General features: G+C 68.5%; 48 protein-coding genes and 9 pseudogenes (1 of these 57 cut by a window edge). 30 read left to right on the top strand and 27 right to left on the bottom strand.

Annotated elements, in window-relative coordinates:
• A protein-coding gene (locus AC067Z_RS32225) for a right-handed parallel beta-helix repeat-containing protein (RefSeq protein ID WP_478793185.1) crosses the window boundary here: on the bottom strand, positions 1-821 show its 5' portion. It extends 259 nt beyond the left edge of the window; the window shows 821 of its 1,080 coding nt (coding positions 1-821); the start codon lies at positions 819-821; its stop codon lies beyond the left edge, outside the window.
• Between the two features lie 265 nt (positions 822-1,086).
• On the opposite strand from AC067Z_RS32225, the pseudogene AC067Z_RS32220 reads away from it, so the two are divergent.
• Positions 1,087-1,539 (top strand): annotated as a pseudogene (locus AC067Z_RS32220) (helix-turn-helix transcriptional regulator); the annotation flags it as partial.
• Positions 1,540-1,817: 278 nt separating this feature from the next.
• Here the strand turns inward: AC067Z_RS32220 and AC067Z_RS32215 are convergent.
• The 4 genes from AC067Z_RS32215 to AC067Z_RS32200 all read right to left on the bottom strand — a co-directional run bounded on the left by AC067Z_RS32215 (position 1,818) and on the right by AC067Z_RS32200 (position 4,746).
• The gene (locus AC067Z_RS32215; RefSeq protein ID WP_478793184.1) at positions 1,818-3,173 is read right to left on the bottom strand and encodes an MATE family efflux transporter; all 1,356 of its coding nucleotides are present in this window, start codon (positions 3,171-3,173) and stop codon (positions 1,818-1,820) included.
• A 50-nt stretch (positions 3,174-3,223) separates the two neighbouring features.
• A complete protein-coding gene (locus AC067Z_RS32210) occupies positions 3,224-3,442 on the bottom strand; it encodes a hypothetical protein (RefSeq protein ID WP_478793227.1) in 219 nt (72 codons plus the stop codon).
• Positions 3,443-3,477: 35 nt separating this feature from the next.
• Complete coding sequence (locus AC067Z_RS32205; RefSeq protein WP_478793183.1) at positions 3,478-4,041, bottom strand: dihydrofolate reductase family protein; 564 nt, start codon at positions 4,039-4,041, stop codon at positions 3,478-3,480.
• Positions 4,042-4,221: 180 nt separating this feature from the next.
• Entirely contained in the window at positions 4,222-4,746 is a 525-nt protein-coding gene (locus AC067Z_RS32200) for a GNAT family N-acetyltransferase (protein ID WP_478793182.1), read from the bottom strand.
• A 525-nt stretch (positions 4,747-5,271) separates the two neighbouring features.
• Between AC067Z_RS32200 and AC067Z_RS32195 the strand changes: the two genes are divergently transcribed.
• From AC067Z_RS32195 to AC067Z_RS32185, 3 genes are all read left to right on the top strand, one after another.
• Complete coding sequence (locus AC067Z_RS32195) at positions 5,272-5,475, top strand: cold-shock protein (RefSeq protein WP_018529187.1); 204 nt, start codon at positions 5,272-5,274, stop codon at positions 5,473-5,475.
• A gap of 365 nt (positions 5,476-5,840) precedes the next feature.
• Positions 5,841-7,337 (top strand): DEAD/DEAH box helicase, encoded by a 1,497-nt coding sequence (locus AC067Z_RS32190; RefSeq protein ID WP_478793181.1) that lies wholly within the window; start codon positions 5,841-5,843, stop codon positions 7,335-7,337.
• Positions 7,338-7,459: 122 nt separating this feature from the next.
• Positions 7,460-7,771 carry an SCO5918 family protein gene (locus tag AC067Z_RS32185; RefSeq protein WP_478793180.1) on the top strand — a complete coding sequence of 104 codons (312 nt, stop codon included), beginning with the start codon at positions 7,460-7,462 and terminating at the stop codon, positions 7,769-7,771.
• Positions 7,772-7,900: 129 nt separating this feature from the next.
• Here AC067Z_RS32185 and AC067Z_RS32180 read toward each other — a convergent pair whose 3' ends face one another.
• Complete coding sequence (locus AC067Z_RS32180; protein ID WP_478793179.1) at positions 7,901-8,275, bottom strand: hypothetical protein; 375 nt, start codon at positions 8,273-8,275, stop codon at positions 7,901-7,903.
• A gap of 476 nt (positions 8,276-8,751) precedes the next feature.
• Here AC067Z_RS32180 and AC067Z_RS32175 point away from each other — a divergent pair, with 476 nt between their 5' ends.
• Entirely contained in the window at positions 8,752-9,090 is a 339-nt protein-coding gene (locus AC067Z_RS32175) for a helix-turn-helix domain-containing protein (protein ID WP_478793178.1), read from the top strand.
• Positions 9,091-9,134: 44 nt separating this feature from the next.
• On the opposite strand, the pseudogene AC067Z_RS32170 reads toward AC067Z_RS32175, so the two are convergent.
• The 3 genes and pseudogenes from AC067Z_RS32170 to AC067Z_RS32160 form a co-directional block, all read right to left on the bottom strand.
• Positions 9,135-9,188: pseudogene (locus AC067Z_RS32170) on the bottom strand (hypothetical protein); the annotation flags it as partial.
• Between the two features lie 379 nt (positions 9,189-9,567).
• Positions 9,568-9,825 (bottom strand): DUF5959 family protein, encoded by a 258-nt coding sequence (locus tag AC067Z_RS32165; RefSeq protein ID WP_478793177.1) that lies wholly within the window; start codon positions 9,823-9,825, stop codon positions 9,568-9,570.
• A gap of 39 nt (positions 9,826-9,864) precedes the next feature.
• Positions 9,865-10,632, bottom strand: a complete 768-nt coding sequence (locus AC067Z_RS32160) for an SDR family NAD(P)-dependent oxidoreductase (RefSeq protein ID WP_478793176.1) — start codon at positions 10,630-10,632, stop codon at positions 9,865-9,867.
• A gap of 387 nt (positions 10,633-11,019) precedes the next feature.
• On the opposite strand from AC067Z_RS32160, the gene AC067Z_RS32155 reads away from it, so the two are divergent.
• On the top strand, positions 11,020-11,508 hold the full coding sequence (locus tag AC067Z_RS32155; protein ID WP_478793175.1) for a hypothetical protein: 489 nt from the start codon (positions 11,020-11,022) through the stop codon (positions 11,506-11,508).
• A 126-nt stretch (positions 11,509-11,634) separates the two neighbouring features.
• Positions 11,635-11,739: pseudogene (locus AC067Z_RS32150) on the top strand (IS5/IS1182 family transposase); the annotation flags it as partial.
• A gap of 142 nt (positions 11,740-11,881) precedes the next feature.
• Here AC067Z_RS32150 and AC067Z_RS32145 read toward each other — a convergent pair.
• Genes AC067Z_RS32145 through AC067Z_RS32130 form a run of 4 tightly spaced genes read right to left on the bottom strand, consistent with a single transcriptional unit; the run spans position 11,882 to position 15,185 of the window.
• The gene (locus tag AC067Z_RS32145) at positions 11,882-12,820 is read right to left on the bottom strand and encodes an ABC transporter substrate-binding protein (protein ID WP_478793174.1); all 939 of its coding nucleotides are present in this window, start codon (positions 12,818-12,820) and stop codon (positions 11,882-11,884) included.
• Positions 12,821-12,830: 10 nt separating this feature from the next.
• Positions 12,831-13,493, bottom strand: coding sequence for an ABC transporter permease (locus AC067Z_RS32140; protein WP_478793173.1), 663 nt, complete (start codon positions 13,491-13,493; stop codon positions 12,831-12,833).
• Between the two features lies 1 nt (position 13,494).
• Positions 13,495-14,139 carry an ABC transporter permease gene (locus tag AC067Z_RS32135; protein ID WP_478793172.1) on the bottom strand — a complete coding sequence of 215 codons (645 nt, stop codon included), beginning with the start codon at positions 14,137-14,139 and terminating at the stop codon, positions 13,495-13,497.
• Complete coding sequence (locus tag AC067Z_RS32130) at positions 14,136-15,185, bottom strand: ABC transporter ATP-binding protein (RefSeq protein ID WP_478793223.1); 1,050 nt, start codon at positions 15,183-15,185, stop codon at positions 14,136-14,138. The genes AC067Z_RS32135 and AC067Z_RS32130 overlap by 4 nt, the downstream gene beginning before the upstream one ends.
• 141 nt (positions 15,186-15,326) lie before the next feature.
• On the opposite strand from AC067Z_RS32130, the gene AC067Z_RS32125 reads away from it, so the two are divergent.
• Positions 15,327-16,823, top strand: coding sequence for an aromatic amino acid ammonia-lyase (locus AC067Z_RS32125; protein WP_478793171.1), 1,497 nt, complete (start codon positions 15,327-15,329; stop codon positions 16,821-16,823).
• Between the two features lie 203 nt (positions 16,824-17,026).
• The gene (locus tag AC067Z_RS32120; protein WP_478793170.1) at positions 17,027-17,548 is read left to right on the top strand and encodes a GNAT family N-acetyltransferase; all 522 of its coding nucleotides are present in this window, start codon (positions 17,027-17,029) and stop codon (positions 17,546-17,548) included.
• Between the two features lie 441 nt (positions 17,549-17,989).
• Here AC067Z_RS32120 and AC067Z_RS32115 read toward each other — a convergent pair whose 3' ends face one another.
• Complete coding sequence (locus AC067Z_RS32115) at positions 17,990-18,235, bottom strand: hypothetical protein (RefSeq protein WP_478793169.1); 246 nt, start codon at positions 18,233-18,235, stop codon at positions 17,990-17,992.
• Between the two features lie 162 nt (positions 18,236-18,397).
• On the opposite strand from AC067Z_RS32115, the gene AC067Z_RS32110 reads away from it, so the two are divergent.
• Positions 18,398-18,802 (top strand): hypothetical protein, encoded by a 405-nt coding sequence (locus tag AC067Z_RS32110; protein WP_478793168.1) that lies wholly within the window; start codon positions 18,398-18,400, stop codon positions 18,800-18,802.
• 322 nt (positions 18,803-19,124) lie between these two features.
• Here AC067Z_RS32110 and AC067Z_RS32105 read toward each other — a convergent pair whose 3' ends face one another.
• Positions 19,125-19,547, bottom strand: coding sequence for a MarR family winged helix-turn-helix transcriptional regulator (locus AC067Z_RS32105; RefSeq protein ID WP_478793167.1), 423 nt, complete (start codon positions 19,545-19,547; stop codon positions 19,125-19,127).
• Between the two features lie 163 nt (positions 19,548-19,710).
• Between AC067Z_RS32105 and eno the strand changes: the two genes are divergently transcribed.
• From eno to AC067Z_RS32080, 5 genes and pseudogenes are all read left to right on the top strand, one after another.
• Positions 19,711-21,018 (top strand): phosphopyruvate hydratase, encoded by a 1,308-nt coding sequence (gene eno / locus AC067Z_RS32100; RefSeq protein ID WP_478793166.1) that lies wholly within the window; start codon positions 19,711-19,713, stop codon positions 21,016-21,018.
• 239 nt (positions 21,019-21,257) lie between these two features.
• Positions 21,258-21,395: pseudogene (locus AC067Z_RS32095) on the top strand (IS630 family transposase); the annotation flags it as partial.
• Between the two features lie 148 nt (positions 21,396-21,543).
• Entirely contained in the window at positions 21,544-22,323 is a 780-nt protein-coding gene (locus AC067Z_RS32090) for a class I SAM-dependent methyltransferase (protein WP_478793165.1), read from the top strand.
• Positions 22,324-22,605: 282 nt separating this feature from the next.
• Positions 22,606-22,812 (top strand): annotated as a pseudogene (locus AC067Z_RS32085) (IS5/IS1182 family transposase); the annotation flags it as partial.
• A 176-nt stretch (positions 22,813-22,988) separates the two neighbouring features.
• Positions 22,989-23,573, top strand: coding sequence for a GNAT family N-acetyltransferase (locus AC067Z_RS32080; protein ID WP_478793164.1), 585 nt, complete (start codon positions 22,989-22,991; stop codon positions 23,571-23,573).
• Positions 23,574-24,051: 478 nt separating this feature from the next.
• Here the strand turns inward: AC067Z_RS32080 and AC067Z_RS32075 are convergent, their stop codons facing one another.
• Entirely contained in the window at positions 24,052-26,085 is a 2,034-nt protein-coding gene (locus AC067Z_RS32075) for a calcium-binding protein (protein WP_478793163.1), read from the bottom strand.
• Between the two features lie 228 nt (positions 26,086-26,313).
• Between AC067Z_RS32075 and AC067Z_RS32070 the strand changes: the two genes are divergently transcribed.
• The 5 genes and pseudogenes from AC067Z_RS32070 to AC067Z_RS32050 form a co-directional block, all read left to right on the top strand.
• Positions 26,314-26,916 carry a nuclear transport factor 2 family protein gene (locus AC067Z_RS32070; RefSeq protein ID WP_478793162.1) on the top strand — a complete coding sequence of 201 codons (603 nt, stop codon included), beginning with the start codon at positions 26,314-26,316 and terminating at the stop codon, positions 26,914-26,916.
• A gap of 386 nt (positions 26,917-27,302) precedes the next feature.
• On the top strand, positions 27,303-28,529 hold the full coding sequence (locus tag AC067Z_RS32065; RefSeq protein ID WP_478793161.1) for a 4-hydroxybenzoate 3-monooxygenase: 1,227 nt from the start codon (positions 27,303-27,305) through the stop codon (positions 28,527-28,529).
• Between the two features lie 947 nt (positions 28,530-29,476).
• Positions 29,477-31,027, top strand: coding sequence for an ABC transporter substrate-binding protein (locus AC067Z_RS32060; protein ID WP_478793160.1), 1,551 nt, complete (start codon positions 29,477-29,479; stop codon positions 31,025-31,027).
• A gap of 245 nt (positions 31,028-31,272) precedes the next feature.
• Positions 31,273-31,929 (top strand): class I SAM-dependent methyltransferase, encoded by a 657-nt coding sequence (locus tag AC067Z_RS32055; protein WP_478793159.1) that lies wholly within the window; start codon positions 31,273-31,275, stop codon positions 31,927-31,929.
• A gap of 185 nt (positions 31,930-32,114) precedes the next feature.
• A pseudogene (locus AC067Z_RS32050) lies at positions 32,115-32,207 on the top strand (IS5/IS1182 family transposase); the annotation flags it as partial.
• A gap of 76 nt (positions 32,208-32,283) precedes the next feature.
• On the opposite strand, the gene AC067Z_RS32045 reads toward AC067Z_RS32050, so the two are convergent.
• The 4 genes from AC067Z_RS32045 to AC067Z_RS32030 all read right to left on the bottom strand — a co-directional run bounded on the left by AC067Z_RS32045 (position 32,284) and on the right by AC067Z_RS32030 (position 38,086).
• Positions 32,284-32,724, bottom strand: a complete 441-nt coding sequence (locus tag AC067Z_RS32045; RefSeq protein WP_478793158.1) for a DUF6086 family protein — start codon at positions 32,722-32,724, stop codon at positions 32,284-32,286.
• A 19-nt stretch (positions 32,725-32,743) separates the two neighbouring features.
• Positions 32,744-32,875 carry a hypothetical protein gene (locus AC067Z_RS32040; protein WP_478793157.1) on the bottom strand — a complete coding sequence of 44 codons (132 nt, stop codon included), beginning with the start codon at positions 32,873-32,875 and terminating at the stop codon, positions 32,744-32,746.
• On the bottom strand, positions 32,872-35,469 hold the full coding sequence (rph, locus tag AC067Z_RS32035; protein WP_478793156.1) for a rifamycin-inactivating phosphotransferase: 2,598 nt from the start codon (positions 35,467-35,469) through the stop codon (positions 32,872-32,874). Before rph ends, AC067Z_RS32040 begins: the two co-directional genes overlap by 4 nt.
• Before the next feature lie 943 nt (positions 35,470-36,412).
• The gene (locus AC067Z_RS32030; RefSeq protein WP_478793155.1) at positions 36,413-38,086 is read right to left on the bottom strand and encodes a tetratricopeptide repeat protein; all 1,674 of its coding nucleotides are present in this window, start codon (positions 38,084-38,086) and stop codon (positions 36,413-36,415) included.
• Between the two features lie 511 nt (positions 38,087-38,597).
• Between AC067Z_RS32030 and AC067Z_RS32025 the strand changes: the two genes are divergently transcribed.
• Positions 38,598-40,109, top strand: coding sequence for a PP2C family protein-serine/threonine phosphatase (locus tag AC067Z_RS32025; RefSeq protein WP_478793154.1), 1,512 nt, complete (start codon positions 38,598-38,600; stop codon positions 40,107-40,109).
• 164 nt (positions 40,110-40,273) lie between these two features.
• Here AC067Z_RS32025 and AC067Z_RS32020 read toward each other — a convergent pair whose 3' ends face one another.
• Together AC067Z_RS32020 and AC067Z_RS32015 are read right to left on the bottom strand one after the other, a co-directional pair.
• Positions 40,274-41,560 (bottom strand): MFS transporter, encoded by a 1,287-nt coding sequence (locus tag AC067Z_RS32020; protein ID WP_478793153.1) that lies wholly within the window; start codon positions 41,558-41,560, stop codon positions 40,274-40,276.
• The gene (locus AC067Z_RS32015) at positions 41,557-42,045 is read right to left on the bottom strand and encodes a MarR family winged helix-turn-helix transcriptional regulator (RefSeq protein WP_478793152.1); all 489 of its coding nucleotides are present in this window, start codon (positions 42,043-42,045) and stop codon (positions 41,557-41,559) included. The genes AC067Z_RS32020 and AC067Z_RS32015 overlap by 4 nt, the downstream gene beginning before the upstream one ends.
• 329 nt (positions 42,046-42,374) lie before the next feature.
• On the opposite strand from AC067Z_RS32015, the gene AC067Z_RS32010 reads away from it, so the two are divergent.
• Positions 42,375-42,926, top strand: a complete 552-nt coding sequence (locus AC067Z_RS32010) for a YciI family protein (RefSeq protein ID WP_478793222.1) — start codon at positions 42,375-42,377, stop codon at positions 42,924-42,926.
• 1,001 nt (positions 42,927-43,927) lie between these two features.
• Here AC067Z_RS32010 and AC067Z_RS32005 read toward each other — a convergent pair.
• The 3 genes and pseudogenes from AC067Z_RS32005 to AC067Z_RS31995 form a co-directional block, all read right to left on the bottom strand.
• The gene (locus AC067Z_RS32005; protein WP_478793151.1) at positions 43,928-45,949 is read right to left on the bottom strand and encodes a tetratricopeptide repeat protein; all 2,022 of its coding nucleotides are present in this window, start codon (positions 45,947-45,949) and stop codon (positions 43,928-43,930) included.
• 209 nt (positions 45,950-46,158) lie between these two features.
• A complete protein-coding gene (locus AC067Z_RS32000; RefSeq protein ID WP_478793150.1) occupies positions 46,159-46,581 on the bottom strand; it encodes a hypothetical protein in 423 nt (140 codons plus the stop codon).
• A 141-nt stretch (positions 46,582-46,722) separates the two neighbouring features.
• Positions 46,723-46,892 (bottom strand): annotated as a pseudogene (locus tag AC067Z_RS31995) (Tn3 family transposase); the annotation flags it as partial.
• Between the two features lie 252 nt (positions 46,893-47,144).
• Between AC067Z_RS31995 and AC067Z_RS31990 the strand changes: the two are divergent.
• Genes AC067Z_RS31990 through AC067Z_RS31980 form a run of 3 tightly spaced genes read left to right on the top strand, consistent with a single transcriptional unit; the run spans position 47,145 to position 50,331 of the window.
• Complete coding sequence (locus AC067Z_RS31990) at positions 47,145-47,345, top strand: hypothetical protein (RefSeq protein WP_478793149.1); 201 nt, start codon at positions 47,145-47,147, stop codon at positions 47,343-47,345.
• A complete protein-coding gene (locus AC067Z_RS31985; RefSeq protein ID WP_478793148.1) occupies positions 47,342-48,190 on the top strand; it encodes a TerD family protein in 849 nt (282 codons plus the stop codon). The genes AC067Z_RS31990 and AC067Z_RS31985 overlap by 4 nt, the downstream gene beginning before the upstream one ends.
• The gene (locus AC067Z_RS31980) at positions 48,178-50,331 is read left to right on the top strand and encodes a coiled-coil domain-containing protein (protein WP_478793147.1); all 2,154 of its coding nucleotides are present in this window, start codon (positions 48,178-48,180) and stop codon (positions 50,329-50,331) included. Before AC067Z_RS31985 ends, AC067Z_RS31980 begins: the two co-directional genes overlap by 13 nt.
• A gap of 162 nt (positions 50,332-50,493) precedes the next feature.
• Here the strand turns inward: AC067Z_RS31980 and AC067Z_RS31975 are convergent.
• Positions 50,494-50,678, bottom strand: a pseudogene (locus AC067Z_RS31975) (GyrI-like domain-containing protein); the annotation flags it as partial.
• Positions 50,679-51,303: 625 nt separating this feature from the next.
• Here AC067Z_RS31975 and AC067Z_RS31970 point away from each other — a divergent pair.
• Positions 51,304-51,756: a hypothetical protein gene (locus AC067Z_RS31970; RefSeq protein ID WP_478793146.1), complete on the top strand. Its 453-nt coding sequence runs from the start codon at positions 51,304-51,306 to the stop codon at positions 51,754-51,756.
• Between the two features lie 491 nt (positions 51,757-52,247).
• Here the strand turns inward: AC067Z_RS31970 and AC067Z_RS31965 are convergent, their stop codons facing one another.
• The gene (locus AC067Z_RS31965) at positions 52,248-53,045 is read right to left on the bottom strand and encodes a DeoR/GlpR family DNA-binding transcription regulator (protein ID WP_478793145.1); all 798 of its coding nucleotides are present in this window, start codon (positions 53,043-53,045) and stop codon (positions 52,248-52,250) included.
• 282 nt (positions 53,046-53,327) lie between these two features.
• Here AC067Z_RS31965 and AC067Z_RS31960 point away from each other — a divergent pair, with 282 nt between their 5' ends.
• The 4 genes and pseudogenes from AC067Z_RS31960 to AC067Z_RS31945 form a co-directional block, all read left to right on the top strand.
• The gene (locus AC067Z_RS31960; RefSeq protein WP_478793144.1) at positions 53,328-54,596 is read left to right on the top strand and encodes an extracellular solute-binding protein; all 1,269 of its coding nucleotides are present in this window, start codon (positions 53,328-53,330) and stop codon (positions 54,594-54,596) included.
• A 25-nt stretch (positions 54,597-54,621) separates the two neighbouring features.
• Positions 54,622-55,557, top strand: a complete 936-nt coding sequence (locus tag AC067Z_RS31955) for a carbohydrate ABC transporter permease (protein WP_478793143.1) — start codon at positions 54,622-54,624, stop codon at positions 55,555-55,557.
• Positions 55,557-56,468: a carbohydrate ABC transporter permease gene (locus AC067Z_RS31950; protein ID WP_478793142.1), complete on the top strand. Its 912-nt coding sequence runs from the start codon at positions 55,557-55,559 to the stop codon at positions 56,466-56,468. Before AC067Z_RS31955 ends, AC067Z_RS31950 begins: the two co-directional genes overlap by 1 nt.
• A 64-nt stretch (positions 56,469-56,532) precedes the next feature.
• Positions 56,533-56,689 (top strand): annotated as a pseudogene (locus AC067Z_RS31945) (sugar isomerase); the annotation flags it as partial.

Genomic DNA, 56,689 nt, shown 5'->3' with positions numbered 1-56,689 from the left:
TTCAGGATGCCGCCGCCTCGGCCGTCGGAAGCCGTGTTGTGGTAAACGACGGTGTCGTCGAGAGTGGTCGTCCTGTCGTCCCCCAAGACATAGAGACCACCGCCGCTGTCCGCCGAATTGCGGGTGATCCTGCCGTCGTCGACAGCCACGTTGCCGAAGATGCCGCCGCCGAAGGCGCCGGCGTTGTTACCGGTGACCTCGGTGTGGAGGAGGGTCTTCGTCGAGTCGCCGAAGGCGTAGATGCCGCCGCCGTTTCCGCCGCCGGCGTTATGGGCGACCTTGGTGTTCCTGAGGGTCGTTGTGGTGGTCGGGCCGTAGATGCCGCCGCCGTTCGAAGAGGCGACATTGCCGGTGACGGTGCTGTCCAGGAACTCTGCGGTGCCATTGGTCAGCTCGATCCCGCCGCCGTTGGCCAAATCAGCTGTGTTGCGGCTGAGAGTGCTGTGGCGGACAGTGACCGTGCTGTTCTCGGCGCCGATTCCTCCTCCGTCACCGGTGGCGGAGTTCTTGGTGATCTCGACCCTGTCGAGTGTGAGCTCGCCGTCGCGGACCCAGATGCCGCCGCCGTCACTGATCGCCGGCGCGCGCCCGTCGCGGACGGTGAGGTGTTCGAGTGTGAGATCTCCTCCGGGGCCGTCGACCTGGAAGATGCGGAACTCCGGCGTTCCCGTCTCCGTGCTGCGCCTGATGGTGCTTCCGCTGCCGCGAATGGTGATCTCGCTGGTGATCACTGGCAGGCCGTTGGCGTCGTTGTCGGGCGCGGTGAGGGTGTAGGTGCACTTGCGGGCGAGCGTCAGGGTCCCTCCGCCGGAGGTGTTCACGTCCCGGATCGCTCGGACAAGGGCTTCTTCATCACACCGGACCCTCTGTCTGTCCCGATCAACGGCGGTGGCCGGGAGTGCGGTGGCGGCAGCGACAGCCGCGACCGTCACGGCTACGCCTGCAAGGGCTCTGAGTCTGCGCATGGCCTTTCCTCTTCCAGGTCGGTGGCATACACCGTCCCGAGACGCAGGCGCCGGTGCGCCACAGGGGCGACTATGTGTAATGTATTAATTACATATCGTTACCGCATGTCGACCTGTGCCACTGGACCAGCCTCGCGACATCGACGTGCTGGCACCGCTCGTCAAGCGGGAGATCCTCTGGCGGTTGATCACGGGCGACCAGGGCCCGACCGTCCGCCAGCTCGGCCTTGCCGACAGCAACCTCTCCCACATCGCCCGAGCAGTGGGATGGATCCGTGAGAACTATGCGAAGTCCTTCCGGGTGGATGACGTGGCGCAGCTGATCGGCATGAGCGCATCGGCCTTCCACCGGAACTTCCAGGCCGTCACGGGGATGAGCCCCATCCAGTTCCAGAAGCAGATTCGGCTCCAGGAGGCGCGGCTCCTACTGGCCACGCACCCCAAAGATGTCACCGGCATCAGCCACCGCGTGGGATACGACAGCCCGTCCCAGTTCAGCCGCGAGTACCGCCGGCTCCTCGGCACACCACCCAGCGAGGACGCCAACCGCCTGCACACGTCGGGCGCGTTCTGAACCGTGTACCACGGCGTAGCTGATCAGCAGGTCTTGGTGAAGGCCGTGCCGCGGTGGTCGATGTCGGCGCCGGGGCCACACTCCGGGCTCGGTCAAGTCCCGCAGCCGACTCCAGGCCGTCGCCCCGCTGCAGCCGATCCGCTCCGCGGGAGCGTCCCGTCAGCTCAGGTCCTTGCACGGCGCACGGGCCCGTAGCCAGAGGTTGATGGCAGTCCGTCAGCGGGCCAGGACTGGCCGGGCCAGGAAGTGGGCCTCGGCGTCGTCGTACTCGACCTGCCTCACGCGACGGCCGGTGTGTGTTCGTGGTTCTCGACGAACGTGCTGTGCCGGTGGAAGGAATACGCCTTGCTGACCGCCTGGAGGAAGTTGGCGAGGGCCAGGGCCGTCCACAGGGCGACAAGGCCCCCCGTTGCGGCGACCGGGACGGCGACAGCGGCCAGGACGCCGTAGCAGACGAAGGTCGACACGAAACTCGGCACCGTGCGCTTGAGGCCGATGAGGCCGAATCCGACGACCGCCTGCAGCGCATCGGTGACGACCACGGCCAGCACCAGCGGCAGTAGGTCCGTGATCTGCGGCCGCACGTCGGCATCCCCGGTGAACAGCGGGACGACCCATGGACCGAGGACGATCACCGCGGTTGCGATGAACCCGACGACGGCCAGCGCGAGCCACGTCCCGGCCCGAACGCTTCGACGGATCCTCGCGGTGTCGCGCTTCTGCGCGTAGCCGGCGACCAGGGGGATGGTGGCCTGACCGACCGCCACTGCCGCCGTGAAGATGAGGTTGACCAGCGAGATCCCGACGCTGTGCACCGCGGCGCTGTCCGTCCCGATCCGGGCCGCGGCGAAGGTCAGTACGCCCAGGACCGCGAACTTGACGAGTACGGTGCCGGCGAGCGGAACCCCCACGGTGCCCAACTTCCAGACCTGCTGCGCGTCCGGCCTTCCGGGATACAGGGAGCGGCCGGCCAGCACGGTGGAGCGGCGGAGGGTGATGTGATTGACGCAGGCGCTGATCACGCTGGAGACGAGCATGGCGATACCGGCCCCGGTCAGGCCGTAACTCGGCAGCGGGCCCGGCCCGCCCACCAGCAGGACGGACAGCGTGACGGACGCGGCGGTGCCGAGCAGTCCGGCGCGCATCACCAGCTTGGAGTGGCCGAGTGCGACCAGTACCGACGTGGCCGACGAGCTGACCGCGACGGCGAGAACGCTGCCGGCCAGCAGGTGGGGGAAGATCCCCAGTTCGTCGAGAGTGGTGCCGGGAACCCCGGCAGCCCGACCGATCAGGGGAACCGACGCGACCGCCGCGGCAGCGATCACGCCGACAGTGATCGCCAGCCACATCCCGCTGCGCACCACGGGCAGGAGACGTTCAGGATCCTCCTTGCACGGCGTGACGAACGGCATCACGCCGCGCAGCGCGCCCGCCACCGTGGCGGTGGCCGGGCTGAATACGGCGAGGGTGACGGCGAAGCCCGCGAGCGTGGCGGTGGCGTGGTTTCCGAGCAGCGCTGTGTCGACCAGAGCACCGGCTGATGCGGCGATCATCGTCAGGTAGAGCGGGAGCGCGTCCCCCGCTATCCCGATCCACGTACTGCGCTCGGCCTGTCGTGTTCCCTTGTTGATCACGGGCTCGATCATCACACTGCGGGAGTCGGCAGGTCAGCGGAAGCGGCGTACTACCTGGGCGTGGCATTGTCGAGCAGTAGTGGGTTCTGGCACACACTCTGTGGTCGGTGAAGCTGGGCGAAGCGGCACGCGGATGGTCTGGCGTCGGGCGCCTTCACGATGCCCACCACCGGCGGGAACAGCATCGCCCCGTCCGGATCGGCGACGTTGATGGCGACCCCTGCGGACTCGTCCAGCGGCCGGTACGGATCGAGGGACGGTCCGATCAAAGGTCCGGATCTCAGTCCGCTCGTGATCAGTACACCTAGCGCGCCACGCGGTAGCGGAGGTAGACGACCTTCGAGCTGAAGGTGCGGGTCTCGACGAGTTCGAGATCCACCCGGCGCTCGCGTTGGGGAAAGAAGGGGATGCCGCCGCCGACCAGCACCGGGTAGACCATGGCCTGGTACTCGTCGATCAGACCCGATGCGGCCGCCTCGGCGGCGAGGGTCGCGCCGCCGATCGCGATGTCGCCCTCTCCCGGCTCGGCTCGCAACCGTTCGATCTCCTGCGCCAGGCCGCCGGAGGCCAGGCGGGCATGGCCCTGCACCGCCGACAGCGTGGTGGAGAACACCACCTTTGGCAGCGGCTTCCAGAGCGCGGCCCACTCGAGCATGGAGTCGTCGAGCGATGGATCCTGGTCGGCGGTCTCCCAGTAGAGCATCGTCTCGTACAGCCGTCGTCCCAACAGGTGGACGCCGACCTGTCGAATCTCGTCGATCCAGAAGCGAAAGACCTCCTCTTCGGGCGCCGTCCAACCGAAGTCGCCGTCCGGCCCGACGATGTAGCCGTCGAGTGAGACGCTCATCGAATAGGTCACGTTGCGCATCAGAAGTCCTCCTCGGTAACGGGTTCGACAGTGGGACCGCCGGACGCCGTAGGACTCATCGCGGCTCGCGGGATCCCCTGGGCCAAGGCGGTTCTTTTTCTGGTGCGTGATCTTCAACGAGTCCAACGAGTACACGGACACTCGCCACCGCAGCCTGATCAAGCGACCCGGCGGAGAACGTCAGATCCCCGCACCACGGGCGATGCGGAACAGCACGTTCGGACGCAGTGGCCCTTCGGGCGCGGTGGGGTCGTCGAAGTCGTCGGCCGGGTCCCGGGTCATGCCGATCCGGCTCATCACCGCCCATGAACGGAGGTTGGTGGCCGTTGTCACCGCGAGGATCTCGGGAGGCTCAAGACTGTTGAAGCCTTGGGCCAGGACAGTCAGCGCGCCCTGGCCCCAAGCCGAGCGGGCGAGCCGCCAGCCGATCTCCACTCCTGTGAACGGCATGCCGTCATCCACCTGATCCAAGCCCGCGAAGCCGATGAACTCACCCGTGCCCTGCACCTCGACCGCCCACCACCCGTAGCCTCGCTGGTCGAACTCGGCCTGGAAGTGCGCCACGGACGCATCGCTCTGTTCGCGAGTGAGCAGGTGGCCCAAGTGCTCCCGAACCTCGGGATCGGCATTCATCGCCGCCCACGGTTCACGGTCGGAGTCGCGCCAGCGACGGAGGGTGAGGCGATCGGTACGCAGTTCAGCCATGCTGCTCAGCCAACGGGAGCGCCGGCTCCGAGGCACCGCCACCCAGATGCACGGCTCACTCCCTGGCCGGGCGCCGCCGCAGCGCCGATTGCACCTCGCGGGCTCCCGGCTCGGTACCGCTCGGCAGGCCGCCCTTCGCCCCGGATGGGTGGGCCCTAGCCATGGCCCTCGCCGTCCGCGCCCGCCGATCGGACGACGCGGGCCGGTGGTCCGGGCACAAGAACGCTTCGTCCGGCGCAATCCAATATCTGTGTCCGTGAGATGAGAATTCGACACAACGCGCCATGAGAATGTCTCGCGCAACAGGCGGCGCGAAAATTCCGGCCATGCACTGCCGATCTCGTCGTGCTACTGTCGTTACCAGTTGCAGTTGTGGTTCCCAAAACTTCAAGTGCCCCCATCCGGCCCTCGCGTCGGTGGGAGCACTTCTGTATTTCCGGTCATTTTTCCGGACGGGGCAATCATCGCGGCGACACGGAGTCCGCACAGTGCGGGATCCGGGAACTGCCCCGAAGGAGATTTGACATGGCATCTGGCACCGTGAAGTGGTTCAACGCCGAAAAGGGTTTCGGCTTCATCGAGCAGGACGGCGGCGGCGCTGACGTGTTCGCCCACTACTCGAACATCGCTGCCCAGGGCTTCCGTGAGCTGCTCGAAGGCCAGAAGGTGACCTTCGACATCGCGCAGGGCCAGAAGGGCCCGACGGCCGAGAACATCGTTCCCGCCTGACGCTGACGCGCAGTACGAGCCGGGACCCGCACCTTGGGGTGCGGGCCCCGGCTCGTCGCATTCCCGGGCGCAGCCTCTCCGCCGCCGTCACGGCGACGGCATCTGCGGAGTTTTCCCGCAGAGTCCAGGGCGCCCTCACCTGGCACAGATTCCCCCGCAAGGCTCCGGATTCACGTCCGTCTGAGCCCCGGCCGATACTGCGGATCCCGCACACGGATCTCGCCACGCATTCGACACCTGCGCTCGCGGATATTTCCCGCCGGCCAGCGTGACTTTCGCATTTCATACGGCTCATTCTTGCAATTCTCCGTGCCGCTCACAGCTGCGGGAATTCCTTGATACGTGCCGCATCGAGGAAGGTTCGCATGAACCGCACACGTACGAACGACCGCTTCGCACGCACCCGTAACCGCAGTGCCGGCTCCGGAAACGGCGGCAGCCGCTTCGGTGCCCCCCGCCGTTCAGGTGGCAACGGGCGCCGGCCCGCCGCGATCCAGGGTGAGTTCGCTCTCCCCAGGACGATCACGCCCGCGTTGCCCGCCGTCGAGACCTTCGCCGATCTCGACATGCCCGCACCACTGCTTGCCGCGCTCGGGACGCAGGGCGTGACCGTGCCGTTCCCGATCCAGGGCGCGACCCTGCCGAACACCCTTGCCGGCCGTGACGTACTCGGCCGAGGGCGCACCGGGTCCGGCAAGACCCTCGCTTTCGGCCTGGCGCTGCTGGCCCGTACGGCCGGCCGGCGGGCCGAGCCGCGGCAACCGCTGGCCCTCGTGCTGGTACCCACCCGCGAACTGGCCCAGCAGGTCACCGACGCGCTCGCTCCGTACGCCCGCTCCGTGCAGCTGCGGCTGGCCACGGTGGTCGGGGGGATGTCGATCGGCAGGCAGGCCGGTGCGCTGCGTGGTGGGGCCGAGGTCGTCGTCGCGACGCCGGGCCGGCTGAAGGACCTCATCGAACGGGGCGACTGCCGCCTGGACCAGGTCGGCATCACCGTTCTGGACGAGGCCGATCAGATGGCCGACATGGGCTTCATGCCGCAGGTCACCGCACTGCTCGACCAGGTGCGTCCTGAAGGCCAGCGGATGCTGTTCTCGGCCACCTTGGACCGCAACGTGGACCTGCTGGTCCGCCGCTACCTGACCGACCCGGTGGTCCACTCCGTCGATCCGTCCGCGGGTGCGGTCACCACGATGGAGCACCACGTCCTTCATGTGCACGGCGCGGACAAGCACCGGACGACGACCGAGATCGCGGCGCGAGAGGGCCGGGTGATCATGTTCCTGGACACCAAGCACGCGGTCGACCAGCTCACCAGCCGGCTGCTGAACAGCGGTGTGCGGGCGGCCGCACTGCACGGTGGCAAGTCGCAGCCACAACGCACCCGGACCCTGGCCCAGTTCAAGACGGGCCACGTGACGGTGCTGGTGGCGACCAATGTCGCGGCGCGCGGCATCCACGTCGACAACCTCGACCTGGTCGTCAATGTGGACCCGCCGACCGACCACAAGGACTACCTCCACCGCGGCGGCCGTACCGCCCGCGCCGGAGAGTCCGGCATCGTCGTCACTCTGGTCACGCCGAACCAGCGCCGTGACATGGTCCGCCTCATGTCGGACGCCGGGATCCGCCCGCAGACCACCGAGGTCCGCTCGGGCGAGGCCGAACTGAGCCGCATCACCGGCGCGCAGACGCCGTCGGGGATTCCGGTGGTCATCACGGCGCCGGTGGCCGAGCGCCCCAAGCGCAAAGCCCCCGCCTCCCGCACGCGGCGCACCCGCAGCGCCAAGGACCGCCGGACTGGCCAGGCGGCACGACGTGACGGGGCACAGCGGCAGTCCGTTTTCGACGCGGCGGCCTAGCACCTCGTGAGCTCCGGTCCCCGTCAGTCGTCGACGACCACGGCTGGGCCGCGGTCGTTCGCTCTCTCCCGTTGATCCGCCTCCTCCCGGTCGGATCTTTCTCCCTCTCCCTGCGAGGCACCATGCGCTGCGTCATCGCCCGTTTTCCCTTCGACCTGTCCAAGAGCGGGGTGCTCGAATCGATGATGGGCGTCAAGCCCGAGCCGATCACGGGTGAGTCCGTGATCATCGGCCGTCGCCAGTACCCCGCGAAGCAGGTAGGCGAAGTCATCACCCGCCAGGACCGTCGCGACTTCACCGCCGACGAGGTCACCCGGGCCATGACACGACTCGGCTTCACCTGCCGCGCCGCGCCCCCCGAGGCACCGCCTGCGGGCGCCCGCACTGCGTTCCAGAACGCGTCGGCACTGCTGGGCGTCCCCCGGTCCGTGTAACGAGCGGGGCAGTCGACAGCAGAACCAGAGCAGCACTGAGGGCTCGACCGGCGCGCGCCGGTCGAGCCCTCAGTGCGTCGGCGTCCGGCGCACAGGACCGGGCCGCCACGTGGGCGGGCTACCGGTGGCTCAGTGGTCGGAGTAGCTGAAGTCGCCGACGGTCCAGCCGGTGACGTCCTTGATCGCCACCCGGTACATCCCACCCGTCTCGGGGATGCCGATGCTCCCCTGCAGGATCCGGGCGACGTGGAAGTGCAGATGCGTGGGCTGCTCGCCGCGGTCGGGCCCGTCGTGCGCCCGGTCCGCCGTGAAGACCGTGGAGAACGGGCCGAGGCGGTCCGAATCCCTGAGGACCTCCGACACGCGCGCCCTCCACACGGCTTCGGGAGCCAGCCGTCCGGTGATGACAGCGCCGCCGGTGATCACGGTCAGGGACATCTGATTGCTCTGCTCGGTCTCCACCATGGCGGCGACGTCGACGAGCAGTTGGTCAGTGTGCGACATGAGCTGAGTCTATGCATCGGCCCGCCCGGCCGGGCCGGGACCGCACCGCCGTTCGAGACTCAGATTACCTCGACCCTCGGACTCGAAAATCTACTGTGGCGAGAGTAGACATTGCGGTGTCCCGTGGCTAGGGTTTCTCTCGTAGACGCAGTCAATGAGGCCCGGCAGACACGAACTGGCGGGCAGCAGTAGCGATGTTCGTACGTGACTGACCCAGCCGAGGAAACGGAGGAAGCAGGCGCCATCAGGATCGCCCGGGCGATGATGATCAGCCCCGGGTACCGCAAGACCCCTGAAGGGAAGGTGGTCCCCGGTCACGCATCCTCGATCCCCGCACTCCCGCCCTCTCCCGGGCGGGTGAGCGGAAACAGTAGGTCGGCGCAGCAGTAGGGCCGACAGATGGTGTTGAATTTCCTTCGGGGCCCTGGTGCCGTACGGCACCAGGGCCCCTCGACGCGTTGATCAACGAGGTGAGAATGACGGCAGACACTCCGCTCAGTGGTCGTCTGGATGACGACGACTACCCCGCTTACACCATGGGACGGGCCGCCGAGATGCTCGGCACCACCCCAGGCTTCCTCCGTGCCATCGGTGAGGCCCGTCTCATCACCCCGCTCCGCTCGGAGGGCGGGCACCGCCGGTACTCCCGTTACCAGCTGCGGATCGCCAGCCGCGCCCGCGAACTGGTCGACCAGGGAATGCCCGTCGAGGCGGCCTGCCGCATCGTCATCCTCGAGGACCAACTCGAGGAGGCCCAGCGCATCAACGCGGAGTTCCGCCGAGCCGCGGCCGAACGGCACGACGACTCCGACTGACCTCGTTCGGGGGATCGGGTCGGCCGTGCCGCAAGCACTGCCTCGACGAATTCGGCCGGGGGCACGTAATCGTGGTCCTCGGCGTGGTGGGTGATCAGCTCGGGGCGGCGTAGGTGACGCCGTCGCCCATCACCCGGATCTCCGCGCTTCCCCGAGGGCGGTCGGCATGGGCCCCCACCCGTTCACCCTGCAGTCGCGAGGCGCACCGGGCACCGGGGGCAGAGGTGAAAACCGCGGGTCTGCTGGGCGCGAGGCGTGTGCGAACGCGGCGAGCGTGCCCATGCCGGTCAGGTCGGCAAGCAGGTCCAGCGGGAGACCACGGCGGGCGCCGCTGCGACGAAGCCGCCGGTCAGGATGGTGCTGACCGATGTGGTCCGGGTGGCGTCAACTCGTCATGTGAGAACACTCGTGCAGGTAATGATCTTCGCTTGCTCCTGTCCTGCTCCACCGCGCGTCGAAGGGGGCCGGCTCTTTCTTTCAGCGCCGCCACTCGTCGACACCTGGTGAGGACTCCAGCACCTCGCTCGGCCACTCCTGCCGTGCCTGCCCGAGTAGCTTCCACTGCTTGTCGATCCAGCCCTCTTCAAGGTTCATGGGACGGGACACGGAGACGCACGAACTGCTCGGATCTTCGACACGGACAGCGAGAGTCCCATGCTCTGCGGCGGCCCGGCGCAGATCCTGCGGTGAAGTCAGGGGTACCGCGCGCAGATCGTCAAGGCACGACGAATCCACGAGACTTCAGTTCGGGGGGCGTTCCCGGGCGTGTGGTCGTCAGGTTCGCAGGTGGGACGCGCCGTTGAGGTCGAGGATGGCGCCCGAGGACCATTCCGCCGCGGGGGAGGCGAGCCAGAGGACGGCCGCGGCGATCTCGTCGGGGCCGGCCACGCGGTGGAACGGGCTCTGGGCGCGGATGGCGTCGCCTTCGGGGCCCGTGAGGCGGGGGGCTACGCGTTCCGTGGTGAAGAAGCCGGGGGCGACGGAGGCGACGCCGATGCCGTGCGGGGCGAGGGAGACCGCGAGGGACTGGCCGAGGGAGTGGACGGCGGCCTTTGTCGCGCCGTAGGCGGGGTGGTCCGGTTCGCCGCGAAAGGCGCCCCGGGAGCCGATGTTGACGATCCTCCCGCCTCCGCCCTGCTCGATCATGCGCCGCGCTGCGAGGTGGCTCAGGTTCGCCGTGGCGAGTAGATTCACGGCGACATGCTGCTGCCAGACGGCGACCCACTCCTCGTAGGGAGTTTCCGGCAGTGGATGGCGGATGTTGACGGCCGCGTTGTTCACCAGCACGTCGATTCCACCGAGTGCCTCGGCCGCTGCGTCCGCCACCGTCGCCGCGCCTGCCGGATCGGCCAGGTCCCCGCCGGTGAGGACGTGGCCGGTGCCCTCGAGGGAGTCGAGGGTCTCGCGGGCCTCGTCGGCGCGGGAGTTGTAGTGGACGGCGACCCGGTCGCCGTTGACTGCGAAGGCCTGGGCCACGGCGCGGCCGAGACCCCTGGAGGCTCCGCTGACGAGGACGCGCCGGCCTGATGCGGGTAGATCCATGGAAGCTGGGCCCCTCTGTTCAGCGATGCTCGTAAAGGCGTGGAGATGCCGACGGCGTCGGCGATCCGGGGTGTAGCTGCTGCGATCAGGCGTCCAACAGCGTTCTCGCACGGTCCGCGACCATAGGCATCAGGCATCAAATCTCTCACGCCAAGTGTCGAGAGAGATCATTCCGCTGGACATGCCGCCATGTCGGGTAGTGCGGCAGGGCTGAGAGTTGGAGCACCGGCGCAAGTCGTTCGTGCTGCGCGACGACGAGGAGTACGACGCCCGCCGCCGCACCGGACGACGGCGGACCCGGACGGGGGCGCGGCGGTCGTGCGGCTGGGCTGAGGCCGGTGGAAAACGGGGTGCGGGGGTGCGGGCCCGGCGCCTAACGTGCCGGCCATGCGCATCGTCTTCACCAAGGGTCCCGGTACGAGCTACGACATCGCGGTGCACCGCGAGACCGGCGCGGCGCTGGCCCCGCGCAACGGCCCCGGCGGACATCCGTACCTGCCGCACGACCTGGTGCACTTCCTGGTCGAGGCGGAGGCGGGGATCAAGCTCGGGGTGTACGGGCGACTGGCCACCGGTGACAACGGCCTGTTCTGGCCCGCGGACCCCGCCGAGCGGAACAAGGCGGCACGCCGCCGCAAGTCGAAGCCGATGACGTCGTCCCCGCAGGCGCGGGCGGACATGGAGCGCTCGGAGGAACTGGCGGGCATCGCGGTGCCGGTCTGGGAGGTACGCCGCGGCCACGCGAAGGCCCTCCCGGCGTATGTACGCGCCGACGAGGTCCCCCCGGTCGTCGACCGCATCGTGACCCGCCTCGACGAGTACGCGGACCGCTGGCACGCCCTGCCGGTGGGCGGAGCCCTCGAACTCACCTGGTAGGCGCGGGCCACCGACCGTGCGAGGACCACCAAAGGCAGGTCGTTTCGTTCGGATCATCGGATCGTTGGTCCGGGGGAGTCGTCAACTGATGTGCAGCGGGCGCGGATCGAGCCGTTGCTCCGGACCGGACTCCGAAGCAGGGCCCCGGCCGACGAGCCGCACGATCACGCCATCGCCCGGTCCCGCGGCGGACTGACCACGACGATCCACCTCGCTGACGCACCGGGCAGGGACTCCAACAGCTGCTCCACCGGGAACAACCGCCACGAGTCCCTGACCATCAAGCACCACTCGTCCTCGGCGACCCTCAGCCCTCAATCGTCATGTCGTCAAGGACGCCATCGGCACCCGGTTCACGCCGGCCGGAAGAGTCCTAATGGCTACGCGCGAAGCCATGCTGTTCGGTCCACGTGTTCGCCACGTCCTCCGGGTCCTTCTTGTCCTTGTCGACCTGCCTGTTGAGTTCGGTCAGCTGCTCGGTGGTCAGCTGGGCGCCGAGCCGGGCGAGCGCCCTTCGCACGGTGGAGTCCGCCTTGCGGTCGGCGATCAGGGGCACAACATGCTGGCCGGGAATCAGGTTCTTCGGATCGGCAAGCACCACCCAACCCTCGGCGGCGATGTCCGTGTCGGTGGTGAACAGGTTCGCGACGTCGACATCGCCCTTCTTCAGCGCGCCCTTGACCAGAGGCCCGGAGGAGTCCAAAGACTTGAACTCCTTGAATTCGACTCCGTATTCGTCCTTGAGTCCTACCGCGCCGACGACCCGCTTCTTGACCTCGGGTGCCGCGCCGATGACCAGCTTGCCGTTGTGCTCGGCAAGGTCGGCGAGCGTCTTGAGACCGTACCTGTCCGCGGTCTCGCGGGTGACGGCGAAGGCGTCGGAGTCCTCGGCCAGGCCGTACGGGAGGATCTGCAGGCCGGCCGGCAGCGCGACGGCGAGAGCGTTCTGCATCTCGCCCTCTTCGGTGGCCTTCGCCTTGGGGTCGAGGTAGTGCAGGAGTGCTCCTTGGTACTCGGGGAGCAGGTCTATGTCTCCACCCCGCAGTGCGGGGATGAGGATCTCGCGGGTGCCGAGGTTGGGGCGGACCGTCGTCTTCACGCCTGCGTCCTCGAGCACGGCGGCGTACAGGAATCCGAGGATCTGGTTCTCGGTGAAGTTCGCGGTGCCGATGGTGACACCGTCCTTGCTGGAGCCGCCGCCCGAGATGTCCCCTCCCTGGCCTTCGAGGGAGGTGATGCCGCCGCTGCAGGCGGCGAGCGCGGGAACGGAGGCTGCGGCGAACATGGCGCCGAGCAGGGTGCGTCGGTTCATGGGGGAGTCCTTAGGCGGGGCGGTTGCTGAAGAGGACACGCTGGAGGCCGGCGAGCGCGAGGTCGAGCACGACGGCAACGACCGCCACGAGCACGGCTCCGCCGAGTACCTGCACAAGGTCACGCTGTGCGAGGCCGTCGAAGACGTAGCGGCCGAGTCCGCCGAAGCTGACGTATGCGGCGATGGTGGCTGTTGCCACGACCTGGATGAGCGCGAGTCGCAGCCCTGTCATGATCAGCGGTAGGGCGAGCGGGACTTCGACCTGCAGCAGGACCTGGTGGCCGCGCATGCCCTGGCCGCGGGCGGCGTCCTTGACGTCCGGGTCGACGGCGGTCATGCCGGCGTAGGTGTTGGTCACGATCGAGGGCACGGCAAGGGCGACCAGGGCCACGTAGACGGGTGTCATGGACAGTCCGCTGGCGAGGAAGACCAGGACGACGAGGCCGACGGTCGGCAGGGCCCTGCCGAACGAGGACAGGTTGATGGCCAGGAACGCGCCGCGGCCGGTGTGGCCGATGAGCAGGCCGATGGGCAGCGCGATCAGGGCGGCGATCAGCGTCGCGAGGAGTGAGTACTGCAGGTGTTCGGCGAGCCGGTGGCCGATGCCGTCCGCGCCTGACCACTGTGCGCTGCTGGTCAGCCAGGACCCGAGGTTCTTGAGGAGCTCGTACATCTCAGGCCCTGCGCTTCCTGGTCCAGGGGGTGAGTGCGTACTGCAGGGCGACGAGCAGCGCGTCCGCGATCAGTGCGAGGAGGAGTGTGAGGACGACGCCGACGACGACGGGGGTGGGGAAGTTGCGCTGAAAGCCATCGGTGAACAACTGGCCGAGGCCGCCGTCGCCGATGTAGGTGGCGACGCTGACGAGGGAGATCGACATCACGGTCGCGATCCGCACCCCGGCCATGATGACGGGCAGGGCGAGCGGCAGTTCCACGGTCAGCAGGCTGCGCAGGGGGCGGGTGCCCATCGCCTTGGCGCCTTCCTTGGTCTTCGCCGGCACGGAGTCGAGTCCTTCGACGGTGTTCCGCAGCAGCACGACGAGGGTGTAGATCGTCAGGCCGATGACGGTGGTGGTCCGGGTCAGTCCGGAGACCGGGAGGAGCAGGACGAAGACGGCGATGGAGGGGATGGTGAACAGGACGTTCGACAGACCGAGGACGAAGCCCCTGAGGGGGCGCACGCGGTGTGCGAGGACGGCCAGGGGCACGGAGATGAGCAGTCCGAGGAGGACGGCGGACAGGGCGGCTTGGAGGTGGGAGAGGGTCAGGGTGGTGAGGTCGCCCGCATGTTCGGAGACCCATGACCATTCGAAGGTCATGCGGCAGCCCTCGCGGAGGAGTGCGCGGTGCCTGCCCGGTCGTGGATTTCCTCCCGCGTGGTGACGCCGGTCAGGACTCCGTCCGTGTCGACGCGGGCCACCAGGCCGGCCGGCGAGGCGACGGATTCGTTGAGGGCGGACAGCAGGGAGTCCGTGTCGCGCAGCGGGCGTACGGGCAGCAGATCAGCGGTGTCGCCTGCGTCCTTGTCGCGCCAGCCGAGCGGGCTACCGGACGCGTCCACGGCCAGTTCCCAGTCCCCTCCGACGGGCGCAGGCTCTTGTGGAACACCGGCCAGTGTGGACAGCGACAGCAGTTTCAGCCCTCGCTCCGCACCGAGGAAGTCGGCGACGAACGGGTCGGCAGGGCGGGCCAGGAGCTCTTCGGGCGAAGCGCACTGGACGAGGTGGCCGCCGGTACGGAACACGGCGATCCGGTCGCCCAGTCGAACGGCCTCGTCGATGTCGTGCGTGACGAAGACTATGGTCTTGTGCAACTCCTTCTGCAGGCGCAGCAGTTCATCCTGGAGCTGCGTACGCACGACCGGGTCGACCGCGCCGAAGGGTTCGTCCATCAACAGCACGGGCGGGTCGGCGGCCAGGGCGCGAGCCACGCCGACGCGCTGCTGCTGGCCGCCGGAGAGCTGGTGGGGGTAGCGCTTGCCGCTCTCGGTCGGCAGGCCGACGGTCTCGAGGAGTTCGGCCGCTCGCCTGCGGGCCTTCTTCCGCCCCCAGCCCAACAGCAGTGGCACTGTTGCGATGTTGTCGAGGATCGTGCGGTGGGGGAAGAGACCGGCCTGCTGGATGACGTATCCGATGGAGCGGCGTAGTTCCGCCGCATCCTGGGACAGGACGTCCTTGCCGCCGACGCTGATGGTGCCCGAGGTCGGCTCGACCATGCGGTTGATCATGCGAAGGGTGGTGGTCTTGCCGCATCCGGAAGATCCGACGAGGACGGTGATACCCCCTTGCTCCATCTCCAGGGAGAGGTCGTGGACTGCCGTGGTGCCGTTGGGGAATCGCTTGTTCACTGCTTCGAAGTTGATCATCACTCGTCCCTTGCCGGGGCTGTATATAGTCATGCAGGGTTCTCGGTGGCTGAATATCTTGTCAATGCCTCTGTGTAAATCGCTCGTAACGAGCGCCCGACAGGCAAGACGGACCCGCTAAAAAGGGAGGAGTTGCGCCGTATGGCATCTCAAATAGTGGACTCTCGCACTGATACCGTGGTCCTCGACGGAAACAACCTGCGGGCTGCGGACGTCGTGCGGATTGCCAACGGAGCCGCCCGTCCCGCGCCGGAGCCGGCCGCGCTCCAACAGGTCGGACTCTCCTGGAACATCGCCCGAGAACTCGCGGCGTCCGGCAGGGTCTACGGACGCTCGACCGGCGTGGGTGCCAACCGGAATGCGGACGTGCCCACCGAAGCCGCCGCCGACCATGGACTGCGACTGCTCCGCTCCCACGCCGGCGCGATCGGGGATCCGCTCCCGGCCCGCGAGGTCCGCGCCATGCTCGCCGTCCGCGCCAATCAACTCCTCGCCGGCGGGGCCGGCCTGCGGCCCGGCGTCGTCACCGCGCTGTGCCAGGCCTTGGAGAACGGCGTTCACCCCGTGATCAACGAGTTCGGCTCGGTCGGCACAGGCGACATCGCGGCCCTGGCCCAGATGGGTCTGGCACTCGCCGGTGAACACCCCTGGCAAGGAAGCCCATCCATCGAAGCCCAGCCCCTCGACAACAATGACGCCCTTGCGCTCATCAGCTCCAACGCCCTCACCCTCGGGCAGGCCGCCCTCGCCCTCGACGAACTCCGCGCGCTCGTCACCGCCACCGAACTGGTCGCCGCACTGTCACTCCTGTCCGTCGACGGCTCCTTCGAGGCGTACGCCGAGCCCGTGCACGCAGCCCGCCCCCACCCCGGCACCCATGCTTCAGCCGCGCGAATGCGCCGACTGCTGGGCGCCCCCGACCGGCCCAACCCGCCACTCGGCCGGATCCAGGACCCCTACGGATTCCGCTGCCTCCCGCAGATCCACGGACCCACGCACGACGCAGCAGACGCTCTGGAGCGCACCCTCGACATCGAGATCAACGCGGCCGCCGAGAACCCGCTGATCTGCCCCGACGACATGGCCGCCTACCACCACGGCGGCTTCTACATGGCGCAACTCGCCCTGGTTCTCGACCACTTCCGACTCGCGATCACCCAGACTGCGCGGCTGTCCACCTCGCGTCTGGCAGCGCTGAACGAACCCGCCTACACGAGGCTCAACCCATTCCTCGCCGACGGCGAATCGGCGAGCTCCGGCGTGATGATTCTCGAGTACGCCGCCGGGGCAGCTCTCGGCGATCTGCGGGCCTTCTCCGCACCCGCGTCCCTCGGACACGCCGTACTCTCCCGCGGAGTCGAGGAGCAGGCCAGCTTCGCCTCGCTGGCCGGGCGGCAGACGCTGCGCACGGCACGAGCCTTCCGGCTCGTCGTCGGCTGCGAACTCGTCGCCGCCGTACGCGCGCTGCGCCAGCGAGACATACGGCCCAACGCGAAGCTCCCGGTGGGCCAGGCCTTCGAACTGGCCGAAACGGTTCTCGACGACAGCCACGCAGACCGCCCTCTCACCGACGACGTACAGACAGCCGCCGACCTGCTCGATCACTTTGCCTCCTTGGGGGAAGCACAGTCGCGATGACCAAGGACAGGACGGCCGCACCAGCCCACGCCACGCGGCCGGTCATGACGCGGAGCCGGACCGGCTCCGATCGACGATCGGCCCGCTCCCCACCGCTCATTCCGCGACTCATCCGTACCTACGGTCAACAACTGGAGGCGGGGCTTGCCCGGTCGGATAATCCGAGTGCGGTCTGGTCGCCCCGCGTGATACTCCTCCCTGCCATGGGCGATCTTGTGACAGCGCGGCTCGTGCTTCATCCGATGACGGTCAGCGAGGCTGAGCGAGTGGTGGCGGGCGAGTCGGGTGGCGGCGCCCGATGGGCGCCCGGATACCCCACCGCTGGGGACGTGTCCGCCGCCAGGCGCTTCCTGGGCACCTGCGCGGACACCGGTAGTCCCCAGCCGTTCGGTAACTATGAGATCCGTCGCCGCGAGGACGGTCAGGCGATCGGCGGCCTGGGCTTCCACGGACCTGCGGACGCGAACGGCAGCGTCACGATTGGCTACGGCCTAATCCCGTCGGCGCGGGGCAAGGGATACGCCTCCGAAGCCCTCCGCGGACTGCTGCTGTTCGCGCGGGCACGCGGCGTCACCTGCGTGAAAGGCGACGCCGACCACGACAACATCGCGTCCCATCACGTCATGACGGCAGCCGGCATGCGGCCGGCCGGACAAGACGAACGCGTCAGGTACTTCGAGATCGCCTGGACCGACACGACGACGAATGCTGACCCACGCTCCTAGCGGCCGTAGATGTGCCCCGCACCAACGGGTCGTTCTCCGGGATGAAGTCTGAGACCTGCCAGAACTCGTTCAGCCGCTGGTGCTGCAACGCGGCTTCGCGATCGAGCTTGAGCCCGAAAAGCGGCCCATCGGGGTGGGCCAGGCCGGCGGTCACCAGGGTTGAGGCAGGCGTGGTCTGCCCCACCACTGGACCGACACGGCAGGCGAAGGCAACGTGATCGCTCCACTTGTCGGGCCCGTCGCCCCACGCACCGAAGATCACGTCTGTCCGGCATCGTGGTCTCGGTCGGTGTGGTGGTAGCAATTCGCGAAGATGACGGACCTGATAGGGATGACGCCACAGGTTCAAGTCCTGCGGACGGCCAGGGTCTCAACCGGGCAGAAGGGCCTCTGGCTTGCCTCGGCCATGGAGAGTCCACCGAACTCGACACGTGGCCGCGCTCACTGGTCCACCTGCCCCCTGGCAGCCGTTCGAGTTCTCCAGTAGGCCATGGCCTCCGCGCCGAAGCCGGCCACTACCAACATGAAAGCCAGCCAGAAGAGCGGCGTGCTCTGCCACTCCAAGCCACCAAGCAGCGCGGCCACACCGAGGGAAGGCAGAAAGACCGCGACAGCGGTCCACCACTGGCCCTTGCGAGCTTGGAAAATCGCAGAGACCGACGCGAGCACGAAGAGCAGCGTCGTCACTGCCACCAGTATCCACATGGCGGCAGTCTGCCGTGCCCTTGTCCGTCGCATGCCTACGCCCCGGCAAAGAGGCCATCGAGTGCCGCTCGTGAGCCCGACAGGGCGGGAAACCACGGGGACTGGGGCCTGTCCGGCGAATCATGGTGATGGCAGAGTGTGCCCGTGAGTTACAGCATCTTCCTGCTCCGGTTCGTGGACGGTGAGGTCGTCGCCCTGGATGCCGAACGGTTCCGGCAGGTGACGGAGCCGTACGTGGTGGCGGGCGGCCCGGAGGAGGGCTTCTCCCAGCTCCGCGCGGAGGACGGGGGCGAGGCGGACCTCTACCACGTGTCCCAAGACGAGGACGGGATGTCGTGCGTGACGGCGACTCACTTCGCCCGTGGCGCGATGAGCGGCGTGCTCGCCCGTCTGGGGGCAGCCCTCGGGGCCTCGATCGTGCCCCAGGACGGTGGTGCGCTGATCTTCCACGAGGACGACCGCCGTCATCTTCCTGCGGACCTCCAGGGGAAGGCGGCTCTCATAGCCCCCACGGCGGACGCGTTCCAGGCGGCATTCGACACGCTCTGAGCGTCTCCGCCCCGACAAGTGCACCAAGGGCTGTCCCGTAAATGATCTTCGATCTGGTGAAGACGAGGCTGCCCGCTCACCGGGGGTGCGCCCATCCGGCGTGAGCTGGTGCCCCGGCAGGCAACGTTTGCCCGTGAAGGAGCGCCCGCCGCGGAGCGGCTGTGTCACCGCGGTGCGTGCTCTCGGCGTGCCGGCCGGAAGTCCTCGTACTGGACGCTGGACGCACTCGGGCTTTCGGCGGGTACCTCCCTGCTCGAGCGAAGCCGAGAGCTTGGGGGCGCGTGCCGGGCGTCGCGACGGGGCGAACGCTGCCTGTCGGGGGCTAGCGTGTGGCGAGCCGCTCCAGCAGGGTGGCGCTCCGTGCCAGCAACGCCCGCTCGTCATCAGTGAGTTCGGCCTCGATGGCCTGCGCGAGCCAACCGGCCCTGCGGCCGCGCTCCGCTTCGAGCGCGGCCCGGCCCGCGTCCGACAGCTCGACCAGCGACTTGCGGCCGTCCGTGGGATGCGCCCGGCGCGTGATCAGGTTCTGTTCCATGAGCAGCCCCACCGCCCGGGCCATCGACTGGGGGCGTACGCGCTGATCGGCGGCGAGGTCACTGGTGGTCATGGCGCCGTTGCGGTCGAGTGCCCCGAGCACGGCGGCCTGGCCCAGCGGGATGCGGTCCTCGTGTTTGACGCGTCGGGTGAGCTTGCCCATCGCGGTGCGCAGTTCGGCGGCGATGGCGGCGGCTTCCGAGGTGGGCATAGGGCACTTTACCCCGTTGGTCAGCAAGGCTGTGCACCTGACCTGCACAGCAATGCTGTACAGCAAAACTGAACAGCATTGCTGTAGGGTTTGGCGTTGTCGGGCTCAGCGCCAGCGTTGTCGCAGCCGGGGCCACGGCATACGACAACGGGGAGGAACTCCCATGTCCGCAGAGGCAGTCGGAACCGTCAACGCCGCCATCGAGACCGTCACCGCCCGCCGGATCATCGACAGCCGGGGCAACCCCACGGTCGAGGTCGACGTCGTCCTGGCGGACGGGTCCTTGGGGCGCGCGGCTGTCCCCTCCGGCGCCTCCACCGGTGCCCGGGAGGCCGTGGAACTGCGCGACGGAGACTCCGCGCGCTGGCACGGCAAGGGCGTCGACCGCGCGGTGGCCCACGTCAACGGGGAGATCGCGGCGTCCGTGCGCGGCCGGGACGCGGGGGACCAGGCGGGTCTCGACGCCGCGCTGGTCGCCCTCGACGGCACCGCCACGAAGTCCCGGCTCGGCGCCAACGCGATCCTCGGCCTCTCCCTCGCCGCCGCCAAGGCCGCCGCGGCGGCACACCGCCAGCCCCTCTACCGCTACCTCGGCGGCGCCGACGCCCACCTCCTGCCGCTGCCGATGATGAACATCGTCAACGGCGGCGCCCACGCCGACAATCCGCTGGATTTCCAGGAGTTCATGATCGCGCCCGTGGGCGCGGACACCTTCGCCGAAGCCGTCCGCATGGGCAGCGAGGTCTTCCACACCCTGCGCCGCGATCTGCTGGCCGCCGGGCACTCCACGGGCGTCGGCGACGAGGGTGGCTTCGCGCCCGCGCTGCGTACCGCTGAGGAGGCGCTCGACTTCGTGATGACCGCCATCGAGCGCACCGGCTACCGCCCCGGCACGGACATCGGCCTGGTCATGGACCCGGCGTCGTCGGAGTTCTTCCGCGACGGGGTGTACGACTACGCGGGCGAGGGGGTGCGCCGCACCCCCTCCGAGAACGCCGACTACCTGGCCAAGCTCATCGACGCCTACCCGGTCGTCTCCATCGAGGACCCGATGGCGGAGAACGACCTGGATGGCTGGCGCGAGCTGACCGCCCGCGTCGGCGACCGCTGTCAGCTCACCGGCGACGACGTGTTCTGCACCAACGAGACGCTGCTGCGCGAGGGCATCCGCACCGGCGTCGGCAACTCGGTCCTGGTCAAGGTCAATCAGATCGGGACCCTGACCGAGGCCCTGGCCGCGGTGGCCACGGCCCACCAGGCGGGCTGGACGGCTGTCATGTCGCACCGCTCGGGCGAGACGGAGGACACCACCATCGCGGATCTGGCGGTGGCGACCGGCTGCGGTCAGATCAAGACCGGCTCGCTCTCCCGCTCCGACCGCACGGCGAAGTACAACCAACTGATTCGGATCGAAGAGGAGTTGGGCGCATCGGCGCGTTTCGCGGGCCGCTCCGCACTGCGTCGGGCGTGAACAGCAGGCAGAGGTAGAGGCCACGCGGGCCCCCAGATCGATCGGGGGCCCGCACGCGTATCGGGAAGACAAGTCTTCCTGGGCTGGTCACCCCCGTGTGACCTGCGCCGTCCCGGACCGGTCGGCACGGCCGGTCGAATGGAGCCGACCAGTGCCGGATCAGGCATCGTTCGCCCTGCCGTGATGGGACGCGCTGCTCGGTTCTGTTCCGGGCGGCGCGTGACCGTCATTCTGTGCAGGTGGCAGAACGAGTACGCGTGCGTGAGATCGATGATGACAAGGGCACGCGGTTGCTGCGGATCATTCGCAGGGGCACCGGGCCGGTGGTGACCTGGCGGCGGGCCCGGATGGTACTGCTGCCCGCGCAGGGCATGCCGTCGACGATGAGCACGATGCCCTTGCCACCGCGTCTGCCTCGACTCGCAGATCCTTTACAGGACAAGCCGTGTCAGCGCCGTCGGGTGGCCGTCGCCGAAGTGGTGATGCGGGGTAGCCGACCACCGGCAGCACCGTTAGCGTAACCGCGTGGACCAGGATGAACGGCTCCTTCACGCCTCGTCGTTCGGCGCAGCGGCGGTCGCATACGCCGAGCACCGTCCGGACTACGCGCAGGCCGCCGTGCGCTGGGCGCTCGACCCCGCGCCCGGCCCGCGCGTGCTCGACCTCGGCGCCGGAACCGGCAAGCTGACCGCCACGCTGGTCGAGCTGGGTGCCGAAGTCATCGCAGTCGAGCCCGACCCGGCGATGCTGACCGAGCTGCGCCGCTCGCTGCCGGCTGTCCGTGCCCTGTCGGGTGGTGCCGAGGCGATACCGCTACCGGACGCGTCCGTCGATGCGGTGCTGGCCGGCAACGCCATGCATTGGTTCGACATGGCCGTCGCGGGACCCGAGATCGCCAGGGTCCTCGCACCCCGCGGCATCCTGGCCGGCCTGTGGAACGTCATGGACGACCGGGTCGAGTGGGTTTCCGGGCTCGCGGGGGTCAGCGGGAGCGCGGCCATCGGCCCGCGTGACACGCCCGCCAGTTGGCGCGCCGAAACGGCCGACATGCACCTTTCGAAGACTGGTGTGGCCGCCCGGTTCGGCTCGCCGGAGCAGGCAGAGTTCCCGCACGGACAGAGCCGCACCGCCGACTCTCTCGTCGCCACCATCGCGACGCGCGCGGGGATGCTGGTCATGCCAGTACAGGAACAAGAGGCCACGCTGGGCCGGATCCGCGCTTTCCTCGCGAGTAGACCGGAGACCGCCCGCGGCGAGTTCACTCTCCCGATGCTGACCGGCGTGCTGCGCGTCCGGCGGCTGTGAAGCATCAGGTACAACGAGATGGTTGGAAACTCGGCAGACCTCAGCTTGTCCTTCAACCGCTGGGTCGCGGGCGGCATGCGCCCAAGGGCTGTCCCGCAAGTGCGGCCGTGCTCCGAGCAGAGGCCGGCTCGACAGGGTCAGGACCGCAGCCGACCGAAGAGGATCGTTCGATTGCGACGTATGACCAGCTACTGAGTGGGCCGGTCTCAACCATGTCACGCAAGCCGGACGGGACGTTGTGGCCTGGCGGATCCCGGACTTCATGAAGGTGCAGCTCGTCGCGGTGGGCATTCCGGTAGCTCCACGTCTCATCGACGGTCACGGGCCGGCGGGCAGGAAGCCCACAATGCCTCCCACCGCGAAGTACGCGCCCCGAGTCGAGCACACCTGGGCCCGCATGAAGACCTGGAAGATCCTCGCGACTGCCGTCTGAAGGGCGACGGCGTCCACCACGCCATGCTCGGCATCGCCCGCCTCCACAACCTCGCTCGGTGGTCGGGCTGTTCGTTGAGCTGGGCTGAGGTTACGAGGACAATGCTGCCCGCTCGGATTCGGCCAGTCGTGCCGTGCACGATCTGCTGGTAGGCGGAGCCTTGGTCGTGAGGATCCGACCGGGATCGGATATTCGGTTTCTGCCCGCCCCATGAGGACACAAGATGGTGCGCATGACTTTGGCCACCCCCATACTGCACACCGCTCGCCTGCGACTGCGCCCCTTCACCGACGCCGACGCGGACCTGCTCTTCGCCCTGCACAGCAGCACCTACGTGATGCGCTACTGGGACTCCCCGCCGTGGAACGAACGGGCCCGCGCCGAACGCTTCATCAACATGTGCCGGAAGATGGCGGACGAAGGCACCGGGGCCCGGGTGGCCATCGACCGCGCTTCTGACGGGGCCTTCGTCGGCTGGTGCGGTCTGACCGGATGGAACCCGGACTTCCGCAGCGCGTCGTTGGGCTACGTCCTCGACGAAGCGATGTGGGGACACGGTTACGCGACGGAGGCCGCGCACGCCTTGCTGCAGTGGGCATTCGACACACTGGACCTGAATCGGGTTCAGGCCGAGGCCGATACGCGCAACGTGGCATCTGCCCGGGTCCTGGAGAAGATCGGATTCATGTGTGAAGGGACGTTGCGGGAGGACTGCGTCGTGAACGGCGAGGTATCCGACTCGTGGGTGTTCGGGTTGATCAGGCGAGAGTGGCGGCCGGCGGCCGTGCCGATTCCAGCCCGCGAAGAGCGGCGTTGAGTCCATCTCTGGCAGAGGCCGCGTCCAGGTTGAGTGAGGAAGCCTTGACGGGTGAGGCGTCCAAGGCGGCTGCGGGTGACGTTCATGGCCGGGTCGTCGGTGGGCATGCCGAGGAGTTCGTGTAGATCACGGACCCGGAACGCCTGATCGGGGTGGGTGTTGAAGGCGTTCAGGACGACCTGGTAGGCGGTGGTCAACTCAGGCGGTTCGGATTCGGTCCCGGTCGGGGCGAGTTCCGCAATGACCTTCCGGGTCGTGACAAGTTCCGCCAGACGCTGACAGCCCACTCGAAGCCTTCCCTGCAAACTCCTCCGGAGCCCGGGCCCGGCAGAGCTTGGCGCCGGTTTTCGTTCCGATGTTCAAGCCCCGACTTCGCCCCGCCGACCAAACGATCGACGGGGCGAAGAAGGCGTAGGACCCCGAATTGGCCAACAGCGTCCAACGGCGTGCGGGGCCCGTGTCGTGGAGGAGGTGCGGGTCAGGGGCAGCTGATACGGATGTCGCCCGTGTCCGTGGTGCAGGTGTCCGTGCCGCTGCCGCCGTTGGCGGTGTCGTTGCCAGAGACGTTGTCGACGGTGTTGAGGTTGTCGCTACCGATGTTGCCGATCAGGTTGTCGTTGCCGGGGCCTCCGTTGAGAGTGTCGTTGCCGTTGCCGCCGTCCAGGCGGTCGTTGCCGTGGCCGCCGTGGACGGTGTCATTGCCGGAGCTCGCGTTGACGGTGTCGTTTCCGCCGAGGGTGCAGATCACGTCGTTGCCGAAGGTGCCGTTAATGGTGTCGTTGCCGCTGGTGCCGATGCGGGTGCAGCCGCGGGCGTTGTTGACCGTGGTAGTCCATGTGGCGGTGTTGTTGCCGGAGACCGGGTCGGTCTGCGTGGCGCTGACCGTGGCTCGGTCGGTGAGGGTGCCGGTGGCCCGGGGCTCGGCGGCGACCGTCACCGTGGCGCCGGCCCCGGGGGCGAGGGTGCCCAGGGAGCAGCTCGCGCTCGTGGCGGTGGTGGTGCAGGTCCCCGAGGTGGTGGTCGCGGAGACGACCGAGGCGGCGACGCCGGTGAGCGTGTCGGACAGGGAGACGCCGGTGGCGGCGGTCGTCGTGCTGTTGTTGGTCACGGTCACCGTGAACGTGGCCCGGTCACCGATGCTGGCCGTGGTGGGACCGGTCTTCGTGACCGACAACAGGTCCATGGCGGGCGGTGTGCCGCCGCCCTCGAAGCGGGCCAGGGCGAATTCGGTGCCGGGGCCGCCCCAGCCGGCGGCGACGATCTTGCCGTCGGACTGGAGCGCTACGCCCTGGGCCGCGTCGCCGCCGCCGAAGTCCGCGGTCGCGAGGCCCCCGGTGCCGAAGCCGCTGTCCTGGCTGCCGTCGGGGTTGTAGCGCCGGACGGCGAAGTCGCCGCCGGGCCCGACGCTTCCGGCGATGATGATGCGGCCGTCGCCCGGCTGCAGCTTCACGTCAGCGGCGCTGCCTCCGGAGGTGAGCACCCTGCCGTCGCCGTCGAAGCTCGTGTCCAGGGTGCCGCCCGGGTTGTAGCGGGCCAGGGCGACCCTTCCGCCGCTGGTGCCGGTGGCCACGATCTTGCCGTCGGGCTGGAGCGCGAGCCCCTCGACGGACTCGTAGTCACCGAAGTCGGTGCGCTCGATGCCGTCGCCGCTGAAGCCGGTGTCCAGGGAGCCGTTGGTGTTGAGCCGGAGGACGGCGAAGTCGAAGCGGGTCGACCCTACCTGGCCCCCGACCACGATCTTGCCGTCGGGCTGGAGCGCCAGGGCGCGGCCGTCGCCGCCCTCCACGGGCAGCTCCGGCGCCGGGTCGTAACTCACCTGGCCGTCGCCGCCGCCGAAACTCGCGTCCGGGCTGCCGTCGTCGTTGTAGCGGGCCACCGCGACCGTTCCGCCGCTGGTGCCGACGACCACGATCTTGCCGTCGGGCTGCACCGCCACGTCCCGGGCCTCGTCCGGGGCCCCGATGGTGGTGAACACCCGACCGTCGCCGCCGCCGAAAGTCGAATCCAACGTGCCGTCGGAGTTGTACCGGGCCACGGTGAACCAGCAGCAGTTCTCGTACGCCTTCCAGCTGTGGCCCACCACGATGATCTTGCCGTCGGGCTGGAGCGCCAGGGCGTGGGCCTCGCTCCACTGGAGGTCGGGTGCCATGTTGTTGATGGGGGTGGTGACCGTGCCGCCGTCGCCAAAGCTGGTGTCCGGGGTGCCGTCGGGGTTGTGGCGGGTCAGCGCGAAGCGGCTCTCCAGCTCCGAGTAGTTGACAGAGGAGCCGACCGAGACGATCTTGCCGTTTGGCTGCACTGCCACGTCGCTCGCGCGAGCTTCGTCGGTGGAGCCTGGGAAGCCGGTGAGCACGGTGCCGTCGCCGCCGAAGGCGGGATCGAGGTCGCCCGGGGCCGCGAGTGCGGTGCCCGGCAGGGTCAGGACAAGGGCGAGCACGGTGGCCGCGACGGTCCCGGCCCGGCCCAGGAGGGTCCGGCGGCGCCATGCCGACCGCACAAAAGGTGTAAGCATGCACGACAGCCTTCCGCGCGCCTCGCACAACGGCACATGCCGCGACCGGCGTGGCCCTCATCGGACGCAGGAATCAATCCGAGCGGGTGAGCACGCACAACAGGGCGCCCGCCGCCATTGGATGCTGTTGGTCAATTCGGGGTCCTACGCCTTTTCGCCCCGTCGATCGTTTGGTCGAGGGGGCGAAGCCGTGCGAAGTGGCTGGTGCGGGTGCGGCCTCGTCCCGGCATGGCCCTGATCCGCGACGGCAAGCGCAAGCCCGACCCGGTCAAGGTCCGCTACATGGACAAGGCCGTCGTCATCGCCCTCCCCGACCGCACCCCCTGGACCCGCAGCCACCCGGCGCCGCAGCGTCCACGGGCGGCGCCGACACTCACCCTGCTTGATGGGCTTGCACCGCATATCCGACCTGTAAGGTCGGCACGCATGACAGCAGAGTCACCGGCGCAGACTGTGCAACGCTTGTTCCCGCTGCTCGCCGAGGGCAAGAGTGCGGAGGCGGCGGCGCTGTTCGCCGACTCGGTGTCGTTCTCGATCCCGCACCCGCCGGGTATTCCGTGGGTACCGGAGGTCGAATCGGCGGAGGACATGCGGACGTTCTTCGGGCTGCTGCAGACCCATGTGCAGGCCAAGGAGTTCGACCTCCGCCAGGTCATCGCCGAGGGCGACGATGTGGTGCTCATCGGGCGCATGGTCTCCGAGGTCAAGAAGACGGGCCGGGACATCGACACCGCGTTCGCCCTGCACACCACGGTCCGGGACGGGCAGATCACCCGCTACCACCTCTACGAGGACAGTTACGCCGTTGCCAAGGCCTACTTCGACGACTGATCGTCCGGCGGGCTCGCTCAGCTTGTCTTTTGACCTCCGTCCTCGAACGTCGCATCGCACGCGCTCACTCGTCCGGGGATTCGCCGGGCAGGCGGACGGCCTTCGCATGACCAGGCGTTCCGCCACGGAATCACGTTGATACGCCGCGTTCGCTGCCCGTCGGCCGCCGCCGAGACCTTCGCGTCCCGCAACTGCACTTGTGGAGCTTCCACCAGCTCGCCGTCTTCGTGGAGTACAAGGCGCGCCGGGTCGGCGTGCCATTCCGTGGATGGCACGCACGGGAGGAGGTCACACACCACAGCGGTGCCCTGACTCCAAGCCTGGCCCTTTACGGCCGCGTCAAGTTGACGGTCGCTCTGTTGGTCGAGGTTGGCCATAATGCTCGGATGGCTGACGCTCCCTCCTCCTCGCCCGCCGCCCAGCGCACCCGCGTCGTCGTCGTGGGCGCGGGACCCGCCGGTCTCACCGTCGCCAACGTCCTGCGCGCCGCCTCCGTCGACTGCGTACTGCTGGAAACGGAGAGCAGACAGTTCATCGAACAGCGGCCTCGAGCGGGGTTCATCGAGGAGTGGGCGGTGCGCGCCCTCGAACGGCGAGGGCTGGCCGATCGGTTGCTGCAGCACGCCCAAGTACACAGCGAGTTCGAGTTCCGCTTCCAGGGCGAGCGTCACAGGTTCGACTACGGCGAACTCTCCGGCCGCCACCACTTCGTCTACCCCCAGCCGCTGCTGGTGACCGACCTGCTGAGCCACTACGCGGACGACGGGGACGACGCGGGCGGGGACGTCCGCTTCGGTGTACGCGACGTGGAGCTGCACGCCATCGACACGGACAACCCCTCGGTGTCCTACACCGACCCGGCGACCGGCGAACGCCTGCGCATCGACTGCGATGTGGTGGCCGGATGCGACGGCGCCCGCGGTGTGACGCGCACCTGCATGCCGCCGGAACACACCATGGTGGCCCGGCACGACTACGGCATCGGATGGCTGGCCCTGCTGGCCGAGGCTCCGCCGTCCTCGGACTGCGTCGTCTTCGGCGTCCATCCGCGCGGCTTCGCCGCCCACATGGCGCGCAGCCCCGAAGTCACCCGCTACTACCTGGAGTGCCCGCCCGGAGACGACCCGGAGAATTGGCCGCACGAGCGCGTATGGACGGAACTCCGCCACCGACTGTCCGCGGACGGAGCACGCCCGCTCACCGAAGGGCGGCTCATCGAGAAGCGTGTCCTGGACATGCACAACTACGTAGTGGAGCCGATGTCGTACGGTCGGCTGTATCTGGCGGGCGACGCGGCCCATCTCGCCGCGCCGATCGCGGCAAAGGGCATGAACCTCGCCCTGCACGACGCGATCCTGCTCGCCGACGCACTCGTCGCGTACTTCCGCAAGGGCGACGACGGCGGTCTGAACAGCTACTCGGACGCCTGTCTGCGCCGTGTGTGGCAGTACGAGGAGTTCTCGCTCTGGCTCTCGGAGGTGATGCACGGGGCCTCGTCGGGCGACAGCTTCCGCACCGGCACCGCCGGTGCCCGGCTGCGGCGCATCTTCGCATCGCCCACGGCGGCGGCCGCGTTCGCCGAGCTCTACATCGGTAAGGACATCACGTACTGACCTGCCGGCCTCCCGCGGGAGGCCGGCAGGGACGGCGCCGTTGCTCACAACGCCTTGGGCTTCCGCCCGGTTGCCTCCTTCTTCGCAGTCGTCTTCGCCCGGTGCAGCGCGGGCAGGGCGGCCGCGAGCCCGAAGCAGCCTCAGATCGACACATGGGTGAAGACGACATCGATCCAGCAAGCGCCGTCCGCCGAGGCCATGCCCAGCGCTTCCTGGAGCCGTGGCCCGGTCCAGACGTCGAGCTCCCCCCGCCACGGGTCACGGTGACACAGCCGTCGGCTCGGGTGATGCCGACCGTCAGGTCTTCGGTCTGCGCGATCACGGGGTCCTTCGGCAGGGCGCCGGCGGGCAGCGACCTCCCGAGGTCGCGCCAGGACGGCGGGCGCTGAATGGTGCCCGCGCTCACGCGGCTGCGGCCGGGTGAGCTCGGGTCGACCGAACAGGAGCGCGTAGCCGCAAGGCAGTTCGGCGGGGAGGCATCGAGTCAGGCTCCCGCCCGCGCGGTCGGCGAGCCTGGCCTCGTTGTCGAGCCGGCCGAGACCGCCGGGCTCCAGCAGGAACACGTGTACCTCCCACGCCGACGATGGAGCATCGGCGTGGGGACTGCAAATGACGCTTCGACGGCCCGTCGAGATCCCGCGAATGCCGCACAGAACAGAGCCTATTCGCTGCGAAATGCGCCGTCCGCCCTGCTGCGCCCGCACCCGTCCCGGCTGAACAGGACATTGTCCGAAACCGGAAATGCGTAGTGATTTACAGGGAGTTGGAGCTGCCCAATCCTTGTCCAGGGCCCACCGCGGCTGTTCAGCAGCCCAGGAGAACGAGCTGCGCTCGTCCGGTACAGGAGACCCCCAAAGCTGCTGCCGGGCCGGCACATTTCCCACGGTCGTGATCGCCCGAAGCGGCCGCTCGTTGCCGTGCCCCCTGACACGAGGAGACCGATACTCTTGAAGCCGAACCGCCTGGGCATCGCAGCGGGGACAGTCGCGTTACTGCTGATCGGGAGTTGCAAACTACTGCCGGCGAAGGACGCGCAACGAGGGCCGATCGTCATCGGGACGGCTAACATCTTGACGCGCTTCGACCCTGCCGGGGCGTACGACAGCGGATCCTTGGCCGTGTACAACAACGTCTACCAGAGCCTGCTCACCTTCGATGCAGGGTCACCCATCCCTAGGCCCGACGCGGCCAAGAAATGCGGATTCACCGACTCTGCCCTCACCACCTATCAGTGCGAACTCCGCGAGGATTTGGTGTTCTCCAACGGGCAACCTGTATCCGCCAGAGCGGTGAAGCATTCGTTCGATCGCATCCTGCGCATACGTCATCCCCTGGGGCCGAGCCCGCTGTTCGCGAATCTGCGCTCAGTGGGGGCCAGCGATTCTCTCGTGACATTTCACCTCGGCACAGCAGACGCCACATGGCCTTACAAGATCGCCACGGGAGCGGGTTCGATCGTCGATCCGGCCGAGTTTCCCTCCGACAAGCTCCGCGAGAGCGAAAGCATCGTCGGTTCTGGCCCCTATGTTGTCTCCTCCTACCGCAAGGGGAAGGCGATCGACCTCGAACCGAACCCCACATACAAGGGGGCCGTGACAGAGCAAGGCACACCGGTACAAATCCGCTACTACACCACGGCACAGGACGTCGAGAGGGCCTGGAAAGGACGAATCATCGACGTCGCTTACGGCGGACTGCCGTCCGCAGCACTGGCGCAGATCGACCCCCGCGACCCGGACGTCCGCCTCTCCATCGGGGAGAGCGCCCAAGCGCGCTACTTCGTGATCAACCTGCGCGCCGCACGGAATCCCTTGAAAGACGTCGTGGCCCGCCGAGCCGTCGCCGCCCTCGTCGACCGCGGACGATTGGCAGGCGAGGTGTTCAGGCACACGGTGACGCCGCTGTACTCGCTCGTCCCCCAAGGCGTCACCGGTCACGGCACCGCGTTCTTCGATGAATACCCTGAGATGGATTCTCGGTACGCGGCACAGCTCCTTCGCTCCGCCGGCATCACCACTCCAGTGCTTATCGCGCTGGGCCATCAGACCGGCACCGCCGCCGTGGAGGCGAGGGAACTGAAGCGGCAACTGGAGACGGACCGCCTGTTCAAAGTCGAGCTCGTCGAGGAGGCTGACTGGAGTGCCTATCAACAGCGGTGGCAGCGTGGCGAGTTCGACGCCTTCATCACAGCATGGGCGCCCGACTTCTCCGACCCGGACAACTTCGTGCAGCCATTGGTGGAGACAGGCAACATCCTTCACAACGGATACACCTCAGCTGAGGTCGACAGGGCGATCCAGAACACACAACGACACACCGATCGCGGGGAGACCATCCCGCAGTTCCGGTCAATTCAGCATATGGTCGCGCGGGATGTTCCACTGGTCCCTCTTTGGCAGAAGAAGAACCATGTCGTAACCCGCGCCACTGTCACCGGCGGTCATCACCTGGCCGAGGGCAACGGGATCTGGCGCCTGTGGGAGGTGAGATGGGTCTGAGCCCGGATTCACGGAAGCGGGGACGGATGGGCGGGCAGGGGGGTCGGCTCAGAGGTCGTTTCTCAGGGCCGGGTGTGGGCCAAGCTCCATCGCGTGGTGCGCGACGTACTGCGCCGACGTCAGGCTGGGCTGGACTCGGTCCGCGATCGACACAGTGAGCCCTTTCCAACCTGCCAGTGTGTGGGGGAGGTGCGGTGGCCCCGGGTGCTTGATGCGGCGACTGGCTCCTGGCCTAACCTGCGGGTGTGAGCACCGGACGGGAAGACCCAGAGCCCGAGAGGTGGTTGGCGGACACCCGGGCGTCCTACGATGCCGACGCCAACAGCTACGCGGACGAGGTGCGAAACCTCCTGGCCGAACTGCCGGCCGAGCGGGAGGTCATGGCGCTGTTCGCCGAGTGGGTGCGGGCGCACGGCGGCGGGCCCGTCGCGGACGTGGGGTGCGGGCCCGGGAGGATCACCGCCCACCTGAGGAACCTCGGCGTGGACGCCTTCGGTATCGATCTGTCGCCCCGGATGATCGAGGTGGCGCGGCGTGAGCATCCCGGTCTGCGGTTCGAGGTGGGGTCGATGACTCAACTCGACCTTGCGGACGGTGCGTTGGCCGCCCTGATCGCCTGGTACTCGATCATTCACGTCCCCGATGACGCGATCGGCGCGGTCCTTGCCGGTTTCCGTCGGGTGCTGCGGCCCGGCGGTCTGCTGCTGGGTTTCCACGTCGGCGACGTCTCACCGCCCAAGACGCAGGGGAACGGCGAGAGCTGGCCGGAGTCCTACGTCCGTCGCCGCCGGCCGAGTCAAGTGGCTGCCTGGCTCGGCGAGGCCGGCTTCACCGTCGAGGCCCACCCCACGCTCACGTCGGCCGCGCGCACGCTCGGCGGAGTGCTGCTGGCGCGCCGCTAGGTGATGATGGGCCCCGGGGGCTTGACGTGGCGAAGCCCCCGATGGACGAGTTCACGACCAAGATCGATCGTCTCGCCAGGAGCTTCGTCGTGCATGTCCACCCGTCCGCGATCGACCTGTCCAGCTCACACTTGCGGCTCCTGACCCGACAGCTCGCAGATCATCGCCGCCAGTTCGGCACCCGCTGGCGACTCCTGCGCAAGCTACGGTGCTCAACCACCCGGATCACGAAGCTCGTCCAGGCCATCCTCAGCCGGCATCTGGCCGGCTCAGACTGAGGATGGAAAAGGCTCGGTGAATGTGCGGGCGATGAAAGGGGGAGCTGACGGGCCCGAACCCCCTGGGTTGCTCCGGTCAGTTGGGCATGCGTCGACTCAGCTCCCGTGCCTTCTCGCGTAGTCCTACCGCCCAGGCTCCGCCTTCCGCCGGGGCGGACATCCCTACGATGGCTGACACCTGCACGTCTTGGAGTGGGCCGTCCGGGGCAGAGCCGAGCCGAGCCCAGTCCGTCTTGATTCCCGCGCGCTCGGCAAGGACGAGCACTGTCGCAGTGAAGCCCTCAGAGAGAGCCAACATGATGGCGTGGCTCGTTCTTCGGTGCTGAGCCAGCAAGGCGCTTACGAAGGTCTCGAAGGCGACGGGGTCGATCTGACACTCGTCGTTCTCCATCGGCCCAATGCCTGAGGAGAGTTCCAGCTCCGCCTCGAAGACCGTCACCTGCCGGCGGAACATACGGGATGCCCCGTTGGAGGGGTTCCACAAGGTCTCGTCGCCTATGTCGAAGTACTGGCTCATCGCGTCCCCTTTCAGTTGATCAAGGCCAGTCAGCGTATCCAGTCGGATCATCACCGTCGTCGGTATTACGTCCTGGCCAGACGGCGGTGGCGATGAGGGCTGCGGTTATGCCGACGAAGGCGAGGAAGTTTTCGGCCTTGCGGTCGGTCACGGCAGGATCTCGACGTACCCGTCGGTTCCGTGCACGCGGATCCGCTGCCCGTCCCGGATCAGCCGGGTGGCCCGCTCCACGCCCACGACGGCCGGCAAGCCGTACTCCCGGGCGATCACGGCACCATGGGTCATCAGGCCGCCCACCTCCGTCACCAGGCCCGCGATTCCGACGAACAGTGGCGACCAGCTGGGGTCCGTGAAGGGCGTGACCAGGATGTCGCCCGCTTCGAGATCGGCGTCCGCCATGTCAAGGATGACTCGGGCCCTTCCCTCGATGGTCCCGGCGGATACCGCCAGGCCGACCAGGGCGCCGGGCGGCACGTCGTCGCGCAGGTACGCCCCGGTGACGGCCTCACCATCCGATGTGAGCACCCGGGGCGGTGTGAGCGCGTGGTACGACCGGAACGCGTCCTTGCGCTGCCGGATGAGCTGGTGATCCACCTGGTTCGAGCGCACGACGTCGTGGAGTTCCTGGAACGTGAGGTGGAAGATGTCCTCCTTCTCAGGAAGCACGCCTGCCTGCACGAGACGCTCGGCCTCCTCCAGCAGGGCCTGCTTGTAGACGAAGTAGCGGCTGACGATGCCGTACTTCGGGTACTCCCGGTACCCGATGAAGGTTCGGACCCGGTCGATCATCCGCTTGGTCTCGTCGGCTTTCCGGTCCCCGTCCGGCAGGGCCCGCAAGCGTGACAGCACGTCATGTTCCTTCTTCTGCGCCTTCTGCCTCCCTTGCTCGAAGCGCCGCTCGGCGGCGCCCGGCTCGAAGTTCCTGACGTTGTCGAGGATCACGGGCACAAGCGTGGTGGGGCGCTCGCGCCAACGTGGCCTCGTGATGTCGATCTCGCCGACGCAGCGCATGCCGTACCGGTCGAGATAGGCCTCGATGGCGTCGCACGCTTCGGTCCCGCCCGCGAGCTTCGCCAGCTCGTCCAGGAAGCCCTCGTCCTCGACGCCCTGCAGGAACGCCACCACCTCCGGATGCGGGCGGATCACGTCGGCGACGTCGAGCAGCGCCAGTCCCATCTCCGACGTGACGTTGTCGGGGGCGGACAACGTCAGTGTGTCGGCCGCGTTCTTCTCGCCCAACCACTCCTGCAGCTTGTCGTTGAGCCACCACGTGGCCTCCATCCCCGCCATGATCGCCTGAAAGTTCAGCGGATCACTGAGGACTCGCTTGTGCTCCTCGAAGGCCTCCCGCAGGAAGTCGAACAGCGCCGGTCCGGTCTTCGTCCGGATGTCGCGCTCCAGGGCGGCGATGGACACCTGGCTGCGCTCGATCAGCTCGGTGACGATGGCCGGATCGGGCTCGATCGGGGCGGGCGCACCGCCGACAGGCGGCTCGCCGGGACCCGTGTCCGGGAGCACCGGGACGAAATCGTCGCGGTCGAGGACGGTCTCCAAAGCGTCCCTGACCAGCGGATCGCCTCTCCCCATGAGGTCCAGGAGGCCGGCGCGGCTCGCGGGCGAGGCCAGGCGGCCGGTGACGTCGACGAACAGCCTCCCGCCGGCCTCGTGCATCGGCACCATGGCCGTCAGCTGCCACATGGAGAGTCCCAGGGGCTTCATGGGGTCGGTCATCATCTGCTGATGGCCGACGGAGACGTAGACGTGGTTCTCCTGGTCGCCGGTCTCGGGGATGGGGAACAGCGTCGTGATCGGCCGGCTCTGAACGATCTGGAAGCCGTCGTCGACCAGGCACCATTCGATGTCCTGCGGGCGGCCGAAGTGCGCTTCGATCCGCCGCCCGAACTGCACGAGCCGCACGACCTGCGCATCCGTCAGAGCGGGCTGCTCCTGCCGCTGCGAGTCGACCGCCACTTCCTGCGTACCGCCGCCGGGCAGGGCGTGAACGGCACGCTGTTTGGCGGCGATCGCCTTGGCGACGACTTCGCCGTCGCGCACCTTGTAGACGTCCGGGTTCACCAGGCCGGAGACCAGGGCCTCGCCGAGGCCGAAGCCGGCGTCCACGGTGGCGACCTTCCGGTTGCCGGTGACGGGGTCGGCCGTGAACAGGATGCCGGCCGCATGCGGGAAGACCATCTGCTGCACGACCACGGCCATGTGGACCGTACGGTGGTCGATGCCGTTCCGCTGGCGGTAGGTCACGGCCCGCTCGGTGAACAGCGAGGCCCAGCACCGGCTGACGTGCTCGAGGGTCGCCGTCGGCCCCACGACGTTCAGGTACGTGTCCTGCTGGCCGGCAAAGGAGGCCGTCGGAAGGTCCTCTGCCGTCGCGCTGGATCGGACGGCATAGGAGGCTTGCTCGCCGAACTGCCCGAGCGCGCGGGTGATCGCCGCCGCGAGATCGCTCGGGATGGCGATCCCTTCGATGGTCCGACGAATCTGCGCGCTGAGCGTGCGGATCGCCTCCCGGTCGTCCGGGTTCAAGCACGACAACTGATCGAGCCGATCGTCGATCGAGGGCGCTTCCGCCATGATCCGCCGGAAGGCGTCCGTCGTCACGCAGAAGCCGGCCGGCACGCGGATGCCGTCGATCCGTGACAGCCCGCCCAGGTGCGCGCCCTTGCCGCCGACGACCGCAACCTGCGTCCCGTCAACCTCTTGCAGATCCAACACGTACTGCTCGTTCATTGCGATACCTCCGTGGCAGCAGCCGTGCTCCGTCGCACTGCACTGGTTGGTCGAATCACCCGCGCCTCAAGCTCTGTCGAAACTCTGGTGGGGCACGTCCTCATCTCTGATTGCCTTCTCTCTGACGAGTCGCCCGGCCGCTCCGCCAAGTCCGGCAACGCGCGCCTCCGCCCCGAACGCCCCCTTTCCCACCGCCAGTCCCACCACTGGTTCGACGTCACCGCGTCGCCCATGCGTCGACAACGACGCATGCACGTCGTGCCCCCCTATTTCCGCAGGTTGTGGCCTCGGCCGACGATTCTGCGCCACGACCCGGGCCTTGCCGCAAGCCCCCCAGTGCGCTATACGTTGAGAGTGGCAAGGAGAGAGATCTCTTTGCCTTTGCCTTTTGCCGTCCGCTGGAACTGGCAAGGTTCTCGCGAAGCGGCGGCGCGTCACACACAGCAATATGCATCAGGCGGATGTCCCATCGGCCTACGGATGCAGCCGTGGAACCAGAAGTTCGTTCCCTTGTCGGCAAGGCCCGAACGCCGTCGAGCGCCCCGCCTTCACCCAGCGTCGTCGCGCCACGCGAGCGCTGGCCAAGCTCGCCGAACGGACGCTTCGCGGTCGCCGTAGCTCAAATCGGCCGGCACCCGAGCGAACGGCCCCACGCCACTCCGCCCGGATCGTGGCCCGGCCGTCCCGCCGCACCGACCAGATCGCCATCGATCGATACCTCGGCTTCGCCGGCATCCTGGGCGTGGCGGTGGCCCCCTGGCCGCCAACCCGCGCACTGGCCTCTTCATGTGACCACTGCCAGTGCCACCGACGGCCAAAGTGAGTCTGCGGTAGCAGACGAGGGTGCAGGCGATGCTGGTGAAGGCGAGGAAGTGCTCGGCTTGGAAACGTCCTGGTGCCGGGACACACAACGGGGGGTTGTGCCGCGGCAGTTCGCGGACCTTCAGCAACAGCCGTCTTCCGTCGCGCCCGCGACGGCTTCGAGGCGGCAGAAGCAGGACGCGTTGATCGGGACGTCCGCCACCGCGACGGCGAGCTTCAGTTGCTGGGCCACGATCTGCGCTTCTCCTGTTTTGCCCAGCCGGACGAGACACTCGTGGAAGCCGTGCAGCGACCATACGTTGCCGGGGTGTTGTGAGGCACGCGGCAGCGTGTCGTCGTGGCCCAGGTCGGCCCGGTAGACGGCCTCCGCCTCCTCTACGCGTCCCTGTTCGAGGAGCAGGGCGCCGTACGCGTGCCGGGTGGGCTGCATCCATCCCCACGGCTCGTCGTAGGGAAGGTTGTCGTCGAGGGTGATGGACCGTTCCAGCGCGGCGAAGGCAGCATCGTGGTTCCCCTTGCGGTACTCCAGTTCGCCGTCGAGCATCGCCGAAGCGATCGCGAGGATGTCGGCACACGTGTTGTTGAACAGCATGCGTGTCTCGGGGACCCGGGAGACGGCCTGTCGGAACAGTTCGCGTTCGGTTTCCGCCTCGGGGATCCGTCCGGTGGCCGAGCAGGCGACGCCGCGGGCGTAGTGGAGCATCGCGGTGGTGACGCAGTACAGCTGCGGGTCGGCGGGCAAAGGCAGTTCCAGGATGTCGGACCAGCGGCCGAACCGGATGAGCACGTGCACCCGCATGGCGAGGAAGCTCTCCAGCCAGTCGGCCATGGGCGGACTCTGCACCCTCAGCAACTCCTCGGGGATTGAGGCTTCGAGTTGTGCGGCGGTCTCCAGGGCGGTCGTCGCTCGGCCGAGGAACATCGCACCGTAGATCTTGAAGTGGTAGTTGTGCGACCGGTAAAGGGTGTAGAAGTTCATCGCGCCGGCCCGCGCGTGGTACTTCTCGTCGGCGGCGATCGCGCCGGTGTTGTCCGACACGACCCGCCGGTAGTCGCCGCAGAGCACGTCCAGGTGTGTGGGCATGTGCTGGAGGTGGCCGGCGTCGGGCACGAGGCCGCGGAGCCGGTCCGCGACAGGCAGGGCGGCCTCGGGGGTGGGGGACATCTCCATGAGGTGGATGTACATGTGCAGAAGGCCGGGGTGCTTCGTCCCGGGCCCGGTGCTGATCGCCCGCTCGAGTACGGCCTTGGCCTCCAGCGTGCGGGCGCCTTCCGCCGGCAGGCCGGTCCGCAGGTCCCACAGCTGCCAGGGCGTGAGGTTCATCTGCGCATCGGCATGGAGCGTGGCGACGTCGAGGTCGTCGGGAGCGAGTTCGTGGACGGTGCGCATGCTGTCGGCGTAGGGCTCGTTCCACACCGAGCAGTCCTCGACCGCTTCCGCCTGCGGGTACCGGTCCCGCAGCGCTCGGATCAGGGCCTGTTCGACGGGAGTGGCACCGTCCGCCAACTCGTGGGCGCGTTCGACGGCCGCGTGGGTGCGCTCGACGGTCCGGGCCAGGTCCTCGCCGTCGAAGAACTCCCAGGGCTTGTTGTAGTTCGGACCGAGGGCGTAGGCGATGCCCCAGTGGGCCATGGCGCAGTCGGGATCCGCCGCGGCGGCGGCTTCGAAGCAGGAGACGGCTTCCTCGTGATGGAAGGCGTACGCCCAGACCAACCCGCGGTCGAACCACATCTGAGCGGACGGGGAGGACGTCGTCACGGGGCGGCCGTGGGTGCCGAGGTCGTAGTAGTCCATCCGTCTCTCCTGAAGGTACGGCCGGCCAGGTGACGCGGACCAGCCGCTCGGTCCGGCCGGACATGTGGACGCCGCCGCGACCAGCACGCACTGTCCCAACGTCGTGAAGGCCTCCGGGGACACCTGCAGCCGAGGGTAGAACCGATCTCGCGTTGCCGGGAAACGCTCGGCGTGACGGCATGTCCCGGGGACGAGGCATGAGCAGCGGACCGAGCTGGCGTCGACCTGAGCACCTCGCCACGCGGTCCCACGATGACCTTCTCGGCGAGGCCGTCGGTGTCCGGACCGCCACGGCAGGCGGATCGCCCCGTACCTCACGGGCCTGGCGCGTTCTGGCTGCGGACTCGCCGCCCGAAGTCACACGTCTGCCGAGGTCAGGGCGGCGTGGCGTGCGTCAGTGGTCGGTGAAGGGGGACGATGGAACGGCCAGGAGCCCGGTCGTCGGTACATCGTCCACGGCCTGGCGCCAGACGCCAGGCCGTGGCGGCGGCGGGAAGGAAGTGCCTGGAGGATGGGCGGAACCGAGCCCTTGCAGGGCGATCCCGGCGTTGCGGGGGCCGCTACGTCCGGGCGGGGCGGCCTGCTCGATGTGCTGAACGTGGCGGCCGTCCTCCTCGATGCCGAGGGCAGGATCGATCTCTGGAGCCCGCAGGCCGAGGACCTGTTCGGCTACACCGCTGAGGAGGCCCTCGGCCAGTTCGCCGGCCATCTGCTGGTGCACGAGGAGCACCTGGATGTCGTGCTGGACATGTTCACCCAGGTCATGGGCGGCGGCGGCAGCTGGGCCGGAGTTTTCCCCGTTCGGCACAAGGACGGCAGCACGCGGCTGGTGGAGTTCCGCAACATGCGGCTGCAGGACGACCAGCTCGACTACTGGGCCCTGGGCCTGGCCACGGACCAGGCGACCGTACTGCAGGTGGAGCGGGACCTGGCACTGTCCGCCCGGCTGGTGTCGCAGTCGCCGGTCGGACTGGGGGTGCTGGACACGGATCTGCGGTACGTCTCGGTCAACCCGGCGGAGGAGCGGATGAACGGTGTGCCGGCCTCCGAACATATTGGCCGGCACGTCCATGAAGTACTGCCCTTCCTGGACGAGTCGTTCCAATCGGTGATGCGAGAGGTATTGGCCACCGGTATCCCGGTCCTGGACCAGTACACCGTCGGCCGCACCCCTGCCGACCCGGACAACGACCACGCATGGTCGATCTCGTTCTACCGTCTCGAAGCCCCCAACGGGACAGTCCTGGGAGTGGCAACCTCCAGCGTGGATGTCACCGAACGGCACCGTGCCGTCGAAGAACAGCGCCACACCGCACTGACCCTCCAGCGCAGCCTGCTGCCCCACCCGCCACCGCGGCGGCCGGGGCTGGAACTCGCCACGCGCTACCGTCCCGCCCAGGCCACCATGGAGATCGGCGGTGACTGGTTCGACGTCATCCCTCTGAGCGGGGACAAGACAGCCCTCGTCGTCGGCGACGTCATGGGCAGCGGGGTCGTAGCCGCAGCGACCATGGGGCAGCTCCGCACCGCCACCCGGACGCTGGCCGATCTCGACCTGACCCCCGCCCAGGTCCTGCACCATCTCGACCACGTCACCGACGGCCTCGAAACCATCGCGACCTGTGTTTATGCCGTCTACGACCCTTACACAGAGCAGTGCCACATCTCCGTTGCCGGGCACATGCCGCCCGTCCTCCACCATCCGGACGGCAGGCGCGAGCTGCTCGACCTGCCCACCGGCGCGCCGCTGGGCGGCTGCGGTGTCGCGTTCCACACCACCTGCCTCGACATCGCGCCGGGCGACCAGCTCATCCTCTACACCGACGGTCTCGTCGAGACCCGCGACCAGCCGATCGACACACGACTGGACGCCCTCCTGGACGTCCTCGACGACCCCCACCGCTCGCTGGACGAAACCTGCGACCTCCTCCTGCACACCCTGCGTCACCCGGGAGACCACGACGACGTAGCCCTGCTCATCGCCCGGGCCACACCAGAGGCTGTGCAGAGTGCTCGAGCCTGAGTCGCACATCCAGGTCCTGGCCCGCCTCGGCTGCACCTCAACGGTCAGCGCCGAAGTGACGCCGCGAGCCTGAGCACCCGCGTTCGGGCAGTTCCGCTCAAGGGCGGCAGATGGGTGGCGCACCCGTGGTGGTCGTTGCAGGGCACGAGGTCGATGATGACCGCCTACCCAGCGGCCGTCGCCGCGTCGGCGGCCCCGGGCACAGTCGGCTCGGGGGCGGCGGGCGGCGTGCGGTAGGCGCGGAGGGAGGCGTTGGTCGCTGCCACGGCAGCGACCGCCAGGGTGGCGGAAAGGCCGCCGGCGACCAGGGCGAAGGGGGCGGAGGTGGCCGACGCCAGCAGGCCGCCGCGGAAGTTGCCGAGCTCGGGGCCCGCGACGCCGATGACGTGTTCCACCGAGGAGACCCGCCCCCGGTACGCGTCCGGGGTCTCCAACTGGACCAGGGCACTACGGGTGATCACCGACACGGTGTCGGCCGCGCCGGCCACGGCCAGGCAGCCGAGCGCCAGCCACAGCGGCCCGGCCAGGCCGAAGCCGGCCAGCGCCAGGCCCCAGACGCCGGCCGCAGTCAGCTGGACCAGGCCGCCGCGACGCCAGCGCGTCACCGTGCCGGACAGCAGGCCGGCTGTGATCCCCCCGACCGCAACGGCCGAGAGGAACAAGCCGAGGGTCTGCGGGTTGTTGTCGAAGCGGATCTCGTTGACCAGCGGGAAGAGCGCGATCGGCATGGCGAGCAGCGTCGCGGACAGGTCGGTGGCCATCGAGCCCCACAGCGTCGGGCGGCTCAGCACGACCCGCCAGCCGCCGCGCTCCGGCCGACGCCTGGCGCCCGCCGCGCCGGCGCCCTCGGGCCTGATGGCCGGGAGGCGGATCACCGCGAGCATCGAGACCGCCACGGCCACGGCCTGCGCGGCGTAGGCGGCAGGGAAGTCCCAGCGGGCGATGATCAGTCCGGCCAGCGCGGGCCCGGCCAGCATCGCCGCCTGGAAGGAGACGTTGGTCAGCGCGAGACCGGCCGCGACCTGGTCGGCCGGCAGCAGCCGGACCGGGAAGGTGCGCCGGGCAGGGGCGCCGAGAGCGCTGCAGGCGGCCCCCATGGCGACCAGGGCGAGCAGGAGCAGCACGCTTCGGTTGTCCATCAGAGCCTGCGCACACAGCCCTGTGGCGGCCAGCAGTTGGCCTGCGGTGGTGGCACGCACCACCGCACGGCGGTCGACGGTGTCGGCCAACGTGCCACCGAGCAGCCCGAACAGCACCATCGGCAGGCCAGTGGCGAGCCCGATGGCGCCGGTGCCCATCGGGCTGCCTGTCAGGTCCCAGACCTGGGCCAGCACCGCCACGGTGGCTATCTGCCCGCCGATTTGTGAGGCCGAGGAGCCTATCCACAGGTCGCGGAACGGCCGGCTGCTGCGCAGCGGGCGGGTATCGAGGAACCGGACACGCCACCTCATCGCGGTGGCTCGACCAGGTGGTGGAGGATCCGCTGCCGCATCGACCGGTGCTCCAGCGCCCGCCGCAGCTCCTCGACGACAGTGGTCAGTGCGTACGGGATCTCCCCGTCCAGCTCGGCGACCGTCGCGTGAGTGGCCCGCCACTCGGCCTCCAGAAACGGCACCAGTGACCGGCCGCGCTCGGTCAGGTCGATCCGCCGGGTGCGGGCGTCGGGACCTGGCTCGGAGGTGACCAGATCCTCCTTTCGCATGGCAGCGATGGTCTGGCTGATCGCGGAGTGCGAGCGGTCCAGGGACTTCGCAAGCTCGCGGATGGTCAGTGGTCCGGTGTGGGCGAGCCGGATCAGCGGATAGGCGAACCGGGGCCGCACGCCCTCGATGCCACGCTCGACGTAGACCTGCTCGATCTCGGCGTCCATGGCTGCCAGCAGCTTGTGCAGCGACTGCCAGGGATCGGGCAGCGCCGTGGGGTCGGAAGATGTCACAGCGCTAATATAACAGCGCTGCGATAATTGGCCGGCCGCAACCAACTTCTTCACGACGAGCGAGAATCGGCGCCCTGATCGCCGTTCTGCTCTGCACGGGTGTCGTCCCACGGCTCGGTGGACGGCTCCCGTCGCACGGCGATGCCATTTCCGGCGACGTGACCTGCGGTTCTGCACGCTGTCTCACGAGCTGTCGGCGGGTTCCCTGTCTTAGCGGTTCCTGTCTTATCGGCGTGACGGATCCTCTCTGCGTGACAGACCCATCGCCAACTCACCGCAGTGTGTGAGCCGTTGTGAGAGGGGTGTGCTTGGTGAGGAAGACTGAGGGCATGGAGTTCTTCTGCTACCACCGAGATCGGCCCGGCTCCGTGCCGCTGCGCAATGAGCTGTTGGAAGAGCACTGGTCCTACATGGACCGGTACGCGACGGAGATGATCGCCCGCGGCCCGACCCTCACCAGCGACGGCGAGGCGCCCACCGGCAGCGTGCACATCGTCGATCTGCCAGATCCTGCCGCCGCCCGAGCCTTCGCCTTCGGCGAGCCCGGCTACCAGGCGGGCGTGTACCGCGACGTGCTGCTGCGACGGTGGCGCAACATGTTGGGGCGCACCATGTGGGATTTCCCCGGTGGCCGGACCGGTGGCAAGCGGTATCTGGTGCTCGGCCTCGGCACGGGGCAGGCCGCCGACCTCGTCGTGCCGCCCGACCAGGACGAGTTGATTGCGTACGGGCCGCTGCTGTCCGACGACGGCGCCACCTGGCTGGGTACGGCGGTGTTGGTACGGGCGCCGGACCCGGACACCGCCCGCGCCGTCCTGACCCCGGACCGGTACGCCGACATCGAGGTTCACAACTGGCAGTTCGGCGGGCGGCCGTCATGAACCGAGGCGTCGCCGGCCCTCCACGTCGTTGTGTCAGCCGTTGTGAGGGCTGGGACGAGATGGTCGAGCAACGCCCTGAATTCCGTACATTCCAGTGGCCGCCCCACACGGGAGCCGGCCGATGCGCTCCCCGGACATGGGGGGGCACACCCGGGTGGGTACGCCGCCCACATCACGTTGGACCACACCGCATACATGATCAGCCTTTGACTACGTACTCCCTGGCGTTCTACGTGGACGTTGTCACCACCGGAACCTTGCTCGGCGTGGCCCCTGCGGACTCTCCCGATCGTGTCACCAAGGTCCTTGGGTCGGACTTCGGTGGAAGCGTCAGTGCTTCCGGCGGGCGGCGGCGGGGTCGCGTTCGGCGACGTGTCGGGCGATGGCGTCGACGCCGGGGCGGGCGTATCGCTTCAGGGACCGTACGGAGGCATGCCGGGAGCGAGCCAGCAGCATCGGCGTGGAGGTGCCGCCCTCCGCGTCGTGCGTGAGCGCGGAATGCCGCAGCCAGTGGAGTGTCCAGCCGTCCAGGCCTCGATGTCCTCGGGTGAGGCGAGCGGGTTGGCCGGCAGCCGGGTGTTCTCCTCGAAGATCTCCTCAGCTCGGAGAGCCGGGCCCGGCCGGCCTCTGGGCAGACGTCGAGCGTCGGCGTTCCGGCCGGGGCCTTGCGGTCGGTGAGGAACAGCGGGCCGCGGGCGCGGCGGGCGATCAGTCGGGGCAGGAGCTGGGCGGTGCCGGACTGCCAGTGAATCCACTCCGTCGCCCCGCCCTTGGCAGGAGCGGCGCAGGACCTGCTCGGCCGCAGCTGTGCTTACACAGTGCTACACGTCCGCTCGCCGTAGCTATACGAGAACAGGGCCGTTCTGGTGGCCGCATTCGACCCTAGCTGTCAGCAAACCCTGTCATCAGCCGCCATCGGATCTCATTGGATCCGAGCCGCCGTCAGGCCCTGGAAATTCCGGGTTCATTGGACACCGGCCGCACCTGTCGTCATTCGATCGTTATCGGACACCACCGCTCGCACCATCAGCCTGCCCCCGCCAGTGGGCGAGGTAGTACCGGGTGGTCAGGGTGGCGGGGTGGTCGGGGCCCAGTACCCGCAGGGAGTCGGCCAGCAGTTCGGTGAACGCGGTGGCGGCCCCGGCCGCATCCCCCGCCTCCCCCCGCCAGTGGGCGAGGTTGTGCCGGGCGAGCAGGGTGGCGGGGTGGTCGGGGCCCAGTACCCGCAGGAAGTCGGCCAGCAGTTCGGCGAACGCGGTGGCGGCCCCGGCCGGATCCCCCGCCTCCCCCCGCCAGTAGGCGAGGTTGTGCCGTGTGGTCAGGGTGTCGGGGTGGTCGGGGCCCAGTACCCGCAGCCGGTCGGCCAGCAGTTCGGCGGTGGCGGTGGCGGCCCCGGCCGGATCCCCCACCCGCCCCCGCCAGAAGGTGAGGTCGGCCCGTGTGGTCAGGGTGTCGGGGTGGTCGGGGCCCAGCACCCGCAGCCGGTCGGCCAGCAGTTCGGCGAACGCAGTGGCGGCCCCGGCCACATCCCCCGCCTCGCCCCCGCCTCTCCAGTAAGCGAGGTTGTGCCGGGCGGCCAGAGTGTCGGGGTGGTCGGGGCCCAGCACCCGCAGCCGGTCGGCCAGCAGTTCGGCGGCGGCGGTGGCGGCCCCGGCCACATCCCCCGCCTCCCCCCGCCAGTAGGCGAGGTAGTGCCGGGCGGTCAGGGTGTCGGGGTGGTCGGGGCCCAGGTTCTGGCGGGCGGCGGTGTGCAGGTCCTGGAAATAGGCGCGGGCGGCGGTAACGAGTCCGGTGTGGCCGAGGCTGTTTCCGGTGTGGAAGAGAACCGGGTGGCCGTCGGGCTGCCACAGGGCGTCTGCGGCGTGGGCAGTCAGGGCGGCGGTGTTGGCGCGCAGAGCCTGGCCGAGGGCAGTGTCGCGTTCGACCTCGGGCCATGCCTCATACAGGGCGTCGGCGCAGGTACGGGCCGCCGTGTCGCGTGCGGCGGGGCGCAGGGCTTCGCGGGTGACACGTTGGACAAGGTTGTGGACGCGCACCTCCTGATGAGGGGTGCTGGGAGTGTGGTCGACCAGGCTGAGCCGGTGTAGGCAGCGCAGCGCGTCGGCCGCATCGTCCACCCCGACCGCGCGCGGGGACACGTCGGGATCGGTGCCACCGTCGGGGGTGCGGTGTTCGGTGAGGTATGCGAGGGCTGGGGGTGAGGTCAGGACGGTGGCGGGGATGCCGTTGGGGTCGAGCAGGGCTACCAGGTGGAGCATGGGGCGGGCCAGGCCCGTCGGGCGGAGTCGGTCGGCGTGTTCGATGGACAGAGACCAGGTGGCGGCCACCGTGGCGCGGTGGGCGTCGGGCAGGCCGCTGTCCTCAGGGACCAAGTCGGGCAGCGTACGGGCGCGGTCGGCCAGCCGTACGCGGTAGGTGGCGCAGTCCAGGTGGAGGTCGAGGAGATAGGTGACCGCCTGGGCCAGGGCCAGCGGCAGATGGCCCAGGTCGCGGGTGAGCTCCTCGACCTGCCCGGGGTCGTCGTGGCGGCCTTGGGTGGCGAGTTTGGCCCTCAGGTAGCCGACGGCCTCGCCCTTGGTGAACAGGCCGACATCGATGAGGTGGCCGGGCAGGGCGGCGTCGCGGCGGCGGGTGGTGACCACAGTGCGGCCGTTCGGGCGCGCGGGCGGCCACAGGTCACCCCGTCCGTCCGTGCCATTCAGGTGCGCGGGGTCACTCACGTCGTCGAGCACGATCAGCCATCGCCGGTCGGTGGACTGGGCCCAGGCCAGGAAGCGGACGGCGGCCCGCTCAGGGTCGTCGAGACCGGCGCATTGAGGGTCGCTGGGGTCGGTCACCGTGACAGCGGCCTCGGCGTAAGCGCTCAGGACCGCGTCCCTGCTGGTCGCGGTGACCCACACCAGCAGATCCACCGCCCCGGCCTGCCACGCGGTGCGGGCGTGGTGGGCGGCGAGCTGAGTCTTGCCGACCCCACCGGTCCCGGACAGCACCTGGCACAGCACCGCCGTCCCACCCCCGGCCACCGCTCGCTCCAAGGCATCGACGGCATCGCGGTGCTGGAAACAGTCCGCCTGCCGCGGGACCACGCCGACCAGCCGCGGCCAGGAAAGCGGCGCCCGCGGCGCGGCATGGTGCGTCACCGAATCGGCGCGGCCGACCACCAGGGCGCCGGACTGCGCGTAGAGCGATGTCTGCGCACAGATGTGCGGGGCCTGGCTGGCGCCGGGTGCGGTCAGCGCTGCTCCAGACCCGGCATCGGAGGGTTTCGGAGGGTCACGTCGCCCATGCGCAGGGCGGCCGCCGACCCGCGGTCGGCCTTGATGTCGGCGTTGCCGCCGATGGCGATGCCGTCGTCCCTGGCCGTAACTCCGCCGGCGGCCTGCCGGGCCACCAGTTCGTGCAGTTGCCCGGCGGCTTCCTCGCGGTCCGCCTCGCCCAGACTCTCCAGTAGGTCCTCGCACCGGGCCTGCCAGGATGCTTCCAGCCGGGTGCGGACCTGGTCGGCGCCACCGGGGTCGGCGCGGTCCAGTTCGAGGGCCGACCGGTCCAATCGCTCCAGAACCACCTGGGTCTGTCGCGCGTCCCGGCGCCCGAAGATCCGGGCCGCCCGGTCCCGGAATCCCGACCACACTTCGGTGCCAGCCGCCGAAGCCACCGCCGCCCCGAACGCCGAAGCCAGAACAACCAACGCCTGATCCAACATGTCATCCCCCCGCAAGGCGGCCAGCCCTCATGTCCCTATGCCGGTAAAGCGTACCGAGTCGGGCACCTCACCGAACCGCCTCGGCAGACTTTGCACATTGAGGTTGGCGTGCTTGAGCGGGGAGACGCGGGCGACGTCCTCGTCCAGGACGTCATGCTCGCGCTCCTCGGCGGGCAGGGCCTGCAACCTCCACTGCGGCGTCGAGATAGCGGGTCGTCCATAGCACGGCGGCATTCAGCACGAGCGAGCGCGCCGAGCTGGTCCTAGCTGACGCCCCGTCTGTCTGCCTCCCGTTTGGACCGGAGGGCTGTGTCTCATGAGACATACCCAAGTCTGGAGCACAAGGGGCAGCCGGGTGTAAGGACGTGCTTCCTCATGCTGAATCCGGACGAAACGTGGGCGCACTGGCCGTTCAACGCCGCAGACTGGTGCGGGTCGTGGCTGCTACGTAGTGGAGCCCGGCCGGTCGCTGCGTGTGCGGCTGCTGGATGTAAGTCGTCGGGGAGGGGTGCCTGATGCAGGCCACTGTCTTGAGCAAGGGTGCGAACGCCGCGCTGGCGACGGTGGCGGTCACAGCTTCGTTGGACGGCCGGGGCATGCCCCACGACGATTCCGCTTTGTTGCTGGGCGCAGGCGGCAAAATCCGCAGTGACGACGATCTGGTGTTCCACAACCATCCCCAGCAGGACGGTGTTTGCTTATCCGGTGCACGGTGACCGCCGATCTGGGGTTTATCCCTGCCGACGTGGAGACCGTCGTGGTCCTTGCGGAGCTGTGCCGGCGTGGTGATGGCTGGAAGGTCCGCGCGGTGGGCAAGGGGTACGCCAATGGCCTGGCCGGACTGGCCACCGACTACGACGTCACCGTCGACACCGACGGACCAACAACCGCCGCCACTTCCCCTGCCGAGGTACCGGCGCCTCGCCCCGCCGCGAGCGCTGTGGAGTTGGCGAAGGTGCAGACGACGGCACCGGCGCTGTTCGCCCCGGCCCGGAAGGCGGAACAGCCATTGGTGCGGGCTGGGGCCGGCGACCGGCGCGCGGCGATGTATCTGATCCTGGACAACTCCCGTGGTCGTATAGAGCAATTGCACACTCAGGTCGACTGGGGCTGGGGCAACATTGCTGAAGCCATGCGAACAGTGCTCATGCACTACCAGCGGTCGGGCGCGACCGACCCCGACTTTGTGATCGCCCAGGTCGGCGACGAACCCTGGGACAAGGCCCAGCTCCGGCTTCATCCCCAGAACAGCGCCTCCCTCGGAGTGTTCTGGCTGTGCGTCGGCTTGGGCCGGGCAAGCTCGCCTTCTACCGAAACGTCAATGCCTCCGCTTCCGCCACCTTCACCAACACAGCCTTCTACGACGTCGGCCGGAACCCGGGCGCCGTCCGTGGAGAGGCCTTCTACTCGGCCTCGTCGATTCCTTCGCGTCCTGGGCGCACTGAACACACTGCGGCCACCGTCGAGGATGGTGCCCTGGGGCGAGATGGAAAACGTTCATGAAGCGCGGATCGCGTTGAGCATGCTGCGGGTGATGAGGGGGACGGTATGGGTGGGTTGATGCGGCTGGCCGATGATCTTCCGGATGATGTGCGTGAGCTGGCTGAGGCGCTGCGCATGCTGTTCGGTTCGCTGGATCTCTCGCTGCAGCGTTACGCGTTGCGCTGCCACTGCGATGCGGGGACGGTCTCCCGCTACCTCAGCGGTTCCCGGACACCGCCGTGGTCCTTTGTTTTGGGCTTGTTGACTCATGTCGCCCAGGAGCGCGGGGAGCAGGCGACGCAGGAGGCTGTGACTCATCTGCGGGGACTGCACCGCCGAGCGGTCAGGGCCGGCAAGGCGGCGAGGGGCAAGGTCCAGGAGCTGCAGTTGCTGCTGGAGGAGGCGGACGAGGAAGCCAGGCAGTCCAAGGCGCGGGAGCAGATGACCGCGGACCTGTTGCAGGAGCGGCAACGCCGCATCCAGCAACTGGAGGTCCAACTGCGGGCCATCGAGGCGGCGCGGGCGATTGATCAGGATGAGTTCGCCAGCGCGCTGGCCGAGCAGCATCGGGAGCAGGAGACGCTGCGACACGAATGCGAAAGGCTGCGTGCCGAGGCCAGGGCGCTGCTCGAGCAGCTGGGAAAGGCGCACGCGGCGACAGCTCTGGCCGAGGAACGCTGCACTCAACTGGAGCGGCAACTGGAGGCGGCAGAGCAGGAAGAACAGCAAAAGGAGCCCGAGCCTGCACAGCGACATCATCAGTTGTCCGCCATCGCGAGCGACCGGTTTGAACAGGGCGAGCCCCGACCCGAACCCGCCGCAGACCGGCAGGCCGTCGCTGGGTCGGGCGCTGCTTCTCGGCGCATGGTGGCTGGCCCGCTCCTGCGGGAGTACCAGCCAAACGGTGCGTGGCGTCGCTCCGCTGCCCATGTGGCGTCAGTGCTGTACTACCGCAACGGCGGACACAGCATCGTGTGGCCGCACGGGGAAGAGCACCACGACAAACCTGTGTTCGGCCGTCCGTACGCCGTGACCGAAGTCGTTCTCGGCGTCCACTCGACGACGTTCAGCATGCTGCTGCCCGCCGCAGGCGGTGCGGACTTCTTCAGCGTCGAGGCGGACGTGCAATGGGAGGTCATCGACCCGTATGTCGTAGCCGCGGCCCGGCTGCACAATCTCGAGGACATCCTTGCCCCGGAGCTGCAGGACCGGTTACGTGCAGCCTCGCACAGGTGCCGCCTGGATGAGGCGGAACGTGCTTGGCGGTACATGCGGGCAGCGGTCCAGGACGAGAACGAGCCACCCCTGGGGCGCCATCTGGGGCTGCGAACACGAACCTTCGTACGCGTTGATGTGGACCGCGTGCAGATTCGCACCCGTGCCGTTGAGTATCAAAGGCTGCTGAAGGAAGGGGACCACCAGACCCTGGCCCACATGATGGCGCGCAGCTCCTCGGACGCCACTTCGCTGCTTGCGATGCTCCAGGAACAGGAGCGCGCGGCCAGCAAGGACCGTATGCGGCTACTGGAAAAGCTCCTCGACGCCGGAGTGGTCAATCGGCACGACATCAGCGACCAGGCCCGGTCCGTGCTCACCTTCCTGTCCGACCAAGAGCCCAACGACATCCACATCGGCCCGCCGCGCCGTGCCCTCCCCTCGCCGCCGGCAGCACCCTCGTTGGTGGCCACTGAACGCAAGAGGGCCGGCAGCGCTGTCCCCGGCGAGCCTGCCCCCACACGGCCTGTCGTGGCCCAGGACGGGACAGCGCCCGCGACTGTGCACAACATCCTGGACCGGTCGGTCGACGACCCCGGGAGCCGAAAGGCCCGGGCGGAGACACGGGTGCGCCACTGGTGTGAGGAGACCCAGCGCATCTTCGGATCGGAACACCGGTCGTCTCTGGCCGCACGCCATGACTGGGCGGGGCGGGTGGGCGCAGCAGGTGACCCTGATGCGGCGGCGGAGCTGTACCGGGCTTTGGCTGCGGACTACATTCGCATCCACGGTCCGCATCACCGCGGCGCCCTGGCAGCCCGGCGCGAACAAGCCCGCTGGACCAGAGAAGCAGGCAGGACCGCAGAAGCGAAGCAGTTGTACGCGCAGCTCTCTCAGCACTACCGGACGGTCCTTGGCCCCGACCACCGCCTGACACGAGCTACCACGGCAGCCCTGGAAGGACGCAACCAGCTGCTTGACCGGAGCAATTCGCCAAGGGGCTGAGGCCGGCTCATCGACTCACGCAGCTCGCGTCGATCCGAGTTGACGGCGCCGCCGAAGGAGAACGGACCGCGCCGCAGCGGGCGGTCGCACGCCAGAAATCCCGGGACAGCTGGGCATGCCATCGCGCTGCTGAAGGACCGCCGGGCGCTTTGTACAGCCCGGTTCCCGCTCCACCGGAAGCCTCAGCTCGGCGTCGGCTTCGGTTTTGTCCGGTGACAGGCGGGTCCGCAGGATCTCAGGGCCGGGGCGGCTGCGGTACGGGTCGGACGAGAACCACTCCGTGAGCACGTCCCGCCACAGCTCCTGGATGGCTCCGCCGCCGGCCCTGAGGTGGTGAAGACCTGCAGGTCGCCAATGCCGCCGACTCCGTGGGTCTCGCCTGGTGGGGTCGGCAGGGGGCCGGCGAGACCCGGCACTTGCGCGACCGTGGTACGGCCTCTGCCCCTCCCGAGCTCCGCGCTGTGGAGTGGGTGGCGTCCTCCTGCGCCCCCTCGGCCGGCCCAATGTTCGACGGCTGGTTGCTGCGACTGGAGGTGGTTGAGGACGCCCTGTTGGGCTGTCTGCTGCCGTTGGGCTTGCTGGGCTGCGCACCGCCGCTCACCCGCGTTGCCGTTGCGGCAACGCTCCCGCTACGAGATCTCGTCCGTGACCAGCTTCCCCCGTCAGGAAGTGACAGATCCGGGTTCACTCCAGCCAGTCCATGTCGCAGGCGCCTTCTGCGTGTCACCCTGCAGGCCGTACAACATCCTCAACGCGGCGCCGTAGGCCGGCGTTGCCGCAGGGGGAGGGTCTGGTGGTTCCCTGGTGTCATCAGGTCTCCATGGCCTCAACATGACTGATCGGCAGTTACGCAGGGGAGAAGCCTGGGACCACGAACAGAGATTGCGGACCTGCTGGCAAGCCTTCCTTGCCCGTTGCGCAACGTGAAGCGTTGTCTTCGAACCATTCCCCTCGAGGAACTCGGAGATACCGATGAACACGTGTAAGGCCGCAACGGTAGCCGCCCTCGCGGTCGCAGGAGAAAAGACCGACCACTCCACCGGGCCGACTGTCCCTCAAATCCTCACGGCCATCCTCCTGGGCGTCATCATCGGCATTGTTATGGGCTACCTGCACCGCCACGACCGCCCCGCAGCAATCCCTCCGATGGCCCCGCCCCCGCGCTACTCCCGGTACGCGGCAGCCCGTCGAGGAGGAACGGCTTTCTTCGGTACCACGATGCTGGCCCTCATCTCCCTCAAGTCCACGCAGCCCCAGGCCGTACTGCTCATCCTGCTGACCGCAGTCATCGCGGGCATCGCCTCCGGGATCCTGCACGACAAGGACAACTCCACCATCCATGCCTCGATTTGGCATGCCGCCACTGTCTTCGGGGCGGTTGCCGGCATCGGGCACGGTGTCCTCGGCCTCTACGTCGCCGCCTGAGACCAGCCGCGCGTGGCGAGGCACCTGATCACTCTCCAGGGGCCTCGCCAGAGTGCGCTGCTCCTCATTGCCAGCGAGACGGGCATCTGGATCGCAGTACATATGGTCGATGGCCGGCGACACCGCGACGTATCAACCGCATGTGTAGTTCTCTTTCTGTCCGTGGACGATGGTGAGGACAGCCGCAGTCGGTTCCCGGCCACGAGTCCGCCGTCGATGATGATCCCGCTGCGCGTTACGAACGAAGACAGTCCGAGCGGTTACGGAAACGCGGGATCGCCTACCGCATGTTCGCCCACTTGATCCCGCTCGACGCGGCCGGGCAGATGGACTTCGTGGTCCTGCCTGGCAACGGCAACATGCATGTCTTCGACATGGCCATCGCCTCTTGATGTCGTCCGCGAGATCGCCATCCGCTACAGCCGCCCCCGAACTCCACGGTCCGCGGGCGGCTGTCGTCGCCACCCACCGCTCCCAGAGCCACTCAGGGCTCAGACCGCCATCACCTTGATGCCCGCATCCGTCAGGCGCGTCGCCACCTCGGAAGGGAGCGCGGAGTCGGTAATGAGCACGTCGATGCGGTCCAGTCCGCAGATGCGCGCGAAGGCGCGCTTGCCCATCTTCGACGAGTCGGTGACGACCACCACCCGGCGCGCGCGCTCGGCGAACAGCCGGCTGATGCTGGCCTCGTCCTCCTGGTGGGTCATCACGCCCAGTTGCGGGTCGACGCCGTCGACACCGAGCACGGCGACGTCGAGCACGACCTCGTTCAGCACGCCCACGGTCAGCGGGCCGACCAGCTCGTACGTCTGCGGGCGGGCCACACCGCCGGTGACGACGATCTTGATCTGGGGGCGCACGGCGAGCTCGCCGGCGATGTTGAGCGCGTTGGTGACGACGGTGAGCGCGGGCCCCGACGTCTCCGGGGACTCCCGTCGACCGCCGCCCGTGCGCAGCGCCAGCGCCCTTGCGACCTCGGTCGTGGTGGTGCCTCCGTTGAGACCCACGACCTCTCCCTCGCCGATCAGCTCGGCGACGGCCGCGGCGATGCGCTGTTTCTCGGAGGCGTGCCGAGAGGACTTGTAGCGCAGGGGGAGCTCGTAGGAGACGCCGTGGGCGATGGCTCCGCCCCGGGTGCGTACGAGCATCTGTTGCTCGGCGAGTTCGTCGAGATCCCGTCGGATGGTCGCCGGCGAGACCTCGAGCGTCGTCGCGGCCTCCTCGACGTCCAGCCTGCCCTCGGCGGCCAGCAACTCCAGCAGCTTGCTCCACCGTTCGTGCTTGGGCATGTGTCGGACTCCTTCGGGCAGCGTCCTGCGCTCTCGTCACGCCAGGGGACGCGGGGGCGGATGCTCCAGCGAGGTCAAGCTCATGCGTGAATCTGATCGTAGCCATCGCTTGAAGAGCAGGTCCGTGCATGCCTGATGCTTGTGGGCTTTGGCTACGTTCGCGTAACGACCCCTGGACCGGAGCCTCATTGCTGCTGAATACTGCGCGACAGGAACAGTGCTCGCAACTGCTTGAAACACCCGCAGTTTGCGCAGCTTCATGCAGCGAAGGTGGTTGAGGCAGTGAACAAGCGAATGCTCGGTATCTCGGCGGCCTGCGTGGTCGGCACGCTCGCCCTCACCGCGTGCGGCAGCGGAGGCAGCGGTGAGTCGGCGGACGGCACCGTGACCCTCAAGCTGGTCGCGGCCGACTACGGCGACAAGGCGTCGAACAGCTCCACGGTCTACTGGAAGGACATCGCGAAGCGGTTCGAGGACGCCAACCCGAAGATCAAGATCGATGTCCAGGTCATCAACTGGAACGACATCGACTCGCAGGTCAAGACGATGATCCAGAGCGGCAACCTGCCGGACGTCCTGCAGACCGGCGGCTACGCCGACAAGGTCTCCGACGACCTGCTCTACAAGGCCGACGAGGTCCTGTCCGAGCAGACCCGGGCCAACCTCATCGACAGCTTCGCCCAGGCCGGCGAGGTCGACGGCGTCCAGTACGGCATCCCCTTCGTCTCCTCGGCGCGCGCCCTCTTCTACAACAAGAAGATCTTCGCCGACGCCGGTATCACCGAGGCCCCGAAGACCTGGGACGACGTGAAGGCGGCCGCCGAGAAGATCAAGGCGAAGGCTCCGGGCACCACTCCGTACGCACTGCCGCTCGGGCCCGAGGAGGCGCAGGGCGAGAGCCTGATCTGGGAGCTGGGCAACGGCGGCGGCTACACCGACGCCGGCGGCAAGTACACCCTCGACAGCAAGGCCAACGTCGAGACCTTCGACTGGCTGAAGTCCCATCTGGTCGACCCCGGCCTCACCTACGCCAACCCCGCCACCACCGACCGCAAGACCGCGTTCGCCGACTTCGCCGCCGGCAAGGCCGGCATGCTCAACGGCCACCCCTCGCTGATCCAGATGTCCAAGGACGGCAAGGTCGACTACGGCGTGGCGCCCATCCCCGGCAAGTCCGGCGCGCTCGACTCCACCCTGGGTGTCGCCGACTGGATGATGGCCTTCAAGGACAGCGGCCACAAGGACGAGATCAAGAAGTTCCTCGACTTCGCGTACTCGAAGGAGAACACGCTGAAGTTCGACGAGATGTACAACCTGATGCCGGTCACCGAGGACACCTTGAAGGAGATGACCGGCAGCGGGAAGCACAAGGACCTGGAGCCGTTCTTCGAGCTGCTGCCCAAGGCCTCCTTCTACCCGCTCGGCGACACCACTTGGGACGCCGTGTCCGCGGAGATCAAGAAGAGCGGCGGCACCGCCGTGAGCGGGGACGCGGCGAACGTGCTCGGCGAGCTGCAGAAGAAGGCCGAGCAGGCCGTCGCCGACCAGTAGCAGCAGACATACGGAAGGCACTCCCGTGTCCACCAACTCCGCCACCACCGGCGGCCGACGGCCCGTCAGGGGCACCCGAACGGGCCGTCGTTCCGGTCTCGGCAGGCTCGGACCGCTGCCATGGATCGGCCCGGCCGTCCTGCTCATCGTCCTCGTCGTGCTCTGGCCCGTCTACGAGATGGTCCGCACCTCATTCCTGAAGATCAGCGTCAGCGGCTTCGTCCGAGGCTCGGCCGGCTTCGACAAGTACAGGCAGCTGTTCGAGGAACCGGGCCTCGGCTCCGTGGTCACCGCCACGGTGATCTGGACCCTCGGCGTCGTCCTGTTCACCATGGTGCTGTCCCTCGCCCTGGCACAGCTGTTCAACCAGCAGTTCCCCGGCCGGCGGCTGACCCGTTGGGCGCTGATCGCGCCCTGGGCCGCGTCCGTGCTGATGACCGCCATCGGCTTCAAGTGGATGCTCAACCAGACCGCCGGCGTGCTCAACACGGTCATGACCGACCTCGGGCTCGTCGAAGGACCGAAGGACTGGCTGGGCGACCCGGCCACGGCCTGGCCCTGGATGATGTTCGTCGCGGTCTTCGTCTCGCTGCCCTTCACCACGTACACACTGCTGGCCGGTCTCCAGACCGTCCCCGGCGAGGTCTACGAGGCCGCGAGGGTCGACGGCGCCGGCACCTGGCAGACCTACCGCCGGATCACCCTGCCGCTGCTGCGGCCGGCGTTCCTCGTCGGCGTGGTCATCAACCTGATCAACGTCTTCAACTCCTTCCCCGTCATCTGGGGCATGACCCGGGGCGGCCCGGACAGCGACACCGCCACCACCACCGTGTTCATGTACCAGCTGAAGAGCTCCGACATCGGCGAGTCCGCGGCCATGTCCGTCGTCAACTTCGCCTTGGTCGTCGTCATGGTGGCCGTCTTCCTGAAAGTCAGCCTCTGGAACGAGGAGGACGCCTGATGGCCCAGCAGACGATCGGATCCTCGGTCGCGCCGGCCGCCGCGGTCTCTCGTAAGGAAGGGGCCCCGACGGCGCACGGGCGGAAGCACAAGAGGCGACTGCAGCCCCGCACGGTGATCATCACCTCGGTGGCCTGGCTGATCGCTGCCGTGTTCCTGCTGCCGTACGCGGAGATGGTCATCACCGCTCTGCGCCCCGCAAACGAACTGCGCGACCCCACCTATCTGCCCAGCGAGTTCGCCTGGTCGAACTTCATCAACGTCTGGCGGGACTCGAACCTCGGCTCCAACCTGCGGGTCACCCTGCTGGTGGCCGGCGGATCGACGCTGCTGGTGCTGCTGGTCGCGGTGCCCGCCGCCTACTACACGGCCCGGGTCACGTACCGCGGCCGGAAGCTGTTCCTGCTGCTGGTGCTCATCACCCAGATGTTCCAGCCCACCTCACTGCTGGTCGGCCTCTACCGCGAGTTCTACCAGCTCGACATGCTCAACTCGGTGTGGACCCTGATCCTTTGCAACGCCGCCTTCAACCTGGCGTTCGCGATCTGGATCCTCACGGCGTACTTCTCCTCCATACCGGTGCAGTTGGAGGAGGCAGCCATGATCGACGGACTGGGCCGGGCGGGCGCGCTGTTCCGGGTGACCCTGCCCCTGGCCATGCCGGGCGTGGTGACCGCGGTGATCTTCACCTTCATCGCCGCGTGGAACGAGTTCGTCATGGGCCTGACCCTGTCCACGATTCCCGAGAGTCAGCCGCTGACCGTCGGCATCAACAGCTTCATCGGCAACTACACCGTCCAGTGGAACTACCTGTTCGCAGGCTCCGTGATCGCGATCGTTCCCGTGGTGGTGCTGTTCGCCTTCATCGAGCGCCAGGTGGTGTCCGGACTGACCGCCGGCTCCGTGAAGTAGACCGGTGCTGCGCCGCACCGTCGGAGCCTTCCCCAAGGAGTTCATCACTTTGTCCACCACCGGTATGTCCCGCACAGCGGCCGAGATCGCCTCGCAGCCCGCCTCCTGGCGGCAGGCTGCGAGGAGGCTTCCGCAGCACACTGCTGCTCTGCCCCGCCGGGGCGAGCGGGTCGCGGTCGTCGGCTGCGGCACTTCCTGGTTCATGGCCCAGTCCTACGCGG

This window comes from Streptomyces sp. NPDC043812 (genome assembly GCF_056436245.1).
Note: the sequence above shows the minus strand (reverse complement) of the source record. Positions and strands in the feature narration are given on the sequence as shown.

Coding starts and splice junctions, on each gene's coding strand:
- AC067Z_RS32205 (WP_478793183.1), bottom strand. CDS start 4,041: ATGCGCAACGTGACCTATTCGATGAGCGTCTCACTCGACGGCTACATC.
- AC067Z_RS32200 (WP_478793182.1), bottom strand. CDS start 4,746: ATGGCTGAACTGCGTACCGATCGCCTCACCCTCCGTCGCTGGCGCGAC.
- AC067Z_RS32195 (WP_018529187.1), top strand. CDS start 5,272: ATGGCATCTGGCACCGTGAAGTGGTTCAACGCCGAAAAGGGTTTCGGC.
- AC067Z_RS32190 (WP_478793181.1), top strand. CDS start 5,841: ATGAACCGCACACGTACGAACGACCGCTTCGCACGCACCCGTAACCGC.
- AC067Z_RS32185 (WP_478793180.1), top strand. CDS start 7,460: ATGCGCTGCGTCATCGCCCGTTTTCCCTTCGACCTGTCCAAGAGCGGG.
- AC067Z_RS32180 (WP_478793179.1), bottom strand. CDS start 8,275: ATGTCGCACACTGACCAACTGCTCGTCGACGTCGCCGCCATGGTGGAG.
- AC067Z_RS32175 (WP_478793178.1), top strand. CDS start 8,752: ATGACGGCAGACACTCCGCTCAGTGGTCGTCTGGATGACGACGACTAC.
- AC067Z_RS32160 (WP_478793176.1), bottom strand. CDS start 10,632: ATGGATCTACCCGCATCAGGCCGGCGCGTCCTCGTCAGCGGAGCCTCC.
- AC067Z_RS32155 (WP_478793175.1), top strand. CDS start 11,020: ATGCGCATCGTCTTCACCAAGGGTCCCGGTACGAGCTACGACATCGCG.
- AC067Z_RS32145 (WP_478793174.1), bottom strand. CDS start 12,820: ATGAACCGACGCACCCTGCTCGGCGCCATGTTCGCCGCAGCCTCCGTT.
- AC067Z_RS32140 (WP_478793173.1), bottom strand. CDS start 13,493: ATGTACGAGCTCCTCAAGAACCTCGGGTCCTGGCTGACCAGCAGCGCA.
- AC067Z_RS32135 (WP_478793172.1), bottom strand. CDS start 14,139: ATGACCTTCGAATGGTCATGGGTCTCCGAACATGCGGGCGACCTCACC.
- AC067Z_RS32130 (WP_478793223.1), bottom strand. CDS start 15,185: ATGATCAACTTCGAAGCAGTGAACAAGCGATTCCCCAACGGCACCACG.
- AC067Z_RS32125 (WP_478793171.1), top strand. CDS start 15,327: ATGGCATCTCAAATAGTGGACTCTCGCACTGATACCGTGGTCCTCGAC.
- AC067Z_RS32120 (WP_478793170.1), top strand. CDS start 17,027: ATGGGCGATCTTGTGACAGCGCGGCTCGTGCTTCATCCGATGACGGTC.
- AC067Z_RS32105 (WP_478793167.1), bottom strand. CDS start 19,547: ATGCCCACCTCGGAAGCCGCCGCCATCGCCGCCGAACTGCGCACCGCG.
- eno (WP_478793166.1), top strand. CDS start 19,711: ATGTCCGCAGAGGCAGTCGGAACCGTCAACGCCGCCATCGAGACCGTC.
- AC067Z_RS32080 (WP_478793164.1), top strand. CDS start 22,989: ATGACTTTGGCCACCCCCATACTGCACACCGCTCGCCTGCGACTGCGC.
- AC067Z_RS32075 (WP_478793163.1), bottom strand. CDS start 26,085: ATGCTTACACCTTTTGTGCGGTCGGCATGGCGCCGCCGGACCCTCCTG.
- AC067Z_RS32070 (WP_478793162.1), top strand. CDS start 26,314: ATGGCCCTGATCCGCGACGGCAAGCGCAAGCCCGACCCGGTCAAGGTC.
- AC067Z_RS32065 (WP_478793161.1), top strand. CDS start 27,303: ATGGCTGACGCTCCCTCCTCCTCGCCCGCCGCCCAGCGCACCCGCGTC.
- AC067Z_RS32045 (WP_478793158.1), bottom strand. CDS start 32,724: ATGAGCCAGTACTTCGACATAGGCGACGAGACCTTGTGGAACCCCTCC.
- rph (WP_478793156.1), bottom strand. CDS start 35,469: ATGAACGAGCAGTACGTGTTGGATCTGCAAGAGGTTGACGGGACGCAG.
- AC067Z_RS32030 (WP_478793155.1), bottom strand. CDS start 38,086: ATGGACTACTACGACCTCGGCACCCACGGCCGCCCCGTGACGACGTCC.
- AC067Z_RS32025 (WP_478793154.1), top strand. CDS start 38,598: ATGGGCGGAACCGAGCCCTTGCAGGGCGATCCCGGCGTTGCGGGGGCC.
- AC067Z_RS32020 (WP_478793153.1), bottom strand. CDS start 41,560: ATGAGGTGGCGTGTCCGGTTCCTCGATACCCGCCCGCTGCGCAGCAGC.
- AC067Z_RS32010 (WP_478793222.1), top strand. CDS start 42,375: ATGGAGTTCTTCTGCTACCACCGAGATCGGCCCGGCTCCGTGCCGCTG.
- AC067Z_RS31990 (WP_478793149.1), top strand. CDS start 47,145: ATGCAGGCCACTGTCTTGAGCAAGGGTGCGAACGCCGCGCTGGCGACG.
- AC067Z_RS31980 (WP_478793147.1), top strand. CDS start 48,178: ATGGGTGGGTTGATGCGGCTGGCCGATGATCTTCCGGATGATGTGCGT.
- AC067Z_RS31970 (WP_478793146.1), top strand. CDS start 51,304: ATGAACACGTGTAAGGCCGCAACGGTAGCCGCCCTCGCGGTCGCAGGA.
- AC067Z_RS31965 (WP_478793145.1), bottom strand. CDS start 53,045: ATGCCCAAGCACGAACGGTGGAGCAAGCTGCTGGAGTTGCTGGCCGCC.
- AC067Z_RS31950 (WP_478793142.1), top strand. CDS start 55,557: ATGGCCCAGCAGACGATCGGATCCTCGGTCGCGCCGGCCGCCGCGGTC.